Genomic DNA, 57,245 nt, shown 5'->3' on the forward strand with positions numbered 1-57,245 from the left:
CATCCGGCGAGTCGAGGCGGTAACCGTCGTCCGTCAGCATCGCGTGCCAGGCGTTGAGTTCGGGGCGTTGCGCGGTGTCGTTCATGGCCGTGAATCCTGTGGGTGCCTTTTAGTTCTGAGCGCCGCCGCGCCTAGGACGTTCAATCCGCTGCTCGCGGATCGCTGCCCGCTGAAAAAACCAAACTTTTCTGCGGAGCCATGCCTCAACAGTAAGGCGGCGCGATCCGCCGTCTCACCGACTTCGCAGAGGACTGTCATTCATGAGTCACGCATTGCAAGGCAAGAAGATTCTGGTCATCACCTCGAACACCGGCATCGAGCGCGATGAACTGCTCAAACCACTGGAGGCCTTGCGCGCCGAAGGCGCAACCCTGGTCCACGGGTCGATCAAGGGCGGGAGCGTGCAGACCTTTCTCCACGACACCGAGAAAGACCGCACCGTCGAATCCGACACGCGGCTGGAAGGCCTGGACAGCAAGGATTTCGCGGCGCTGGTGATTCCAGGCGGCACGGTGAATGCCGATACCCTGCGCCAGGACCGCGATGCCCGGCGCCTGATCAAGGAATTCGTCGGCGCCAACAAGGTGGTTGCGGCAATCTGCCATGGCCCATGGGCGCTGATCGACGCCGGCGTCGCCCGTGGCAAGACGCTGACGTCCTACCCCAGCGTCAGCATCGACCTGAAGAATGCCGGAGCGGAATGGGTGGATGCCGAGGTGAAACACTGCACGGCCAATGGCTGGACCCTGATTACCTCGCGCAAGCCGGATGACTTGCCGGCGTTCAATCAGGCGATTGTCGAAGCGTTGCGGGCGGGTTGAGGTTTCGGGGCCGCCTGGCGGCCCCGGATACAGCGGCGGGATCAGTGATCCATTTCATCCTTCACGATCTTGCCGGTGTGCGGATCGACCTTGAATTCATATTTCATACCGTCGGCCTTGGTGCCCTCGCCTTCCCAATGGCCATCGTCGGCCTCGATCTTGGTGATCTGCGTGTAGCCGGCGGCCTTGAGGGTCGCGGAGGCCTGTTCCTGGGTGACTTTCCAGTCGGCACCCGGCTGGTCCGCCCAGGCCGGGGCCGCGAGCGCACCCACCAAGGCCAGGCCAGCGAACATCGAGGTGATAGGTTTCATTGCACTTCTCCTTGTTTTGCATGAAAGGTCCTGATTGGGACTGGTCCCCGGCGCCGAGGGTTCAAACGAATTCGCCGCAAGCCGGCTCGCGGCTTACACTGTGCGGCCTGTTTTACTCAGTCATCGCAAGAGATCCCCATGGCCAATCAAGACATCACCTACATCCCCGACCCGGATGCGGACTCCATTTCCTCCGACGTAGCCGGTTTCGGCGGCATTCTGGTGTCCACCCAGATCCCGACCCGCGCCGACGGCAGCCTGGAACTGGGCGACATCACCGCCCAGAGCGAATGCACCCTGCAGGCGCTGAAAGTGGCCCTGGAAAAAGCCGGCAGCGGCATGGACCGCGTGCTGCATCTGACCATCTACCTGACCGACATGGCCGACCGCCCGGCGTTCAACGAGGTCTATCAGCGGTTCTTCAGCAAGCCGTGGCCGGTACGCGCAGCGGTGGGCGTGTCCGAGCTGGCAGTGGAAGGCATGCGGGTGGAAGTCACGGCGATGGCGGCCAAGGGCTGATTGCTCAGGTAAATGGCCTCATCACAGCGATGAGGCCGGACCCGCCAACACGGTTGTCACTGCCCCGCAAAAACCACCGGGCAGCATTCGGGTGCCGGTCAGGCATTTCGCCGCTACAATGCGCGCCTTGACCGTGTTGAAGCCTAGAAAAACATCATGTCCCTGCCCAAACATCACCTGGAATTGCTCAGCCCTGCCCGCGATGTCGCCATCGCCCGCGAGGCCATCCTGCATGGCGCCGATGCCGTGTACATCGGCGGCCCGAGCTTCGGCGCACGGCACAACGCCTGCAACGAGGTCAGCGAAATCGCCGAACTGGTGGAATTCGCCCGGCGCTACCATGCGCGGATCTTCACCACCATCAACACCATCCTTCACGACAACGAGCTGGAACCTGCACGCAAGCTGATCCATCAGCTCTACGATGCCGGTGTCGATGCGCTGATCGTCCAGGACCTCGGCGTGATGGAGCTGGACATTCCGCCCATCGAGCTGCACGCCAGTACCCAGACCGACATCCGCACCCTCGGCCGCGCCAAGTTCCTCGACCAGGCGGGCTTCTCGCAACTGGTGCTGGCCCGCGAGCTGAACCTGCAGGAAATCCGTGCCATCGCCGACGAAACCGACGCGGCGATCGAGTTCTTCATCCACGGCGCGCTGTGCGTGGCCTTCTCCGGCCAGTGCAACATTTCCCACGCCCAGACCGGACGCAGCGCCAACCGCGGCGACTGCTCCCAGGCGTGCCGCCTGCCGTACACCCTCAAGGATGAAAAAGGCGGCGTGATCGCCTACGAAAAACACCTGTTGTCGATGAAAGACAACAACCAGAGCGCCAACCTGCGCGACCTGGTGGACGCTGGCGTGCGCTCGTTCAAGATCGAGGGCCGCTACAAGGACATGGGCTATGTGAAAAACATCACCGCCTGGTACCGCCAGCGCCTGGATGACATCCTCGAAGACCGCCCGGACCTCGCCCGCGCCTCCAGCGGCCGCACCGCGCATTTCTTCGTCCCGGACCCGGACAAGACCTTCCACCGCGGCAGCACCGACTATTTCGTCAGCGAGCGCAAGATCGACATCGGCGCCTTCGACTCGCCGACTTTCACCGGCCTGCTGGTGGGTACGGTGGACAAGGTCGGCAAGCGCGACATGCAGGTCGTCACCCATGACCCGCTGTCCAACGGAGACGGCCTCAATGTCCTGGTCAAGCGTGAAGTGGTGGGTTTCCGCGCCAACATCGCCGAGCTCAAGGGCGAGTTCGAGGAAGACGGCGAGAAGCGCTACCGCTACCGCGTCGAGCCGAATGAAATGCCGGAAGGCCTGTTCAAGCTGCGGCCGAACCACCCGCTGAGTCGCAACCTCGACCACAACTGGCAACAGGCTTTGCAGAAGACCTCGGCCGAGCGCCGTATCGGCCTGTCGTGGGTCGCGCGCCTGCGCGAAGACCGCCTGCAACTGACCGCCATCAGCGAAGAAGGCGTTGCCGCCAGTGCCAACCTGGACGGTCCGTTCGGCGAAGCCAACAAGCCGCAACAGGCACTGGACCAACTGCACGACCTGCTCGGCCAGTTGGGCACCACCCAGTACCACGCCGACTCCATCGAACTGGACGCGCCACAGGCGTTCTTCATCCCCAACTCGCAGCTCAAGGCCCTGCGCCGCGAGGTCATCGAATCGCTGACCACCGCCCGCGTCGCCGCCCATCCACGCGGTGGCCGCAAGGCCGAGACCACGCCGCCGCCGGTGTACCCCGAGGCGCACCTGTCGTTCCTGGCCAACGTCTACAACCAGAAGGCCCGTGATTTCTATCACCGTCATGGGGTCAAGCTGATTGACGCGGCGTACGAGGCGCACGAGGAAACAGGCGAAGTGCCGGTGATGATCACCAAACACTGCCTGCGCTTCTCCTTCAACCTGTGCCCCAAACAGGCCAAAGGCGTGACCGGCGTGCGCACCAAGGTGGCACCGATGCAACTGGTGCATGGCGATGAAGTGCTGACCCTGAAATTCGACTGCAAACCCTGCGAAATGCATGTGGTGGGCAAAATGAAGGGCCATATCCTCGACCTGCCGCAGCCCGGCAGCGCCATCGTCGGCCATATCAGCGCCGAAGACCTGCTCAAGACCATTCCTCGCGCGCCTCACTGAGGCCAGGGCTGGCATCGATGTTGCCTGCCTTGAATAATCCGTGAGCATTTCGGGACTGCGCCGCAGTCCCGAAAATCCCCCGCTTTCTCCTCTCCAGCCGACCACCGGCCGGTAGCGCTTTGCGCAACTTGTAGGAATTATTGATATTATCTGTAAGTCTTTTCGTACGCAGATCAGGGTTCCCCGCAGAAAAATCTGTCAGGCTAACCCTTAATTTCCATTCAACTTTATGGAATGCGGGCCGATGGAGAGATGAAAGGCCGGTCTAGAGCCATCACTGCGAATGCCAAGAATATGGCGCTTATTTTTCTGTCACGCCGACAACCGAAACGGCACGCAGCAAATAAACAAAATATTGACACAATCATTTTGATATCACACCCTTACCCACTTGGAAGATCCGAACCTGCCCTTCTGTAGTCCAGATAGCCGTAGGCTGGAAGTACATATATGAGTCAAGCAGACGATATTGGAAACCTGTTCCACCGCTTTGGGGCAAGTGCTGACAGCTACAAAGAAATCAACACCGAATTCGAATTCCTCGAACCGCTGCCGGTCGCTGTCGTCCCTGCGCCACCACCGACTGCCGCGCCTGCGCCGGCCAAGCCGGTGGCGATGAGCCTGGTCGAAACCAAGCGTCCGCCCGTCCTCGCCGCTCTGCCGGCGCCTGTGCTGACGGCACCCTCGGTAGACAGTAACGAAGACCTCTCGCCTGGCACTTCCCTGCGTGACCGCCTGGCCGTCGTGGCCCGTGATCGCCGCGCCGCCGCCGAGGAAAACAACCGCCGCGCCCTCGATAACGCCCTGCGCGCCCAGCCGCCACAGCGGCCCAAAGCCCATGTCATCGTCGTGATGTCCGCCAAGGGCGGCGTCGGCAAGACCACCACCGCGGCGTCCCTGGGCAAACTGCTCAAGCGCACCACCGGTCGCACCCTGGTGCTCGACCTGGACCCGCAGAATGCCCTGCTCAGCCACTTCAACCTGCCCCGCTCCACGCCCGGTATCAATCAGGCGCGGCTGCAGGACGCCGGCTGGGATGGCATCCGCACCCTGACCGAAAACGGCATCGAATGCCTGCCTTTCGGCCCGAGCAACGCCGCCGATGTGCGCGCCTTCGACGCGCAACTGGCGGCCAATCCCGCGTGGTTGATGCAACACCTGGCCACTCTCGAACTGGGCGCCGACGACCTGCTGGTCATTGACACTGCGACCGGCGCCACGCCGTGGTTGCACCAAGTGCTTGGCGTTGCCAATCAGGTGATTGCCCTGACGCTCGCCGACGCCGCGTCCTATCGGGTGCTGGACAAACTGCAAGCCTGGCTGGCGCCGCTGCGCCCTGGCACCTGCGCCTTCCTCGTCAATCAGGTGGATGCCCAGCGTCCGCTGAGCCTGGACATGGCCGAAGTGCTGCGTCAGCAACTGGGCGACCGCTGGCTGGCCGCCCTGCCGCTGGACCACCAGCTCGACGAGGCCCTGGCCTACGAGTACGACCCCCTGCAACAACCGCTCGACAGTCCTGCCTGCCAGGTGCTGCGCGCGGTTGCCCATGATCTGGCTCAACGAATCGAGCAGTACCGCGAAGAAACCAGCGCCTCATGACCGCCCAACTCACCCCGACGCCGCTCTTGCCGACGTCCAGGAGGGCGCGGGCGATAGCCTGGTTTGCCCGCCTCGAACAGTTGCCGCACAGCCTCAAGCTCGGTCTGAAGATCGGCGCGGCCGTGCTGGGGTTGTTTCTGCTGGTGGCCGTGATCACCGCGCCACTCGACCTCGAACGGCAGTTCGCCTTCGCCGGCCTGTGCCTGGCGCTGCTGCTGATCCTGCGCAAAGTGCCAGGGCGCATGGCCGTGATGGCGATGATCACGCTGTCGCTGATTGCCACGTTGCGTTACGTCTATTGGCGCCTGGCCGACACCCTCGGGTTCGACAACTGGCTGGACATGTTCTTCGGCTACGGCCTGGTGGCCGCCGAGACTTACGCGCTGATCATCCTCGCCTTCGGTTACATGCAGACCGCCTGGCCGCTCAAGCGCAAGCCGATGATCCTCACCACGCCGCCGGAAGAATGGCCGGTGGTGGACGTGTTCGTGCCGACGTACAACGAAGAGCTGAGCATCGTCAAACTCACCGTGCTGGCCGCCCAGGCGATGGACTGGCCGCGGGACAAACTGCGTATCCATGTGCTCGATGACGGCCGCCGCGACGAGTTTCGCGAGTTCTCCCGGCAGATCGGGGTCAACTACATCATTCGTGACAACAACCGTCACGCCAAGGCCGGCAACCTCAACGAGGCGCTGAAAGTCACCGATGGCGAATTCATCGCGATCTTCGACGCTGACCACGTGCCGACCCGCTCCTTCCTGCAAGTGACCATGGGCTGGTTCCTCAAGGACCCGAAGCTGTCGCTGTTGCAAACGCCGCACTTCTTCTTTTCGCCCGACCCGTTCGAGAAGAACCTCGACACCTTCCGCTCGGTGCCCAACGAGGGCGAGCTGTTCTACGGCCTGGTGCAGGACGGCAACGACCTGTGGAACGCCACTTTCTTCTGCGGTTCCTGCGCGGTGATCCGCCGTACCCACCTGCTGGAAGTCGGCGGCGTGGCGGTGGAAACCGTGACCGAGGACGCCCACACCGCCCTCAAGCTCAACCGCAAGGGCTACAACACCGCCTACCTGGCCATTCCCCAGGCCGCGGGGCTGGCCACCGAAAGCCTGTCGCGGCATATCAACCAGCGGATCCGCTGGGCGCGGGGCATGGCGCAGATCTTCCGCACCGATAACCCGTTCTTCGGCAAAGGCCTGAACTTCGGCCAACGGGTCTGCTACGTCAACGCCATGCTGCACTTCTTCTACGGCCTGCCGCGACTGGTGTTCCTCACGGCGCCGCTGGCCTACCTGATCTTCGGCGCACAGATCTTCCACGCCTCGGCCATGATGATCACCGCCTACGTGCTGCCGCATATTTTCCACGCCAGCCTGACCAACTCGCGGATCCAGGGGCGTTTCCGTCACTCGTTCTGGAACGAGGTGTACGAGTCGGTACTGGCCTGGTACATCATGCGCCCGGTGCTGGTCGCGCTGATCAACCCGAAGATCGGTGGCTTCAACGTCACCGACAAGGGCGGGATCATCGAGAAGGACTACTTCGACTGGAAGCTGGCCCGGCCCTACATCGTGCTCCTGGCGCTGAACCTGATCGGTATCGTCTGCGGCATCGTGCAGTTGCTGATCGGCGACCCCAACGCGGCGATCACCATCGTCATCAACCTCGGCTGGACGCTCTACAACGTCATCATGACCAGCGCCGCCGTGGCGGTGGCCAGTGAAAGCCGTCAAGTGCGCACCGAGCCGCGGGTGCATGCCGAGCTGCCGGTGCGCCTGAGCCTGCCGGACGGCCGCGAGATCGACTGCCACACCCTCGACTTCTCGCAGAGCGGCGTGGGCGTGAAGCTGCCGCCGGACGTCAGCCTGAACAAAGACATGGAACTGAACGTCACCCTGCACCGCCAGGGCCAGGCCTGCGTACTGCCGGCCCGGGTGATGTTCGCCCGCGGCAACATGGCCGGCATGCGCTTTCGCGAGCTGACCCTGCGCCAACAGAGCGACATGGTCCGCCTGACGTTCTCCCGCGCCGACACCTGGGCCTCGACCTGGGGCAGCGCCAACGTCGACACCCCGCTGGGCGCCTTGCGCGACGTCAGCAAGGTCGGCCTGCGCGGCATGTCCGACCTGGCCAAGGCCACCCTGGCCGCGCTGCGCCACCGTCGCTACTTCCGCAAGACCGACACCCCGAACATCGAACCTGCACTGGAAACACAATGACTGTCACGGCTCTCACCGGCGAAAAAGTGAATCCGCTGCGCCGTCCGCGCACCCTGCTGGCCTGCGCGCTGCTATTGAGCGGTCTGGGGCAGGCAGCCGTCGCCGAAGACACCGCGCAGGTGCCCGCCAGCCCGGAGGCCACTGCCCTCCCCGCCAGTGACGCGCCAGGCTACCGCCTCAGCTTCAAGGAGCTGGGCAAGGACTACACCATGAGCCTGCGCGGCATCGAGTCGAGCGACACGATCAACTTCGATATGCGCGCGGACGAAGTGGTGACCGGCGCCCAACTGACGCTGCAGTACACCTATTCGCCGGCCCTGCTCAGCGACCTGTCGCAGATCAACATCATGGTCAACGACGAGGTGGCCGCCAGCCTGCCGCTGCCCAAGGAAAACGCCGGCACGGTGCAGAAGCACACCATCGAAATCCCGCCGTACCTGATCACCGAATTCAACCGCCTGAGCGTGCAGTTGATCGGCCACTACACCATGCAGTGCGAAGACCCGCTGCATTCCAGCCTGTGGGCCAAGGTTAGCAGCGACAGCCAGTTGAACATTCAGGTGTCCCAGGTCGAGCTACCCAACGACCTCGCCGGTCTGCCCCTGCCGCTGTTCGACCGCCGTGACCGCCGTGCCCTGGCAATGCCGTTCGTATTTGCGGCGGCGCCGGACACCACCACTCTGGAAGCCGCCGGCGCGGTTTCTTCGTGGCTGGGCGCGCTGGCCAGCTACCGTGGCGCGCGCTTCGCCAGCCAGGTGCAGGGCCTACCGGCCAAGGGCAACGGCATCGTCCTGGTCAACAGCGCCGAGGCCAGTCACCTCGACGGTCTCGACCTGCCAGCCGTGCAGGGCCCGACCCTGTCGCTGGTGAGCAACCCCAACGACCCGTACGGCAAACTGCTGGTGATCGCCGGCCGCGACAGCGACGAAATCAAACGCGCCGCCACCGCGTTGGTGGTGGGCAGCCGCAGCCTGTCCGGGCAGAGCGTGCAGATCGACGCCGTCGACATCCTCGTCCCACGCCAGCCCTACGACGCACCGAACTGGCTGCCCACCGATCGCCCGGTGCGCCTGGGCGAATTGCTCGAACCGCGCCAGCTCAACGTTTCCGGCTATGCCCCGGCGATGATTACCGTGCCGATGCGCCTGCCGCCGGACCTGTTCAACTGGCGTGAAGACGGCGCCCGGCTGAACCTCAAGTACCGCTACACGCCACAGCAGACCTCGACCAACTCGTCTTTGATGGTGGCCTTCAACGACCAGTTCATCCGCTCGATGAACCTGCCGTCGGTCCAGAGCATGGGTGCCGGCGAGAAGCTGCTGGCGGCGCTGAAGACCGACGACAGCCTGGTCCGCGAAGCCAGCATGCTGCTGCCGCTGGACTCGGTGGCGCTGCAATCGCGCCTGCAGTTCCGCTTCATGTACGACTACATCAAGCAGGGCGAATGCAACGACATCATCATCGACAACATGCGTGGCGCGATCGACCCGGAATCCACGGTCGACCTGAGCGGCTATGACCATTTCATGGCGATGCCCAACCTCGGCGTGTTCAAGGACAGTGGCTTCCCCTTCACGCGCCTGGCCGACCTGTCGCAGACCGCGGTGATCCTCCCGGACAACGCCGGCCCCGCCGACTGGGACGCCTACCTGACGGTACTCGGTCGCTTCGGCGATTCCACCGGCTACCCGGCCACCGCCGTCAGCGTGGGCCAGGCCGACGAGGTCGCGCAGTTCGCCGACAAGGACCTGCTGGTGCTGTCGTCCGGCAACAACCAGCCGTTGCTCAAGGAATGGGCCGACTACCTGCCAAGCCGTAGCGAGGATGCCAAGCGCTATGTGGAGTTCTCCGACCTGCCGCTGCGCCTGCGCGAATGGATCAGCCCGGACCCGGTCGCCAACCAGCGCAAGGCCCGCGGTGCGCTGACCTTCAGCGGCGAAAGCGGCAGCTCGTATGTCAGCGGTTTCGAATCGCCACTCCAGCGCGGTCGCAGCGTGGTCCTGCTGTCCAGCCCGCAGACCCAGCGTCTGGCGGAAATCACCGACGCGCTGATCGGCGGTGAACATTACACCCAGTCGCTGCAAGGCAGCCTCGCGGTGATCAAGGGCAAGCACATCCAGTCGCTGGTGGCGGACGAGTCCTACTACGTCGGCCATCTCGGCCCGTTCAAATACGTCCAGTGGGTGTTATCACGGCACGTCTTCATGCTGCTGGGACTGACCGTGCTGGGCGTGGCCCTGGTCAGTTGCGCAGCCTACTTTTCGCTGCGGGCGATCGCCCGACGCCGGCTCAAGGACGAGTAATCCATGAACATTGTCAAATCTGCCAAACGGCGCGCGCCGCTGAAAACCCTGCTGGCCGCTGCCTTGAGCGCCTGGCTGCTACCCGGCGCAAGCCAGGCCGCGAGCCAGTGCGCCGTCTCCGAGTGGCCGCTGTGGCACAGCTTCACCCAGCACTTCATCCAGCCAGACGGCCGGGTGCTGGATGCCAGCACGCCGCAGTTGCACAGCTCTTCGGAGGGCCAGTCCTACGGCATGTTCTTCGCTCTGGTGGCCAACGATCGCGCCGCCTTCGACAAGCTCTGGGCCTGGGCCAAGAACAACCTTGCCGGCAGCGACATCGGCAATAACCTGCCCGGCTGGTGGTGGGGCAAGGATGAAAAGGGCCAGTGGCGCCTGCTGGACACCAACTCGGCCTCCGACGCCGATTTGTGGTTCGCCTACGCCCTGACCGAAGCCGCGCGGCTGTGGCAGGACGACAGCTACAGCAAGGAAGCCGCGCTGCTGCTGAACAACATCAAGACCAAGGAAGTGGCCGACCTGCCAGGCCTCGGCAAGATCATGCTGCCCGGCCCGCAAGGCTTCGCCAAACCCGACCACTTCTGGCACCTCAACCCCAGCTACCTGCCGGTGCCGGTGCTGCGGCGCATGGCCGGGGTCGATCCGCAAGGTCCGTGGAACGACATCGCCCGCAGCACCGCCACGTTGATGAAAGGCGCCGGGCAGCACGGCTTCGTCGCCGACTGGGTTGGCTACCGCGGCACCGGGCCGGGCAACGGCCTGTTCGTCATCGACCCGGTCAAGGGCGAAGTTGGCAGCTACGACGCCATCCGCGTCTACCTGTGGGCGGGCCTGACCCCCAACAGCGACCCCCTGTTCAAACCGATGCTCGACAGCCTCGGCGGCATGGCCCAGACCGTCGCGACCCAAGGCACGCCGCCGGAAAAAGTCCAGGTCAAAAGCAACACCACCAGCGGCGACGGGCCCTTCGGTTTCTCCGCCGCCCTGCTGCCCTACTTCAAGGCCCGCCAGCAACCCTGGCTGGAGCAACAGCAGCGCGCGCGCGTCGATACGCTGCTGGCCAAGAGCTTGACCCCGGAAGCGGTCCAGGCTCGACAACCCCCTTATTACGACGTGGTGCTCAGCCTGTTCGCCCTCGGCTACATGGACCAGCACTACCGCTTCCTCGCCGACGGGAAGCTGCAACCTCTCTGGGAGACTTCATGCGCTCGCGCCGCCAAACCATAGCCGTCGGCCTGCTCGCCGCCCTGATCCACAACAGTGGCCACGCCGAACTCAACGAGAACGGCAAGGCGCTGCTCGAACAGGGTCAGTACTGGCAAGCGCGCAAGGACCGGGCCCGGGCGTCCGAAGCCTGGCGCAAGCTGCTGCTGATCGATCCGCAACAGGCCGATGCCATCTACAACCTCGGCCTGCTGGAACTGGACGGCAATCGCCCGGACGGCGCCAAGCGCTACCTGGAGCAATTGAAAAAAGCCCATCCCGGCGAGCGCCAGGCGCTGCTGCTGGAACAGGAAATCAAGCTGCACGGCGACGACAACGCCGAGCGCCTGAACCAGGCGCGGGTACAGGTCGAGTCCGGTGAAGGCGACAAGGCCGTGGCGGGTTACCGCGAGCTGTTCGACGGCAGTGCTCCGCAGGGCGAACTGGCCCTGGAGTTCTACGGCACCCTCGGTTATACCGCCAACGGCTGGCAAGAAGCGCGTCAGGGTCTGGAACGCCTGCAACGCCAGGACCCCGACAATGGCCGGATCAAGCTGACCCTGGCCAAGCTGTTGCTGAGCAACGAAAGCACACGCGCCGAGGGCATTCGCCGACTGGCGTCGTACCGCAACGACCCGGCCATCGGCAGCCAGGCCGTGGAAGCCTGGCGCCAGGGCCTGTCCTGGCTCGGCGGCGGCAAGGCCGACATCGCGCTGTACGAGGATTACCTGAAGGCCTACCCGGACGACGAGGAAATCCGTGAACAGATGCGCACCGGCCTGCGCCAGGCGCAATCGACCTATCAGCAGAATCCCCATCTGCAGCGCGGTTTCAAGGCGCTGCAGGACGAAGACCTGAACGCTGCCGAGCAGTCTTTCCAGGCGCGCCTGCGTGAAGCCCCGCAAGATGCCGACGCCCTCGGCGGCCTCGGTCTGGTGCGCCAGCGCCAGGGCCGGCTGAACGACGCCGACGCCCTGCTGCGCCAGGCCATCAAGCAAGGCAACGCCAGCCGCTGGCAAAGCGCGCTGGTCGCCAACCGCTACTGGGTCTGGCTGGACGAAGCGGCCGAAGCCCGCGAAGCCGGCAATCCCCAAAAGGCTCGCGAGCTGCTGCAACGGGCCATCGCCGCCAACCCGCGAGAAGTCCAGGGCCACCTCAGCCTGGCCGACCTGCAGGCATCCCAGGGTCAGTTCGACAGCGCCGAAACCACCTATCGCCATGCCTTGAGCCTGGACGCCGCCCAGCCCGACGCGCTCGGCGGCCTGGTCAGCGTGCTGGCGCAGAACGGCAAGCTCAGTGAAGCCCAGCGCCTGATCGACAACCTCAGCGATGCCCAGCGTCAGCGCCTCGGCGACCTGCGCAAGCTGCGGGCGGCCATCGCCGTCGGCCAGGCCAAGGACGCCGAGCGCCACGGTGACCTGGAAGGCGCGCGCAAGTCCCTGGAAGACGCGGTGCGCAACGACCCGCAAAACCCCTGGACCCGCTCCGACCTGGCGAACATCTACCTGAAGACCGACGCGCCGAACAAAGCGCGGCAGATCATGGACGAGCTGGTCCAGGCCAATCCCAACAAACCCGAGGCCCTCTACGCGGGCGCGCTGTTCGCCAGCCGTCAGGAGCAGTGGTCGAAGGCCCGGCAATTGCTCGACCGCATTCCCGTCGGCCAACGCACTGCGCCCATGGCCAGCCTCGCCGAGGAAATCGACCTGCGCCTGCTCGCCAGCCAGGCCCAGTCCCTCGCCAAACAGGGCAAGCGCTCCCAGGCGCTGGGCTTGTTGCAGAGGGCGGAAAGCGGACTTCACGCCAGCCCCGAGCTGTACGCTGCACTGGCCTCGGCCTACATCGATATCGGCTACACCGACCGCGCGGTAAGCCTGCTGCGCAACGCCATCGCCCAAAGCAGCAAGCCGACCCCGGGCCTGCGCATCGCCTACGGCGGCGCCCTGCTCAAGGCCGGCAAGGACGTCGACGTCAGCGACATCCTGCGTGAAGTCCGCGGCGTGCCGCTCAAGCCCGCCGAACAGCGCAGCTACGACGACCTGCTGTTCCAGTACACCGTGCGCCAGGCCGACCTGCTGCGGGAAAAAGGCGACCTGGTCGCCGCCTACGACACCCTCGCCCCGGCCCTGGCTCAGCGCCCGGACGACGCCCAGGCCGTCTCGTCGCTGGCGCGCATGTACCTCGACAACCGCAACCCGCAGAAAGCCGTCGACCTGTATCGGCCACTGCTGGCCGCGCAGCCGGACAACGCCGATGTGCAGATGGGCGCCGCCCTGGCCTTCCAGCAAAACGGCCAGACCGCCCAGGCCGAAAAGGCCATCGAGCGCGGCCTGCAACTGGCCCCGGAAAACCCGCAAGTGCTGAGCACCGCCGCCGCGTGGTATCGCAGCCGCGGCAAGCTGGCCAAGGCCCAGGAGCTGTATGCCCAGGCACTGGCCCTGCAAGGGCCGAAGGATGAGCTGATCGACAACCCGTTCGGCCAGGCCATCGCCGCCAACCCCTTCGTCGGCCAGCCCGGCCAGCGCAAGGCGTCGCGCCTGGAAGACATGGCGTTCAACGAGATTCCCGAGCCGGCGCAGGTCCAGGCCAGGGCGCGCAAGGCCGCAAGTGTCGCCGCCGCGCCAGAGGACCGCGAGCCGTTCGACGAACCCGTGCTGGTCGCCAGCCGCGAGGTCGAACCCGGCCAGCGCCGCCGCGCGCTGCCGGTGGACGAGCCCGAGCGCGCGGTGGTCAACCCCGACCCGCGTGCCGCGATCGAAACCGAACTGGACAGCATCCGCGAGGCGCGCAGCCCGCAGATCAAGCAGGGCTTCACCGTGCGGACCAACAACGGTGAGTCGGGACTGAGCAAGATCACCGATATCGAAAACCCGCTGGAAATCAGTTTCCCGGTGGGTGATGACCGTATGGCCGTGCGCGTGACGCCGGTGTCGTTGAATGCGGGCGGGCTGGACGAGAATGACTCGGGCTACAGCCGCTTCGGCGGGTTCACCGCGGCCCAGGTCGAATCCATCCTCGCGCTGCCAACCCTCGATGACCAACTGACCGCGCTCGACAGCTTTGGCGACAGCGTTGGCTCACAAAAAGACACCGGCGTCGGCCTGGCCGTGGCCTATGAGATGCCGTCGCTGGGGATCAAGACCGATATCGGCACAAGCCCGATGGGCTTCCGGGAAACCAATGTCGTCGGTGGTATCAGCCTGGACCGGGCGTTCACGGAGAACAGCAACTTCCGCTACAACCTCAACCTGTCACGGCGCTCGGTGACCGATAGCCTGGTGTCGTTCGCCGGCGCACGGGACGCGCGTACCGGCGTGGAATGGGGTGGCGTCACCGCCAACGGCCTGCGGGCCCAGGCCAGTTATGACAACCAGCGCTTCGGTGCCTATACCTACACTGGCTGGCACAAGCTGACGGGTAACAACGTCGAGAACAACGAGCGCGTCGAACTGGGCAGCGGCATCTACTGGTACTTGCTCAACAACCAGGACTGGCGACTGACCGGCGGGCTCAGCCTGTCCGGCTCCACCTACGACAACAACCAGAGCTTCTTCACCTACGGCCACGGCGGTTACTTCAGCCCGCAGACCTTCTTCTCCATCGGTCTGCCGGTCAGTTGGGCACAACGCGGGCCGAACTGGAGCTATCAGATCCAGAGTTCGGTCGGCCTGCAGCACATCGAGCAGGAAAGCGCGCCGTACTTCCGTAAAGGTGGCGGCCAGGCCTACCTGGAAGCGGCCGCGGACATCGCCGACGCCCTGGGCACCACGATCAATACCCGCTACGAATCGCAGAACAAGACCGGCATCGGCTACTCGCTGGGCGCCAGCGGCGAATACCGCCTGGGCGACGGGTTCTTCTTCGGCGGCACCTTCGGCGTGGACAACGCCCGCGACTATCGACAATTCACCGGTGGCCTCTACCTGCGCTACCTGTTCGAGGACGGCGGCGGCGCCATGCCGCTGCCCGTCAACCCTTACCGTTCGCCTTATTCGAACTGAGCCAAAAAAGGAGTTAATGAAATGGCTGCTTCTCTTCTCGCTGGTCTGACGATCCTGATGATCGGCGACAGCCACCTGGCAACGCCGGACTATCTGATCAAAAGCCTGCACGACAACCTCGTGCAACAGGGCGCACAAGTGCACTCGCTGGGTGTCTGCGGCTCCAAGGCCGGCGACTGGACCAAAGTCACGCCGGGCGAATGCGGCGGCGCCGAGCGGCGCAACAAAGACAAGGCCGTGGTCCTTGGCAACAAGGCCACTACCCAGCCGATCAGCCAACTGATCGCCGCCGACAAGCCGGACCTGATCGTGGTGGTCATGGGCGACACCATGGCCGACTACACCAAGCCGGCCTTCCCCAAGACCTGGATCTGGCAACAGACCACCAGCCTGACCAAGGAAATCAAGAACGCCGGCACCAAGTGCGTCTGGGTCGGGCCGAACTGGGGCAGCGAAGGCGGCAAGTACGGCAAGACCTACGCCCGCGTCGAACTGACCTCGAAGTTCCTCGCCAGCAACGTCGCCCCGTGCGATTACATCGACTCGCTGAAGTTCTCCAAGCAAGGCCAGTGGGCCACCATCGACGGCCAGCACTTGACCAGCATGGGCTACATCAGCTGGAGCAAGGCCATCACCGACGCACTGCTGGCCAGCCCGGTGGTCAAGGACGTGAAGAAATGAGCCGCCTGACCGCACTGCTCGCCGCCCTGCCGCTGGCCCTCGCGGCCGGCGTCGCCAGCGCCGACGTCGCGCTGTACCCGACCGGGCCGAGCGAAGATTCGGCGTTCCTGCGCTTCGTCAACGTCGCCCCGGGCGTGCTGAAAATGGAAGCCAGCGGCTCCAAGGCCAGCCTCAACCTGGACGACAGCCAGAAAGTCTCGGCCTACCTGCCGGTGCCGGCCAACAAGGCGATCAAGGGCACCCTCAGCAACGGCGCGGTCAGTACCGCGCTGGACCTGCAGGTCGCGCCGGGCGAATTCGCCACGGTGTTCGCCTTCAACGACGGCGGCAAGATCAGCCAGCGCGTGGTGCGCGAGCAACCGGACGACTTCAACGCGTTGAAAGCCTCGCTGGCCTTCATCAGCCTTGACCCCGCGTGCCAGGCCCCCGGCCTGCGCCCGGCCGGTCGCAACGCCGACCTGTTCAAGGACGCCGCCGATGGCAGCGTGCAGCGCCGCTCGATCAACCCGGTGAAGCTGTCGGTGCAACTGGTCTGCGCCAACGCCAGCGTCGGCAATCCACTGGACCTGGGCGAACTGAAAGCCGGCGAGCGCTATAGCGTGATGCTGCTGCCGGGCGCCGAAGGCCCGCGCCTGCTGAACACCACCGACACGTTGTCCAACTGACAGGACGTCCGCTGCGCCATGGTTTTCGCCTCACTTGAGTTCCTCACCCTGTTCCTGCCGCTGTTCATGCTGGTCTATGCGCTCAGCCCGGCGCGCGGGCGCAACCTCGTGCTGCTGCTGGGAAGCTGGTTCTTCTATGGCTGGCTGAGCCCGCTGTTCCTGCTGCTGCATGTGGTGCTGACGGTGATCGCCTGGGCCGGCGGCCTGGCGGTGGACCGAAGCCGCGAGGACTCACTGGGGCGCCTGCGCCTGCTGGCGGCGCTGATCGTGTTCAACACCCTGGTGTTGTGCTGGTACAAGTACGCCAACATCCTCGCCGCGACCTACAACGAGCTGATCACCCACTACGGCGCGCTGCCGATGGAGTGGCAGCGCGTGGCATTGCCGGCGGGGCTGTCGTTCATCGTGCTGCAGGCCATTTCCTATCTGGTCGATGTGCACCGCCACACCGTGCCGGTGGAACGCAGCCTGGTGAACTTCGCCACCTACATCTCGATGTTCGGCCACTCCATCGCGGGCCCGATCATTCGCTATGACTGGGTGCGCCGTGAGCTGAACCAGCGCTACTTCAACTGGCAGAATTTTTCCCTCGGCGCGCGCCGGTTCATGATCGGCATGTGCATGAAAGTGCTGGTGGCCGACACCTTGTCGCCGCTGGTGGACGTGGCCTTCCACCTGGAAAACCCGTCGTTCCTCGATGCCTGGCTGGGCTGCCTGGCCTACTCGCTGCAACTGTTCTTCGACTTCGCCGGCTACAGCGCCATGGCCATCGGCCTGGGCCTGATGCTCGGTTTCCATTTCCCGGAAAACTTCAACCGGCCGTACCTCGCCAGCAGCATCCAGGACTTCTGGCGGCGCTGGCACCTGTCGCTGTCGAGTTGGCTGCGCGACTACCTCTACATCGCCCTCGGCGGTAACCGCTACGGCACCTGGAACACCTACCGCAACCTGTTCCTGACCATGGCCATCGCCGGCCTCTGGCACGGTGGCGATAGCTGGAACTACCTGCTCTGGGGCGCGGCCCACGGCGTGGCGCTGTGCGTCGACCGGGCCTGGAACCGCTCCAGCCTGCCGGCGATCCCGAAAGCGCTGTCGCACACCCTGACCCTGCTGTTCGTCTGTCTGGCCTGGACCCTGTTCCGCGCGCCGGACTTCGACACGGCATTGTCCATGTACGCCGGCCAGTTCGGCCTGCACGCCTTCGCCCTGGGTGAAGCGCTGGCCGCCACGGTGCGCCCGGTGCACGCCCTGGCGGCGGCGCTCGGCGTGTTCTGCGTGGTCGCGCCGCTGTACCAGGCGCGTCTCGAACAACGTTTCGGTCACAGCGCGCTGTACGCGGTGGTGGCTGCCCTCTGGCCCGTGGCCGGTTTCCTGCTGTCGTTCTCGTTGATCGCCAGCCGTGATGCCGTGCCCTTCCTGTACTTCCAGTTCTGATGACGACCAAGACGCCTCCGCCGAGTACGGCACCGACCCCGCCGAGCGAAATCGCCCTGCGCACCAGCCCGCTGGCGGGCGTCACCCTGGCCGCATTTCTCGCCGCCGGCCTGCTGTCCTGTGGCTGGCTGGTGGTCAGCGGCAAGCTCGAACTGCTGCCCGGCAAACCGCTGTCCAACGACGCGGTGCTGGAAGGCGAAATCACCCACCGCATCGCCAAGGAACTGGCCAAGGCACCGCTGCCGGAAAAGGCCGCGCAACTGGAGCGCGGCGGCAGTTGGCTGACGCTCGGCGACACCGGCCCGCGGGTGCGTGAAGGCTGCCCGCAGTGGCTGTTCATCAGCGACGAACTCAAAATCAACCGCCACCGCGATGACAACGCCCGGGCCAAGGCCGAGGCGGTAATCGCCCTGCGTGATCAGTTGAAACAGCGCGGGATCGAATTGCTGGTCAGCGTGGTGCCGGACAAGAGCCGGATCGCCGCCAGCCAGTTGTGCGGCCTGCCGCGACCGGCCAGCCTGGCGCCGCGAATTCGCGACTGGGCCGCCGCGCTGCAAAACGCCGGCGTCGCCGTCCTCGACCTCACCCCTGCCCTGCAACCACTGGGTGCCGAGGCCTTCCTGCGCCTCGACACGCACTGGAGCGAAGCCGGCGCCCGCGCCGCGGCCATCGCGGTCAGCCAGAAAATTGCCGCCATGGGCATCGAAGCGACGCCCAAGCGCACCTTCGCCGTCAGCCCGCAACCGGCCGCGCCGCGCCCCGGCGACCTGGTGCGCCTGGCCGGGCTGGACTGGCTGCCGGCGCACCTGCAGCCGCAGCAAGAACAGGTGGCGGCATCCGCCATCAACGAAGAGACCCCGGACGCCGACAACGCCGGGGACAGCCTCGACGACCTGTTCGGTGACGACAACCTGCCGAACCTGGCACTGATCGGCACCTCGTTCTCGCGCAACTCCAACTTCGCCGGATTCCTGCAGCAGGCGTTGTCGGCGCCGATCGGCAACTTCGCCAAGGACGGGGGTGAGTTTTCGGGTGCGGCCAAAGCGTACTTCGCCAGCCCGGCGTTTGCCCAGACCCCGCCGAAGCTGCTGGTCTGGGAAATACCGGAGCGGGACTTGCAAACGGTACTGGTCGGCGCCCCAAATCTGTAGGAGCGAGCTTGCTCGCGAACAGCGCCGCTACCCCGCACACCCCGCAGCCGGCGCCGGCCCGTCCAGGTACTCGCGCGTCCACTGTGCCAACGGCAACGGCGGTTGCTGCTCGACGATCCTGTGCAGGATCAACTTCAGCGCCTCGGGATTACGGATCGAATCGACCCCCGCCCCCGGCCACGAACCCGGCGTCTGCACCTGCCAGTTGCCTTGCCCGTCACACCCGGCCATGCGGAAGCGGAACGTGTAGTTACCGGGAATCCCCATGCGCAAATCACTGACCACCAGCGCATCGCCGACCACGTCGTAACGCAGCCAGTCCCCCGTGAACCAGCGCAGCCGCTCATGCAACGGCGAATCCTGCAACACCTTCGCCGCATCGAGGTTCAGCGGCTGGCGCTGCCACTCCGGCGGTTCGCTGTCGAACAGCCCGCTCACCCCTTCGTAGTAATGCCCGTCCGGGGTTTTCGCGATGACCCGCCACAGCAGCGTATTGAATGGCATCGGCACCGCGCGCAGTTGCGTGACTTCGATCTGCTGGGCCCGCAAGGCGGAGTGGAAACGTTGTTCGGCGATGTTCTTCGACAGCAGGCCGAAGCCCAGGTAAGCGGTGCTGAACAGCAACAGGCCGGTGAGCACCGCCCTGACACGGCCGGTCATGCCCTTTGCCACGGCGTAGATCACGCCCGCCAGCAATGGCAGGGTGTAGACCGGATCGATGATGAACACCGCGGCCCAGCTTTGCGGCGTCGGCTGGAACGGCCACAACAGTTGCGTGCCGTAGACGGTGAAGGCATCCAGCAACGGGTGGGTGACCAGCACCAGCCAGTACGCGAGAAACACCCGCGGCCCGCTGTAGCCCGCGTCGGGGCGTCGCCTGCGTACCACCAGCATAGTGAGCCAGGTCAGCAACAGCGCCAGCCCGGTGAGCACGAAGAGTGAATGAGAAAAACCGCGATGGAACGTCATCTTCGACACCGGGTCGGCGTAGCGGATGGCCACGTCCAGATCCGGCAGCGTCGCGAGCATCGCGCCATACAGCAGGGAGCGGCGGCCCTGCACCTTGCCGAGCACAGTGCCCTGAAGCGCTGCGCCCAAAACGGCCTGGGTCAATGAGTCCAACGGCGTCCCCTTCCGATTACGAAAGCGTCGATGCTAGCGCAGTGGGCTGCAGGAAAACACCATGCCGTGAACAACCCGCGATGAGGACATCCGACTAATTCATCACCACATGCGGCAAAAACCGGCTCGTATCCTTGGTGATCAAACTGTCGTCCTCACGAATCCCGATTCCCGACGCCACATCCCCGATCACCCACGACCCCAGCAGCGTATAGCTGTCACCAAACCGTGGCAGCGGCGCGAATTCCTGGAGGATGAACGGCGCATCGGTATACGGCCCGTCCTCGGCAACGAACTCACCCTCGCGGGTGCGCAATTCGATATTGGCGCCTTCGCGGGAAAAATACGGCTTGCGCACCCAGCCGGCAGGCACCGGCCGTTGCGGTTCGCGATCAACGAAGGCTGGCAGCAGATTCGGGTGTCCCTCATGGAGCTCCCAGAGCAAGGCGAGGATGCCCTTGTTGCTGATGATGGACTTCCACGCCGGCTCGACGAACTGGGTATCGCAGCCCGGCACCGCCTTGCCGAATGCCTCGTGGAAGATGTGCTCCCAGGCATGCAGCTTGAACAAGCGCTGAATCCACTGGCCGTCGAGGTCGACAAAGCGACCGTCGCGCAGGCCGATGTCCTCGATATCGATATGCCGCGCATCGATGCCGGCATGCGCCGCCATCTTGCGCAGGAAATCAGTGGTGCCGCGGTCTTCCACCGAGCCGGACATCGCCGAGAAGTGAAACGGCCCTTGCGTGGGGAACGCGGAGAACGCCTGCACCAGGTCTTCGGCAATGGTGTTGAACTGCGTCGCCGACGCCGGCAACACACCCGCGGCGATCTGGCTTTCCAGCCAGAGCAACTGCACCGAACCCGCTTCCAGCAGGCTGGTCGGCGTGTCGTAGTTGGCTTCGATGCACTTGGCCGGGCCGCTGCCGTCGTAGCTGAAATCGAAACGGCCGTAAAGGTGCGGATGCCCTTCGCGCCAAGAGTCGCGGACCAGATCGAAGAACGCCGGCGGGATCGCGAGGCGGGTCAGCAGTTCCTCGCTGTGCACCACCCGCTCCACCGCGTCCATGCACAGTTCGTGCACGGCCTTGGTCGGCGCCTCGATGTCGCGGCTGATCTGCGCTTCGCTGAACAGGTAGTAGCCGCGTTCATCCCAGTAGCGTTCGCCGTCGATGGTGTGAAAGTCGAAGCCTTCGGCCTCGACGGTCCGACGCCAGTCCGGGCGCTCTTCGATGCTGATCTTTTTCACCGTCGGGCTCCCTCAACCACCAAAGCTGTAGCCGGACGAGCGTTTGCCGCTCCAGCCGCTGCGGGCCGTGGCCTGCTGGCCGAAACCGCCGCGGGAGATGGTCGAGCCGACGTTGGAGTTGTAGCTGGAAGAACTGGCGGAACGGCTGTTCGAGGTGCCGAGGCTGCGGCCCAGGGTCGAGCCGCTGTAGCCACCGCCAGAACCGTTGTCGTCGCGGCGGGCCTGGGTCGAGCGGCTGAAGGTTTTGCCCTGCTCGATCTGCTTCGACAAGGTCGAGGTCTGATAGGCGCCGCGGCTATCGCGGCTCTGGTAGACCGGCTGCGACTGGTAGCGTGGCGCGCTGCGGTTGCTCATCGCCTGGCCGATCAACATACCGGCCAGCGCACCGGTGGCCGCCGCGGCGACACCGTTGCCGATACCGCTGCCGCCCGACTGCGCGGCCTGTTGCTGGGCCTGCTGTTGCACCTGCTCCATCTGATCCTTGGGCATATCACCGCTCATGGCCAGCTCGAAACCGGCCAGTTGCGGCATGTATTTGCCGTCGGAAGTAGGCTGGCAATAGCCCTCGATGAAGTCGGCATCACAGGCAGCTTGATCGTCGTAGGTCGGCGCGACCTGGCGGTGATCGACCATCGCCTGGATATAGGCGTCGGAGCAGACGTCCGCCGGGAAGCTGGCGTCGACACAGGCCTGGACGTTCTTGAAGTTGCTTTTCAGCGAGTAGGTGACGGTCTGCTCGGGGTCGCTGCAGCCACTGATCGCCAGGGGCAGCGCGCTGGCCAGCAGCAGTTTTGCGGAACTACGGGCTCTCATGGGCTTCTCCTTGGGGTTCAGGCTGCTGGGGTCATGCAGGCCGAGTTGAGGAAGCCGACGCTGATGGCGACGGACGCTGCGTAGATCGCCGCGGCCAGTTCACCACGGGCAATCCGCGCCGCCAGGCCCTTGAGCACCAGGCCGGTGCCGACGAAGGCCAGCAGTTGCACGACCGCAGCGATCAGCACCCAGACCACGAAGTCCACCACGCTGACGCTGTAGGAAATGATATTGCTGGCCGGCAGGGCGAAACCGATCAGCGAGCCACCCAGGGCAATCGCCGCCGCCGGGTTGTTCTCGCGGATCAGCTCGAACTCCTTGTGCGGGGTGATCCGGGTGTAGAGGAACTGGAACAGCGCGAACAGCGCCACGGCGACGACGATATAAAGAACGAATCCGAATACGGCGGTCGCGTTGAGCGACATACGGAGTGCTTCAAGCATGGTGCTTCCTTGTCAGATGACGGTGATATCGGTGAGTTGCAGGGTGACGCCGATGGCGGACGACAGGGCGATGTTGCCCTCCTCGTCTTCCTCGACGGAAAACAGCAGGAATTCGCGGCGGTTGGTCAGTTCGAGGTCACGGGCGTAGAGCATGCAGTGATGACGGACCTGATAGCTGGCCTCGGGGTTGCTGACCCGCTCAAGCATCGGCACCAGCTCGGTCTGGCCGTCTTCCGAGCCCCACTGGCGCTGGTACTCGACGCCGTCCAGTTCGAAGAACGGCAGGCCGACCTTCGAATCCGGGCCGGTCAGGCGCAGCAGTTCGTCACGGCTGGCGATGGTGGTGACCTGGTGATAGCCGAACAGGATGATGTCTTCGATGTCATCGGCGCCATTGCCGCGCATCACCACCTGCAGGAAGTAGTCTTCGTTATCCAGGTAGAAGCGCTCGAGGCGCGTGCCCTGGCCGAGATCGACAGTGCCGGTGGCCCAGACCTTCTCGTCCTCCGGGACAACGACGCTGGAAGCGTCCGCCAGCAACAGCGCGAGTTTCGAATCCAGGCAAAGCATACGCCCGGATGCCAGGCCCAGCGGAGCCTGGGGCCCCATCGCCGGGCGGCCGTCCGCTTTCGCGGGCAGCGGAGCCTGCATCCCCAGCAGGCGTTTTATCCAACTCATTCAATGGTCCTTTATTACGTCAGTTCGTGCCGTGTGCCAGCAGTCTTTTCGAATGCATCAGCCAACTGGCGAAGATGCCGGCGAATGCCCCGGCGAGGTGCGACTCAAGCGACACCCCGCGCGCCGGCAGCAAGCCGAACACCAGCCCGCCATACACCACCAGCACCCCCAGCGCGACCAACACGCTCGCCAGGCTGCGCTGATACCAGGCGCGGGCCAGCAGATAGCTCCACAAACCGAAGATCACCCCGCTGGCGCCGACATGCACGCTGGTACGTCCCAGCGCCCAGACCAGCACGCCACCGATCACGGCGATCAACAACGCCACCCGGATAAAGCGCGACAGCCCTTCGCTCAACACCAGCCAGCTCAGCACCATGAATGGCAGGAGATTGCTCAACAGGTGCGCAAGGGAGCCATGCAGGAACGGCGCAAACGCCACGCCCACCAGTCCGTGCAGGGTTCTCGGAACAATGCCGAACTGCACCAGGGCGTAGCCGCTCAGCCAGTTGAGCACTTGCACAACCACCAGCAACGCGCCCAGGCCGAGCACGACGCGCAGCCGATTACCGAATGCCATGGGTCACCTTAGAATCCAGGCCATGAAAAAAGGGCAGGCGGATCACTCCGCATGCCCTCGCGTGCACTGTCACTCGACGGTGGCGCTACCTTGCTGCCTGGCTTTCAAGCGCGCCAGCACATCACTTGCACCGCCAGTCTTGGCGCCGATGCCGGCGTCCTGGAGACGACGCTCCAGATCATCGCCACTGGACACTTCGGCCAGTTCGCGGGCGGCGTCCAGCTTGGCGTCCTGCTCGTCCTGGCGCTGCTTGATCCGCGCCAGCGAGTTGACCGCGGTTTCCACCTTGCCGTTGGCACCGCCGGTGGCGCTGGCGGTTGCGATACGGGCTTGCTGCACGGTCTCGCGGGCCTTGGCCATTTCGGTTTGCTGGCGGATGCCCTTGAGGCGGCTTTCGGCTTCGATGATCTGCGCTTGCAGCAGGTCGACCTGACGGCCGAACTGGCTGGCCATCTCGCGTTCCTGAACCAGTTGCGCCTCGACTTCGGCGACGCGGCCGGCGCATTCGGTGGCCAGGCCTTCCTGATCCGCGTTCAGCGCGGCAATGGCCTTGCCTTCCCAACTGGCGACATCGCCTTCGAGGCCGGCGATACGTTGCAGAGCCAGCTTGTGCTTGGCCTTGATCTCGATCAGGCCGTTGCGCGCCTTGACCAGCGCCGCGTCGGCGTCGCGCTGTTCCTGTTCGAGGATACGAATGGCGTTGGCGTCGATGATCGCTTCACCAACTTCCGAGGCGCCGCCACGCAGGGCGGTCACCAGTTTTTTCCACATGCTCATGGACGAACCCTTGTACTCAAACGTCAAAATGGTCTTCGAAGGCTTCAACCGCGTGAATCACGTTGTCGGCCAGGGGGGATTTCCTGCTCGACCACCGTCAGCGCAGACGCGGCGCTCAGCGCGCCGAACATGCAGTACACGTCGGTGCCGTCGGCGAGGGTCTCGATATTGATCGACTCTCGAAAGAGCGATGTCGCGCGTGTCAAGGGTGCGGGTTTCCCGCTACCCAAGGCTTCTCTACTGTGATGCGCGCGAATCCTGCCTGCGCAGGTGCGCGACGGTACAGGTGAATTTTTTAACAAGCAATTTCTTTGGGGGTTGGGTGGGGTTAGTGCATGTCGGAAGTTTTCCAGTGCCGGTTAGATCGAGCGCTGATAAAGCTGTCGACTAGCGCCTAGTCGCCCCTCAGTAAAACCCAAAAAAAAGCCCCGCCAATTCCCGGCAGGGCTCAAAAACAACACTCAACAGCAGATCAAATCACCGCCCAATCGCCCGCGCCGCATCAGCGGTGTACATATCCGGGCTGTACTTGCCTTCGTTGAGAATCGGGCCCTTCTTCGCTTCGTTGGTCATCCCGTAGCCGGTGTACTGCCCGGAGTTCAGGTCCATGAAGAACTGCGAGCCGGCCTGCCAGCCGCTCATGTCGGGGTGGTAGTAGTAGTTGATCATGGCGTGCTTCCACAGTTGCCCGCGGGCATCGAAGTTGTCGGCCATCACGGCGTTCCAGGTGTCTTCGTCGATAAACAGCACGCGCTTGCCATAGACGTGACGGAAGCCCTCCTTCAGGTCCGCTTCCACCACCCAGACCCGGCGCAGTTCATAGCGCATGACATCCGGGTTGGGGTGGTTGGGGGTGAGGATGTCGCTGTATTTGTAGCTCGCCGAGTTGGCCTTGAAGGCGTTGGCCGGGCTGTAGATTTCGCGCTTGCCCAACAATTTCCAGGTGTAGCGTTCGGGCGCGCCGTTGAACAGGCGGTCTTCGTCCACGGTCATGGTGCCGTTGGTGCCGATCATCGGCTGGTCGTAGCCGTAGCCGGGCATCTGCCGCACGCGCCGGGTCGACGGGCTGTAAGACCAGGCCTGGCGCGACGAGGTGACGAAGTTGTAGGGCTCGTGGGCGATGCTGATCACGCCGTTGTCGCGGGCCGGTTTGAGGGTGGTGTTGTAGCTCATGGCCTGGACGCCGTCCTCGGTCTTCGGCTCCACGGTCGGCGAGTTGGCCTGCGACAGGTTGCGGGCGTGGGCCCGGCCCCAGCCGATGCTGCCGTTGGGCAGGACCGAGGCGAGGTCGGAGATTTTTTCCTCGGTGTAGGCCCGGGCCGGAAGCTGGTGGTTCCACAGCACTTCCATGCCGTTCTTCGGAATCGGGAACGGCACCTGACCAAGGCCCTCGATGCCCAGGCCGTCGTTCACCAGCTTGGCGTTGAGGGCGTTGGACATGGCGCGCTTGCACACGTAGTCCGGGTAGCGGAAATCGCGGTGGCCGGGGTAGATGTTCATCTTGTAGGTGGTCGGGTATTTCTTCAGCAGCGCCTTCTGCCCCTCGGTCAGGTGCGACTCGTACTGGCTCATGTTGGCCGCGGTGATCACCAGGATCGGCTTTTCATCGGCGTAGGGATCGACCGGCTGGTCGCCGGAGAATTTCACGTGGTTCCAGCCCGGCACTTCGCCCAGGTACTTGCCGGTGTAGGGCGGGATGGTGCCTTCGGCGTTGCCGGCCACTTCGCCGCCAACACAGTTCAGGTCCTTGCCCAGGCGGGCAGCCTCGTCGGGCGATACAGCGGCGCATGCGCCAGCAATAGCCAAGCAGTTGGCAGTGAGAGCGACCGCGAGCATGACACCTGTTCTTGTTGTTTTCATGTATTGCCTCCTTCGCTGATAAGCCTTTCGGATGTGCTTCATTGTTGGTTTTCCGGGGTAGGAAACATCGTCCGGAAAGACTAAGAAATTGCGGTTTATCAACCAGAAATCCGCTGCTTCAACTCCGCCTTGAGCACCTTCCCGGTCGCATTCCTCGGCAGTGCCTCCGTTACCCGGTACACATGCGCTGGCACCTTGTACCCGGCCAGCCGCGCGGCGATGAACAACTGGGCGTCCTGGACCGAAGGCAGGCGCGCGCCCTGGATGACCAGTGCCACCGCCTCCCCCAGCAACGGGTCCGGCACGGCAAACACCGCCGCGTCCTCGACGCCCGGCATCTCGCTGATGCACGCTTCGATTTCCGCCGCCGAGATTTTCTCGCCGCCGCGATTGATCAATTCCTTGACCCGTCCGCTGATGCAGAGAAAGCCTTCGTCGTCGAGGTAGCCAATATCGCCGGTGTTCAGCCAGCCGTCGCAGAGGGTCTCGGCACTGGCCACGGGCTGGTTCCAATAGCCGCTCATCAGGGTCGGCGAGCGCAGCCAGATCAGTCCGGGCTGGCCGTCGGGCACGGGGTGTGCCGGGTGGTCGCCGATGCGCACGTCGACGATCGGCAGCGGCCAGCCGCAACTCGCCGGTTTGTAGAGGAACGGATCGCCGCCGATCGCGGCGCCGATGCCGTTGCTTTCGGTCAGGCCGTAGCCGCTGCCGCCGATGACATCGGGCTTGCGCCGGGCCATGTCGCCGAGCAGCCCGGCGGACGACGCGCCGCCGCCCAGGCCGAGGCCGAACAGGCTGGCGGTGTCGGCACCGCCGAAGCGCGGCGAGGCCAGCAGTTGCTGCATCATCACCGGCGCGCCGTTGAACTGGGTGCAACGCTCGTCACGGATCAGGTCGATGGCCCGCTCGACGTCCCACTTGTACATCAACACCAGGCGCCGGCCGCCGCGCAGCGCCGAGAGAAACTGCGCATGCAGGCCGCTGACATGGAACAGCGGCACCGCCATCAGCGAGGTCGGCGCAAAGCCGCTGTCGATCACCCGGGCGATTCGTTGCGGTGAGCTGAGGGCGCAAAAGGCGCTCTGGAAATCCAGCGCCGCCAGCGCCTGACACACCGCGCGGTGGCTGGACAGCGCGCCTTTGGCCCGGCTGGTGGTGCCGGAGGTGTAGAGGATCATCGCCGGCGCGTGCGGCTCGACCGGCACCGCCGGCACCACCAATGCCTCGGCGGCCAGCAGGTCTTCGTAGCGGAAGCAGTAATCGGGCAGCCCCGCCGCAGATGCCAGGCCGACCACGAGGGTGGTCCGCTGCCGCGCCGTGAGGTCATCGCGCAGCAGCGCCAGGCGTGGCTCGTCGCACAGCAACAAGCCGGCGCCGCTGTCTTCCAGGCCATGCAGCAATTCATCGCGCAGGCCCCAACTGTTGAGCGGCACGCACACCGCGCCGCAACGCTGGATCGCGGCAAAGGCCACCAGCCAGGCCGGCTGGTTGCGCATGGCGATCGCCACGCGCTCGCCGGGTTGCAGGCCGAAGCGGGCAATCAACTGCCCGGCCAGGCGATCGACCTGATCGAAGAAACCGGCGAAGCTCAGGCGCTGGTCTTGCCAGACCAGGAACTCGCGCTCGCCATGCACCCGCCCGGCGTCGATCACCTCCTGCAGGGTCCGCGCCGCGTGACGGAAGTAACGCGGCGCGCCGTCCGCCGGGGTCACCACTTCAAACGGCGCGCCTGCGGCAGTCAACTGCTCCCACGCCGTGCGCCACTGTTCAATGCTCATGTGTCGTTCTCCTGAACGTCAGGCGCGGGCCGGGTCGAGGGCCCAGTAGCGCTCGCAATGGAAATCCCGGTCGCCGAGGCAGGCCTGGGCCACCCGTACCCGCTTGAGGTACAGGCCGACGTCCAGTTCGTCGGTGACGCCGATGCCGCCGTGCATCTGCACCGCCTCGTTGGCGACCTTGAGTGCGGTGTCGCCGGCCTTCCATTTCGCCAGGCTGACCAGGCGACCACGGGCGGCGGCGTCGAGGTTGTCGTCGTCCAGCGCCGAAAGCCCGGCCATCACCGCGCTGCGGGCCAGGGCCAGATCGACATAGAGCCGCGCCGCGCGATGCTGCAGGGCCTGGAACGAACCGATAGGCGCGTCGAACTGCACCCGCGTCTTGAGGTAATCGAGGGTGGTGTGGAACAGGTGCTCGGCGATGCCCAGCAGTTCCGCCGCCAGGCAGGCGCGGCCACGGTCGAGGACCGCGTCGAGCAGTGCCCAGCCCTGCCCCGCTTCGCCGAGCAACGCCGCGCGGCCGACCCGCACTTGCTGCAATTGCAGGCGAGCGCTGTTGCGCGCGTCGATCAGCGGCAAGGCGCTGCAGATCAGCCCCGGGGTGTCGGCCGGCAGCAGGAACAGGCTGATGCCCGCCGCCTGCCCGGCGTTGCCCGAGGTGCGCGCGGCGACGATAAAGGCATCGGCGCCGTTGCCGTCCACCACCCAGTATTTGTCGCCGTCCAGGCAATAGCCGTCGCCTTCGGCCACGGCGCTCAGGCAGGTGTCCAGCGGCTTGTGCCGGGCGCGCTCATCCACCGCCAGCGCCAGACGCAAACCGCCGGCGATCAGCCCCGGCAACCAGCGCTGCTGTTGCTCGGCGTTACCGGCCAGGTGCAGCAGCGAACCGCCGAGGACCACGCTGGACAGCAATGGCGTCGCCGACAAGTTGTGACCGATGGACTCGAACACCGGCCCCAGGCCCATGCAGCCGAATGCCAGGCCGCCGAGGTCTTCGGGGAAGGGAATCGCGCTCCAGCCCAGGTTGACCGCGTCCTGCCACAGTTGCGCATCGAAGCCCTGCCCCGTGCCTTCGTCGCGCATGCGGCGCTGGGCGGCTACCGGGCTGCGCGCGGCGAGGAAGTCGCGGGCGCTGTCAGCGAGCAGGCGCTGTTCTTCGCTGTAACGCAGGTTCATGCCGTCGCTCCTTTTTTCGCGTCAGGCAGGCCAAGCACGCGCTTGGCGATGACATTGAGCTGGATTTCCGAGGCGCCCCCGGAGATGGTCAGGGCGTAGCTGTTGAGCCAGCCGCGGGTCACCGCCAACTGGCGCTCGTCGAAGGCCTCGCTTTGCCAGCCGAGGGCGTGGCCGCCGAGGATGTCGAGCAGCACTTCGAACTTGTCGCGCTCCTGCTCGGTGTGGACCAGCTTCATGATCGCCATCAGGCCGCTGATGTCGTCGCCGCCCCGCGCTTCCTCGGCCATCCGTTGCACGGTCAGGTTGTAGGCCTGTTCGTTCATCGCGCAGGCCACGGCACGCGCCTGCAAGGCCAGTTCACCCTGGTTCTCGGGCTGCGGCAGGTACTCGCGGACCAGCGCCGGCAGGTCGAAATGCGACGGCAGGCTGATCTCGCCGAATTTCGACATGGCCTTGCGTTCGTGCTGCAACAGGTACTTGCCGAGGTTCCAGCCACCGTCCAGCGGGCCGATCAACTGGCTTTTCGGCACCTTGACGCCATCGAAAAACACCTGGCAGAACGCCGATTTGCCGCTGATCAGGTCGATCGGCACGGCGTTCACCCCGGCGCTGCGCATGTCCAGCACGATCAGGCTGATGCCTTCGTGCTTGGGCTTACTGGTGTTGGTACGAACCAGCGCGTACATCCAGTCGGACTTGTCGCCGTAGGACGTCCAGATCTTGCTGCCGTCCACCACGAAATGGTCGCCGGCGTCGCGCGCGGCCATCTTCAGGCCGGCCAGGTCGGAGCCGGCATTCGGCTCGGAGAAGCCCTGGCACCAGCGGGTTTCGCCGCGGGCCATGGGCGGCAGCAGGCTGCGCTTCTGTTCGTCGCTGCCGTAGGCCAGCAGCACCGGGCCGAGCATCCAGATGCCCAGGTTGATCTGCGGCGGCCGGCACTTGAGGCGGCGCATCTCGCTTTCCAGCACCGCCAGTTGCTCCGGGTTCAGCCCGGCGCCGCCGTATTCCTCGGGCCATTCCGGGCAGAACCAGCGCTTGTCGCGCATCCGTTCAAACCACAGTCGCGCGTCTTCGCTGGGAAACTGCGGCTCGCGGGCGCCCCAGACCACGTCGCCTTCGCCCATGGCGGTGCGCATCGACGGCGGACAGTTGGCCTCCAGCCAGGCGCGGGTTTCATGCCTGAATTGCTCAATCGTGCTCATGACTTGACCCTCGCCCCGGGCCTGACCCGGGGCTGGTTATTGTTGTTGTGGTTGACTCAGCGCTGGGTGCGCGGCATGCCCAGGCCGAACTGGGCGATCAGTTCGCGCTGGATTTCATTGGTGCCGCCGCCGAAGGTCAGGGTGACCGAAGCGCGCAGCTCGTATTCCAGCTCGCCGTGCAAGGCCGCGGCAGCCGAGCCGGAACGCAACGAACCATTGGCGCCGATCACCGCGGACAACCGGCGCAGGATCTCGATGGCCGATTCCGAGCCGTAGACCTTGGTGGTCGAGCTCAGCGCCACGTCCATGCGCTCGTGCTCCAGGTTGGCGGCGATCCGCAGGTTGATCAGGCGCATGGCTTCCAGCCGCGCATAACATTCGGCCAGCGAGCTGCGCACCCAGGCCTTGTCCATCGCCCGGCGGCCCTGCTCGTCACGGGCCCTGGCCCACAGGTAAATGCGGCGGAACAGCCCGGCAACCTTGTCCGACCACGACCCCAGGCCCAGCCGTTCATGGTTGAGCTGCGCGGTGATCAGTTTCCAGCCGCCGTTCAGCTCGCCCACCAGCATGTCCTTCGCCACCCGCACGTTGTCGTAGTAGGTGGCCGCCGTGGGGTTGCTGGTGGTCGGGATCACCGTGCTGGAAAAGCCCGGCAGCGTGGTGTCGAGGATCAGGATCGAGACGCCCTTGTGCCGCGCCAGGTTCGGGTCGGTGCGCGCCGCCAGCCAGATGAAATCGGCGGATTCGGCGCCGGAGGTCCACAGCTTGTTGCCGTTGACCACGAAGCTGTCGCCGTCGAGCCGGGCGCTGGTCTTCAGCACCGCCAGGTCGCTGCCGGCATCCGGCTCGGAATAGCCGATGGCGAACATGATTTCACCGGCGGCGATGCCGGGCAGGAAGCGCTCCTTCTGCAGCGCGCTGCCATGTTCCATCAGCGCCGGGCCGACGGTGCTGATGGTCACGAACGGCAATGGCGCGCCGGCGATATTCGCCTCTTCGAAGAAGATCAACTGCTCGGTGGCGGCGTAGCCCTGGCCGCCATGGGCCTTGGGCCAGCCCACCGCCAGCCAGCCGTCGCGGCCCATCTGGCGGATGGTCTGGCGAAACAGCTCGCCGCCCTCCTTGCCGCGCAGTTGCTCACGCAGCTCGGGGGTCATCAGGGCCTGGAAGTAGTCGCGCACCGTGCGGCGCAGGGCGTGTTGTTCGGGGGTGAGGTCGACGAACATGGACTGCTCCTTAGGCCGCGCCGAGAATCAGGCCGCTGGTGGGGACGCCGGTGCCGGCGGTGACCAGCACGTTCTCGACGTCCGCCACCTGGTTCACCGCCGTGCCACGCACCTGGCGCACCGCTTCGGCGACGCCGTTCATGCCGTGGATATAGGCCTCGCCCAGTTGCCCGCCGTGGGTGTTGATCGGCAGCTTGCCGCCACGGGCGTGGTGGCCGGCGCGGATGAATTCCTTGGCTTCGCCACGCGGGGCGAAACCGAATTCTTCCAGTTGCGGCAGCACGAACGGGGTGAAGTGGTCGTAGATCACCGCGGTCTGGATCGCGTCCGGGCCGAGGCCGGACTGGCGATACAGCTCGCGGGCGACCACGCCCATCTCCGGCAGGCCGGTGATGTCGTCGCGGTAGAACGAGGTCATGATTTGCTGGCCGCTGCTGATGCCCTGGGAGCCGGCCTTGATGGTCACCGGTTTCTGCCGCAGGTCACGGGCGCGCTCGGCCGACGTGATGACCAGGGCCACCGCGCCGTCGGACTCCTGGCAGCAGTCCAGCAGGTGCAGCGGCTCGCAGATCCAGCGCGAGGCCTGGTGTTCTTCGAGGGTGATCGGCTTGTTGTAGAAGAACGCGTTGGGGTTGGTCGCGGCGAAATCGCGCACCGCCACCGCGACCCGGCCGAAGTCCTCGGAGGTGGCGCCATAGGTGTGCATGTAGCGCTGGGCGAACATGCCGACCCAGGCTGCCGGGGTGTGGAAGCCGTGGGGCATGTACCAGCCGTAATTGACGTTCTCGAAGATCGGCGTCGAGGCGAAGCCGTAGCTGCCACTGCCGAAGCGGTACCAGGAACGTTCGTTCATTGCCCGGTAAACCACCACCACCTTGGCCACGCCGGTGGCCACGGCCATCGCCGCGTGGAGGATCGGCGCGCAGGCGGCGCCGCCGCCATGGGGCACCTGGGAGAAGAACTTGACGTCCTTGCAGCCCAGCAGCCGGGCGATCTCGTACTCCGGCACCTTGTCCACCGAGTAGGAGCTGAAGCCCTCCACTTCCGATGGATCGATGCCGGCGTCTTGCAGCGCCGCGAGGGTGGCTTCCATGGCCAGGCGCAGTTCGGTGCGCCCGGAATTCTTGGAAAACTCGGTCGCGCCCAGTCCGACAATGGCGGCGCGCCCGGAAATCGACGATTGCGTCATGACAGTGTCTCCGGCTGTCAGGGCAGGACCAGCGCGACCGTGCCGGTCACGTGGTTGCCCATGGAATTCTTGCCGCCAAGGGTCACTTCGACCGTGCGGGTTTCAGGATCGAGGTGGGTCACGCTGCCGCTGAAAGTCATGCAGTCGCCGGGGTAGTTGGGCACCCCGAGCTTGATCTTCAGCGACGCGAAGCGCGCCAGCGGGCCGGCCCAGGCCTCGACGAAGCGCTGCACCAGGCCATTGGTGGTGAGGATGTTCATGAACACGTGGGGCGAGCCCAGTTCACGGGCGGCGTCCAGGTCGTGGTGGCCGGGAAAGTAGTCGCGGGTGGCGATCGCCCCGCCGGCAATCAGCGGCACGGTGATGGGCACCGCCAGCTCCGGCAGCAACTCGCCGGGACGCACGTCTTCAAAGCGCTTGGTGTTCTTCAAGGTCATATTTCCATCCCAGCTTGTCGTTATCGCTCAGCCAGTCGCCGAGACGTTCCAGGCATGCCGCCGATCCGCCGAGGGCAAGGCCCAGGGCGCGGCTCCAGTAGAGAAAACGGTGGATCGGGTAGGTCAGGTCGACACCGATGCCGCCATGCACGTGCTGCGCGACATGGCCGATGCGGTGCCCGGCCTCGCAGGCCAGCCACGCCGTGGCCAGCGCTTCCGACGGCGCCGGCAGCCTGGCGTCAAGGCGGTAACAGAGCTGCCAGAGGCTGCTGCGCAAGGCTTCGAGGGCGATGTGCGCGTCAGCCATGCTCATCTGCACCGCCTGGAAGCTGCCGATGCGCCGTTCGAACTGCTGGCGCTCGCTGACGTACTCGACGGTGCGGCGGATCTGTTCCTGACTGACCCCCAGTTGCAGCGCCGCCTGAGCGGCGATGGCGCGGGATTCCAGCCAGTCCAGGGCGTCCACCGGCAGCAGGTGGCTGACGCTGAGGCCCTCGACCCGCACATCGGCCACCGCCTCGCCGTGGGTCATCACCGCCGGGGTCAGGTGCACGTTGGCTGATTGCAGTTCCAGCAGCATCAGCCGGGGCTGACCATGCAGCAGCACCGGCACCAACGCGGCGCCGGATTGCGCCGCCAGCGGCAAGGCGGCGACGCGGCCATTGACCTGCCAGACGGCGCCGTTGGGCGTGGCCTCCAGCTCGATGCCGCAGGCGGCGTTGATGCCTTCCAGCGACAGGCTCAGCAACGCCTCGCCGCTGGCCGCCCGCTCGATCCAGGCCGGGTAGGCGTCGCTGGCAAAGGTCGCCAGGGTCGCCGCCGCCAATTGATGCCGCCACAGCGGCACCTGGCCCAGGCCACGGCCTTGGGCTTGCAGCACCAGCATCAATTCGGTCATGCCCAGGCCGCTGCCACCCGCGGATTCGGGAATTGCCAAGGCGTGCAGGCCGGTTTCCCGGCACAAGTCCCACAGTGCCGCCATCATCGGTTCGCCGCAGGTGTCCCACTGGCGCATGGCGTCATCGTTGCAGTAATCGACGAACAGGCTGTCGGCCATCTGCTCGATGGCGCGCTGGTCTTCGCTCAATTCGAAATCCATGGGCGCTTACTCCGGCTCGGCCACGGGACGGAACAGCGGCAAGGTCTGCTGTTCGTCGAAGGTCTGGAATTCCACCTGCAGGCGCTGGCCGATCTTCAGTTCGTCGCGCTGCACGCCGGTCAACCCGGCGACCAGGCGCACGCCCTCCTCCAGCTCGATCAGCCCGATGGGGTTGGGGTGATCGAACGGCGGGACTTCCGGGTAGTGCATGACGACGAAGGAATACAGGCTGCCGCGACCGCTGGCCTGCACGGTGTCCCAGTCGAAGCTGTGGCACTGGATGCACACCGGCGCCGGCGGATGGCGCAGGGTCGAACAGGCGGTGCAGCGCTGGATCAGCAGCTTGCCTTCGGCGCAGCCTTCCCAGAAGAACCGGGTGTCGTCGCTCATTCCCGGCAGCGGACGCTTGGGCTTGGCCAGCGCCTCGGCCGGCTTGGCCGCGGGCTGCGGATTGGCCGGGCGGAACTTGAAGACGCGGAACAGCAGCTCGCCCACCGGCTCGTCGCCCTCGGGCTTCTCGACGAAGTGGCTCATCACCAGGGTGACGAAGAAACCGGTGCCCAGGGCGGTGGTCTTCTCGTCGCCCACCGCGTCCAGCCGGGTCGTGTAGTACAGCCGCTCGCCCAGGTGCACCGGGCGCTGGAAGGTCAGTTCCGAGTTCACCGCGACCACCGAGGCGTAGCCGTGTTCCTCGAACAGCTTGAGCACTTCATAGGGGTTTTCGTCGGTGGAGCCCGGCGGATAGTTGTTGGCGTGCAGGCCTTCCATGGTCCACACCTGGAGCATCGCCGGCGGCGCGACGATGCCGTCATGCGGGCCTTGCAGCGCGGCGGCCGGATCGGTGTAAAGCGGGTTCTCCAGGCCCATGATCTCGCACCACTGGCGGATCATCGGCGCGTTGACTTCGTCCCAGGCATACACCCGACCGTATTGGCGCCCCACCAGGGCGCGCACGTTGGACAGCAATTGTGGATCAGCCACAGTCGTCTCCTGCAAAGTGAGGGCGGCCACCGGGTGGCGCCGCCGTGGGGTCGATCAGGTGGGCGTGGCCTGCGCCGCACCGAGGAAAGCCGGTCGCTCGCCGCCGCCGTGCAGCAGCAGGTTGCAACCGCTGGCGTAGCTGGCCAGGGGCGAGGCGATGTACAGGCAGGCGTTGGCGATATCCTCGGCCGCCGCCATGCGTCCGGCGGGAATGCCGGCGCTGACCGCGGCGACGCCGGCCTCACTGCCGTAGTGCAGGTGAGCCTGGTCGGTCAGCACCAGGCCCGGGCTGACGGTGACCACCCGGACCTTGGGCGCCCACTCCACCGCCAGCGAGGTGACCAGGGCCACCACGCCGGCCTTGGCCGCGCCATAGGCGGCGGTGCCCGGCGACGGACGCTGGGCGGCGACGCTGCCGATAAAGACGATGCAGCCACCTGTTTCCTGCGCTTGCATCAGGCGGTTGGCCTGCTGGGCGACGTTGAGCGGCGCGATCAGGTTCAGGCGGATGATGCTTTCGTGAAAACGCGGCGAGGCTGTCGCGGCATCCGCCGCCGGTGCGCCGCCCGCGTTGTTGACCAGCACATCGAGGCGGCCGAAGTCGCGCTGGATGCTGTCGAACAACGCCTGCAACGACTCGCCGTCGCGCACGTCGACGGCGAAAAACACCGCCGTGCGTTCGCCGCTGGCCGGTAGCTGTTCAGGGGCGTTGCGGGCACAGACGATGACCTGCGCACCGGCGTCGAGGAAACCCTGCGCGATACCCGCGCCGATGCCCTTGGTGCCGCCGGTGACCAGTACCACCTTGCCGCTGTAATCAAGACCGCGTTGCTGCCCCATTTCAGGCTCCTTGTTTTGCTGACAAGGCCCACTCTAGGGGCAAAGGCCGGGGCAAACTTCGTCTGAACGGACGATGAATCGACACCCGCGCACGCCCGACACTGCCTGGCAATCCCCCCGGTTTTTCACGCGTGAGAAGGCTTATGTCCGCAACCGATCGTCCCTCCGTACTGCTCGAATTCCCGGCCCCCGGCGTGGCCCTGCTGCGCCTCGACCGACCCCAGGCGAGCAACGCCCTGAGCCTGGAACTGCAGGCATCGCTGTCGCGGCACTTCAGCGAACTGGGGGCCGATCCTGAGGTGCGCTGCATCCTGCTCACCGGCGGCGACAAGGTGTTCGCCGCCGGTGGCGACATCACCAGCATGGCCGGGGTCGGCCCGATCGAGATTCACCAGCGCCATACCGAACGGGTCTGGGCGCCGATCCAGCACTGCCCGAAGCCGGTGATCGCCGCGGTGTGCGGCTATGCCTATGGCGGCGGCTGCGAACTGGCGATGCATGCCGACCTGATCGTCGCCGGGCGCGGGGCGAAATTCTGTCAGCCGGAAATCCGCATCGGCATCATGCCCGGCATCGGCGGCACCCAGCGCCTGGTGCGGGCGGTGGGCAAGGCCAAGGCCATGCGCATGGCCCTGACCGGGCAACCGATCACCGCCGAGGAAGCCTGGGTCGCCGGGCTGGTCAGCGATCTGGTGGAGGACGATCAGGTCCAGGCCCGTGCGCTGGAACTGGCCAACGTCATCGCGGCGATGCCGGCGCTGGCGGCGGAGCAGATCAAGGAGGTGATCCTCGCGGGCATGGATGCGCCGCTGGAGACGGGGCTGGCGCTGGAGAGAAAGGCCAATGCGTTGCTGTTTGCCTCGCAGGACCAGAAGGAAGGGATGGCGGCGTTTATCGAGAAGCGGCCGGCGCGGTTTTTGGGGAGGTGATTGGGGGTTGGCGTGTGCGCTGTGTGCTCGTCGGCAGCGCTTTTGCGTGGTTGAGATCGAGCGCCGCTTGCGCGGCGCATCGCGAGCAAGCTCGCTCCTACGGGGGGGGAGGCGGTGCTCGATTTCAAGGCTCGGAGAAAATGTTGGTTTCACTGCCGACTCCCCAACATTTGGCCATCCGCTGGGACCACCACCTGCCCCAGGTCGATGTGCTTGAACACCGGGCTAGCGCCCAGCCGGGCGTTGAAACGGGTGTTGAAGCTGAACGGGTCTTCGGTCGGTACGCTTAGCGGTTTGCCGTACACCGCTTGCAGCGCGGCGCTGTCGTAGCCGAGCAACTGCAGCAGGGTCGGGAACAGGTTGTAGTGGCTGGAGCGGTTTTTGTTGTCCGCCAGGTGCGCCTGCCAGTCGAGAGTCTTGAGCCCTTCGCCCTGGATCACCAGCAGCGGCACCAACCCCTCCTCCGCCACCGGGTCGCTGTCGCAATGGGTGTTCAGCCCGGGATTGCCGCGCTCGTGCAGGTCCTGGCCATGGTCGGAGGTGTAGATCACCACCGCCTGGCTGAGGTCGGCCTTGGAGAACAGGCGGTTGAAGAATTCGCCGACATTCCACAGCAAGGTGTTGCGGTAGGCGTTGCGGTACAGCACCCAATCCTCTGGCCGCCCGGCGAAGCCGTCGCGCTGGCCGGTGTCGGTGACATCGGTGAACTGCCCGCGGGGCAAGGCCGGGCGGTAGTTCATGAAGGCGTCCGGGTACTTGTCGTGCACCGGAAAGTGCGCGCCCACTTTGTTGACCACGATCAGGTGCGGCGTGCCGTCGGCCAGCAGCTCGGTGAGGGTCGCCGCGACGGCCATGTCGCGCTCCAGCACCGGGGTGTCATCGAACTGGATGAAGCGGTCGATATCGCGTTTTTCCGTGTCGGTCATCAGGTTCTGCAGGTGCCCGCCAGTGCGCTGGGCGTCCACGTACACCGTGGACAACCCGGCCTGGTGGGCGTACTGCCAGATCGACGGCTGGGTCGAGTTGATCCGCAGGTAGTCCGCGCGGGTGCCGCCGTAGCGCAGGGTGACGTTGGTGTCGGCGCTGCAATTGGCGACGGACGCCGCGTAGCCGTAGTTGAAAATGCGCACGCCCGGCTGCGCCTGGGTCAGCGGCGTCTTGACCCCCAGTGGGGTGGTGGTGTCGAGGTAGTTGCCGGCGATGCTCTCGTCGATGATCAGCACGATGTCGCGGGCCAGCGCCGGGCCGCTGCGCGGCAAGCTCACCGGCTCGCGGGCGCCGACATGGTCGTGCAGCGCCTCGTAGGCCATCAGGTTCAGGTAGGCCAGCGGTGTGTACATCACCGGCAGGCCACGGGCGCCTTCGCCGGAACGCACGAAGAGTATGCCGGTGAGCAACAGCAGCCCCAGCACCGGCGCCGTCCACGGCAAGGCCCGCGGCAAGCGCGGTCTGGCGCCGGGGCGCAGGCCGATGCCGAGCAGCAGCAAGAGTCCGCGCAGCAGCGCCTGCATGATCGAGGCGTGGTACTGGGCCACCGCCTCCTGGATAAAGCCACCGGAGTAGACCATCGACAGGAAGGCGCTGTAGGTCAGGTAGCTGTTGGTGATTCGCGTGTAGGCATCGAAGAACACCGCGCTGGCGAAGAACACCAGCGCCAGCCCCCAGCGCAACGCGCCCTGGCGAATATGCGCGGCCGCCAGCAGGGCCAGCGCCAGCAGCACGAACATCCCGCCGTAGAGCACCAGTGCAAGGCCGCCGCCGAGTGCTTGAAAACGCTCGAGGATAGCGGCGTGAAAGCAGGCCAGATAGGCCAGCAACAGCAGGCTCTTGATCGATGCGCGCATGGCAAGGCTCCGTCCGCGAATGGCGAGGTTTCTCGAACGGTAGCCAGCTTGCGATTTTCTTTCCATCTATGGCTTGTCATTTTTATGGCGAGTTTTTGACGCCTGTTTCTACCCCCTCACACTACAGAAATCTGCCCCTTCGACTATCGAACACAATCACAGGAGCCTTCAACCACGCGGCTTTCGACCGTTCATCGCGAAAATCGACAGCCATTGGCCAGCGTCGATTTCGCTAAAGCACGGATTGGAAAAGAGTTGATGGCAAAACGACCTCGCCAACAGGCGCTGTAAGTTAAACGAAACATGCCATTGCTTTGACACTTTTCCGCCAGCCTGCGCTATACCGAAATCACACCGCTGTTTCATCCCCATTACGCCCTGCGAGGCAACCCGGAATGGACGTGAGCGTATTCGGTACAGGTTATGTAGGGCTCGTGCAGGCCGCGGCGCTGGCCGATGTCGGACACCGGGTGCTGTGCGTGGATGTCGATGCGCACAAGATCAGCCAGCTCCGCCAGGGTGTGCCGCCGATCCATGAGCCGGGCCTGTCCGCCATGCTCGAAGACAACATCCGCGACGGTCGCCTGCTGTTCAGCACCCAGTCCAGCGATGCCGTGGCGCATGCCGAACTGGTGTTCATCGCGGTCGGCACACCGCCCGACGAAGACGGCTCCGCCGACCTCTCCCATGTGCTCGGGGTAACCCGGCAGATCGCCGGGCTGATGGAGGCCGATCGCACCCTGATCATCAAGTCCACGGTGCCGGTGGGCACCGCCGACACGGTGGCGCTGCTGGCCCGGGAAGAACTCGACCGGCTCGGCAAACTGACGCTGAAAGTCCGCGTGGTATCCAACCCGGAGTTCCTCAAGGAAGGCAGCGCCCTGGCCGACTGCATGCGCCCCGACCGGATCATCGTCGGCACCTGCGACGCCCAGGCCCAGGACCAGCTCACCGAACTCTACGCGCCCTTCTGCCGCAACCATGAAAAGCTCATGTTCATGGACAACCGCAGCGCCGAGCTGACCAAGTACGCGGCCAACGCCATGCTCGCCACCCGTATCAGTTTCATGAACGAGCTGGCCAACCTCACCGAACGCCTGGGCGCCGACATCGAAGCGGTGCGCAAAGGCATCGGCTCCGACCCGCGCATCGGCTACCACTTCATCTACCCCGGCTGCGGCTTCGGCGGTTCGTGCTTTCCCAAAGACTTGCGCGCCCTGCTGCACACCGCCGAGCACAACGGCATGCCGCTGCGCCTGCTGCAAAGCGTCAGCGAAGTGAACGATGCCCAGCGGCAAATTCTCTTCAGCAAACTCAAGCAGCACTTTCCCGGCAGCCTCAAGGGCAAGTCGGTGGCGCTCTGGGGCCTGGCGTTCAAGCCCAACACCGACGACATGCGCGAAGCGCCGAGCCGCTACCTGATGGAAGCGCTGTGGGCCGAAGGCGCCACCGTGCATGCCTTCGACCCGGAAGCCATGGCCGAATGCCGGCGCCTCTACGGCTACCGCAACGACCTGAAACTCTGCGCCACCCGCGACGACACCCTGGAAGACGCCGACGCCCTGGTGATCTGCACCGAGTGGAAGAACTTTCGCGTGGTGGACTTCACCCTGCTGGCGAAGAAACTGCGCCAGCGCCTGATCGTCGACGGCCGCAACCTGTACAACCCCGACCAAGTGGCGACCTTCGGCCTGGACTACTGCGGCATCGGCCTGCGCCATGTCGATCCGGAAGTGCCCGCGCCATGAAAGTCCTGGTCACCGGCGCGGCCGGTTTCATCGGCGCCCATTGCGTCCTGCGGCTGTTGCGCGACGGCTACCAGGTGCTTGGCCTGGACAACTTCAATGGCTATTACGACCCGACCCTCAAGCATCAACGGGTCGGCTGGGTACGCCAGCAGGCCGGGCACTTTCCGTTGCAGCGCATCGAGCTGGCCGACGCCAGCGCGCTGGACGCGCTGTTCGCCCGCGAGCGCCCCGACGTGGTCCTGCACCTGGCCGCCCAGGCCGGGGTGCGCTACTCGCTGGAGAATCCGCGGGCCTACCTCGACAGCAACCTCAGCGGCTTTCTCAACATTCTCGAAAGCTGCCGCCGCCACCCGGTGCAACACCTGCTGTACGCCTCGTCCAGCTCGGTGTATGGCGCCAACCAGCACACGCCTTATTCGGTACGCGATGCGGTGGACCACCCGCTGTCGCTGTACGCCGCGACCAAGAAAGCCAATGAAGCCATGGCCCACTGCTACAGCCACCTGTACGGCATTCCGGCCACCGGCTTGCGCTTCTTCACCGTCTACGGTCCCTGGGGTCGTCCGGACATGTCGCCGGTGCAGTTCGCCAGCGCCATCGTCGAAGGCCGCCCGCTGCGCCTGTTCAACCATGGCCAACACCAACGTGATTTCACCTACATCGACGACATCGTCGAAAGCCTGGTGCGGCTGATTCCCCTGGCGCCACAGGCCAACCCGGGCTGGGACGCGATGACCCCGGACCCCGCCAGCAGCCACGCGCCCTGGCGCCTGTACAACATCGGCGGGCAACGCCCGGTGGCGCTGCTGGACTACGTCGCGCTGCTGGAAAAACACCTCGGCCGCCGCGCCGCCATCGAGTTGCTGCCGCTGCAGCCCGGCGACGTGCTGGACACCTGCGCCGACGCCAGCGACCTGGCCCACGCCACCGGTTTCACCCCGCTGATTTCCCTCGACGAGGGCCTCGGACGCTTTGCCGCCTGGTTCCTCGATCACCACCTGCCGCTGCACGGGACGCCAGCGCAGATCCACCGGGCGTCGCCCGACGAGCAACGGAGGTCGCTATGACCGGACAACCGAAAAGCGCGCAGATCCAGGCGCTGAGCCAGGACAAACGCATGGACCCCAAACACCGCATGCGCATCGACTCGGCGGTCCACAAACAGGGCCGCGGCTGGTTCACCGGCCGCCTCGGCGGTCGCCCCTGGACGCTGTCGCGGACCAACCGCTGGGTCGCCGCCGGCGGCGCCTCGCTGCTGATCGTGCTGCTGGCGCCGCTGCTGGTGGGCCTGGCCGTGGCCGTCAAGGCGAGTGGCCCGGGGCCGGTGTTCTTCGTGCAGAAGCGCACCGGCTACCGGGGCCGCAATTTCGGCATGTTCAAGTTCCGCACCATGGTCGCCGACGCGGAGGCGCGGAAGGAGTCGCTGCGCCACCTCAACAAGCACGGCGCCCAGTCCATCGACTTCAAGATCGACGATGACCCGCGGGTAACCCCGATCGGCCGCTGGCTACGGCGCAGCAGCCTGGACGAGCTACCCAACCTGTTCAACGTAGTGCTCGGCGACATGCGCCTGGTCGGCCCCCGGCCCACCTCGTTCAACGCCTACCGCTACAAGGACAACCACCTCGCGCGCCTGAGCATCTACCCGGGCATGACCGGCCTCTGGCAGATCTCCGGGCGCAGCGACATCGACTTCGACCAGCGGGTCGAACTGGACCTGAGCTACATCGCCGAACAGAGCCTGAGCCTGGACCTGAAAATCCTGCTCAAGACCCCCTTCAAAGTCTTCAGTGGCCACGGAGCAAGTTGAGATGGACGGTTCTACTTCAAGAAGCATGAGCATCGCTGTTCCCAGCGAAACCAACCTCACCTCCACCGTGCTCGACCCGGCGCAGCGCGTCCTGTTGCTGACCGCCGCCAACAGCGGCAGCGGCACCAGCACCAGCGCGCTGGCGTTCGCCAGCCAACTGGCCCTGATGAGCGGTGGAACGGTGCTGCTGATCGACGGCAGCAACGGCCCCAACACCCTCAGTCAGCAACTGGGCCTGAACAAGCTGCGGGGTTTTCACGACCTGCTGTTCGACGACCAGACACCGCCACTGGCCCAGGACTGCATCGTGCGCCTGTCCGACCAGCGCTTCGACGTGCTGCCCGGCGGCCTGCATGACCGCGGTGGCGAACGCCTCGACCCGGAACTGCTGCGCGCGCTGCTGCACACGCTGGCGGCCGAGTACCGCTTCGTGGTGATCGACGGCGAAGCGGTCTACGCCGGTGCCGACAGCCTGGTGATGGGCCCGCTGGTGGACGGCGTGATCCTGGTGATCAACGCCGACGACACCCGCCGCGAAGTGGCCCAGGCCGCCAGCCAGCGCCTGGTCCAGGCCGGCGCGCGGCTGATCGGCAGCGTCTTCAACCGGCGCCGCTACTACATGCCCAAGTGGCTCTACAACAACCTTTGAGCCGACCGTGCGAGGGAAACACTCATGAAAATGCCCTTGATCGCCCTGTTCGCGCTATTGCCACTGGCGGCCTGCACCACCCAGCAGGACGCCCGGACGATGCCGGTACAGATCCTCACCGCCGCGCCGGCCAACGCCCAGGACACCGAGCTTTCCAGCAAGGAACAGGTCTTGCGTCCGCAGGACGTGCTGGATGTGATCTTCCACATCAGCACCAGCGGCTCCGATGCCTACCGTATCCAGTCCGGTGACACCATCGGCCTGAGCTTCCTCTCCGCCAGCTCGCTCAACGGCAACCAGTTGGTGCTGCCCGACGGGCGCATCGAACTGCCGGCGGCCAACACCTCGGTGAACGTCGCCGGCATGACCCCCGAGCAGGCCCGGGCCGCGATCCAGCAGGCCTACCGCAACAAGAGCCTGTTCCAGCCCAACCGCGACCAGCTCACGGTGCAGGTGCTGAGCCCGCTGACCAACGAGCAGAACCTGAAAAGCGCGCTGAACCACCCGGCCACCGGCATGAGCCGCGAGATCACCGTGGGCAGCGACGGCCACGCCAACTTTCCGGAAGTCGGCTCGGTCGCCCTGCAAGGCATGACCGTGACCCAGTTGGAGACGTACCTGAACAAGCGCTACGCCGACCTGCCGGGGCGCATGAGTGTCGATGTGATGCTCAAGTCCACCGCGGTCAACGAAATCTACGTGCTGGGTGAAGTCGGCCAGCCCGGCGCCTACCCGATCCGTCGCCCGGTCTCGGTGCTCGAAGCCCTGACCCTGGCTCGCGGGCCGAGCATCAAGGCGCGGCTGGACTCGGTGGTGATCATGCGGCGCAACGGCAATCAGGTGCAGGCCATGCCCTACAACGTGGACAAAGCGCTGGACGCCAGCGCCGCGCAGGTCGCCTACCTGCAACCGGACGACATGCTCTACGTGCCCAAGACCAAGCTGGCCAGCGCCGGCGAACTGGCCCGGCAACTGGCTGACGTCGTGCTGTTCCAGGGCGTGGGGTTCAGCTTCGGCTACCGCGTCGACAACAAAGGCAGCGACAACTGACCTCGGGGGTATCGCGTGATGAATCAGCTCATGAATCCCAAAGAGAACTACCTGCACGAATTTTTCCGGATCTTCTACGCCAACCGGCAGTGGGTGAAACGGATCTTCCTCGCCTTCGCGGTGATCGCCCTGCTGCTGCCGCTGATGTTGCGCCAGAGCTACGACATTGGCGCCGAAGTCATCGTGCAATCGAAAAAGCTGTCGCAGAGCGACACCAACACCGCCCTCGCCCAGGAAACCGACAAGTTCATCCCGCCGTCGCTGGCGGACATGGAAACCGAGAGCAATATCCTTCGCTCGCCGACGCTGATTCGCCAGACCATCAGCCAGTTGCGTGAGGAAGGCCGCTATCAGGTCGAGCCCGGCGTGGTGGACAAACTGCTGTTCCATCCGCTGCGCGCCTATGTGCTCGATCCGCTGCGCTCGGCGCTGGGCAACAAGGTCGAATCGGCCCGCGACACCGAGCTGGATGCCCTTACCGAACAGGCCACCAAGAACCTCAAGGTCGAGACCTTGCCCGGCTCCAACGTGATCTCGGTGACCTACAGCTTCGGCGACGCGGCCCAGGGCACGGCGTTCGTCAGCCAGTTGCTGGACAACTACCTGAAAAACCGCCAGGACCTGCAATCCAACGAGCTGCCGCAGTCCTTCTATGAACAGAAGAAACTGCAATACCAGGCCCGCCTCGACGACCTCGAAAGCAAACGCCTCAGCCTGCTGGAAACCGCCGGCTCGTCCGATCCGAAGGAAGAAATCACCTTCCGCCTGAACGCCATCAACACCGAGGAACAGGCGCTCAACCAATACCGTGACCGCCTGCTGCAAAGCCAGCGCTGGCTGGACTACCTGAAGTCGGCGCTGAGCGCCGCCAACAGCGCGAAGATGAACGACTACAGCTTCCCGTTCACCTTCACCACCACCGTCGACAACGTGGCCTTCGAAGACCGCGAGATCAAACAACTGGGCGAGCAAATGACCACCCAGGTGTCGCGCTACGGCAACGACCTGGCGGTGTTCCAGCCCAACAGCGAACCGATGCAGTTGCAGCGCGAGCAAATCTCCCGCAGCCGCCAGCAGTTCCTCAAGGTGGTGGACAACCGCATCCGCGAACGGGAAAAAGACCTGACCGTGGTGCAGGAAGTGATCGCCCAGAAAACCCAGCGTATCGGCGAGTTCAAAGGGCGCATCCACCAGTTGCAGGAGACCATGAGCAAGGCCCGTCAGCTCGACACCGAGATCGACGCCCTGCACAAAGCCTTCTTCACCTACACCCAGCGCTACGAAGAAAGCCGCGGCCAGGGCCAACTGGACAACCTGTCCAACGCGCGGATTCTCAGCGCGCCGTACCAGCCCACCGAAGCAGCCTTCCCGCGGCCGATGCTGATCATCCCGTTCGGCCTGCTCACCGGCCTGCTGCTGGCGATTGCCCTGGTTTATGTCCGCGAGTTCTTCGACCACCGCTTCAAGCATCCAGCGCAAATCGGCCACGAACTGGGCCTGCCCGTGCTGCTGGTGATCAACGACCAGACCCCGGAGCAATCCAACCCGCACAAACAATGGACGCTGCCACGGCTGTGGCACTGGGTGCGCAATTGAACGCCCCGGCCCCGCGCCAGCCGATCATCCACCTGCTCAACAGCGGTGGATTCTACGGCGCCGAGCGCATGCTGCTGGATCATTGCCTGGCCACCCCCGGTCAGCATCGGGTGCTGTTTCTCGATGCACCGCCCGAACTGCTGGCGCGTTTTCGCGCCGCCGGGGTGGACTGTCAGTGCCGCGCGGGGCTGGTGCAACCGCTGCTGTACCTGCGCGAGCAGCACGGCCAGCGGCCACTGCTCAATGCGCACAATTTCAAGGGCCTGCTGCTCGGCTGGCTGGCGGCGTGCCTGTGGCGCCTGCCGCTGGTGGCGACCCAGCACGGCTTTACCCCGCGCAACCTCAAACAGCGTTTCTACACCTGGCTGACCCTGCAACTGTGCCGCACCGCCGTGGTCAGCCAGGTGGTCTGCGTGGCCGAGAGCATCGCGCGCATCCTGCGCCGTGCCGGGGTCGCGACGCAGAAGATCCGGGTGATCCCCAACGGCCTGCCGGAGGCATCCGGCCAGACGCCGCGGGTTGCCCGCGCGGGCGAGTGGCTGGCCGGTTATGTCGGGCGCCTGAGCAGTGAAAAAGGCCCGGACCTGTTTCTCGACACGCTGATTCCGCTGTGCCGGCGCTACCCGCACGTGAACGCGGTGATGCTCGGCGACGGTCCGGAACGTGCCGCCCTGCAAGCCCGCATCAGCGCCGCCGGGCTGCTGGAGCGGATTCGCCTGCCGGGCTTCCAGCACGACATGCGGCCGTGGATGAGCCGCCTTGATGCGCTGGTCATCAGCTCGCGCACCGAGGGCACGCCGATGATCCTGCTGGAAGCCATGCAGGACGGCGTGCCGGTGGTGGCCTTCGGCGTCGGCGGCATTCCCGATGTCATCGAACACGGGCGCAGCGGCCTGCTGGCCGCGCCGCTGGCCGTGGACGAGCTGGCCGCGCAACTGAGCGCCCTGATCGACGACCCGGCCCAGGCCAGTGAACTCACCGCCCAGGCTCGCCACACCCAACGCGAACGCTACCACCTGCCTACCCTGGCGCAACGCTGGGCCCAGGTTTACCTGGGCGCCGCAACGGAGGTCCGCGCATGATCCTGCCCCTTTCGCTGGTCGGCCTGTTCGGCCTGCTGGCCCTGATCCTGCTAGTCAGTCCCTGGCCGTACCTGGCGCCCGGCGCGGTCGCCGCGCTGGGCGGCCTGCTCCTGCTGTACCGGCGTCCGGCCTGGGGCCTGCTGGCGATCATCGCCCTGGTGCCTTTCGAGGGCCTGTTCAAGGACAGCGACTTGTCCGCCGCCAAGCTGATCGGCGCCGGCCTGATCCTGGTGCTGAGCCTGCAACTGGCCAGCGGCCAACTTAAAGGCGAGCGCCTGCGCAGCAACCTCTGGCCGCTGCTGGTCGCCTTCCTCGCCTGTTACGGGTTGAGCTTCTGGGCCAGCGAAAGCCTGCTGATGTCGGCCCAGCACCTGCGCGAACTGTCGATCGGCCTGCTGCTGTTCGTCATGACCCTGCTGATCGGTCGCGAACTGAACCTCGCCTGGCTGGCCCGGCTGGTCTGCCTCAGCGTCGCCGCCACCTGCGTGATGGCGATGTTCTCCAGCAAATACCAGGACCAGGGCCGCGCCTCCGGCCTGCTCGACGACCCCAACGTGTTCGCCCTGCTGATCGCCTTCGCCGTGCCGCTGGCGATCTGGCTGCTGCTCAACAGCCCGAGCCTGCGCCAACGGCTGCTGTGGCTGGCCTGCACCGGCCTGCTGCTGGCCGGCATGACCAAGACCGAATCGCGCTCCGGGCTGGTGGTGCTGCTGATCAGCCTCGGTATCGGCCTCTACCACTACCGGGTGCAACTCACCCGCCTGCGCCCGCGCCACCTCGGCGTGCTGATGCTGGCCCTGGCCCTGCTGCTGCCGGTTGCGGCGGCGGTGATGCCGGCCAGCTACATCGAGCGCATCCAGTCACTGAGCGTGCTCAAGTCCGGGGTCAATGCCCACGAGGACGACTCGCTGGGGCGCCGTGCGTCGTACATCGTGGTCGGCGGCAAGATGATCCGCGAAAACCCGCTGCTCGGTTCCGGCCCCGGCACCTTTCCCCTGCACTACGCCACCACCGGCTACGCCAAGGCGTTTTCCGCCAACCGCAAGGTCACCGACCTCTACCGGCGGGCGCACAACACTTACCTGGAGCTGTTCAGCGAAGTCGGCATTCCCGGCGGCGTGTTGTTTGTCGGCATGATCGCCCTGGCCCTGCGCAACCTGTGGAGCGCCCGCGCCGCCTGGCTGCAACAACATGACGTGGCCCGCGCCGACCTGCTCACCCACCTGTGCATGAGCCTGCTGTCGCTGGGCCTGTTTTTGATGTTCCTCAGCGCGCCGAACCACAAATACCTGTGGATCATGCTGGGGTTGTCCTGGGTCTTGCGCAGCCAGGCCCAAGCCGCTGGCCGGCTGGAGCCGCGGCCATGAACCGGGTCGCCATCGTCATCCCGATGTTCAACGAGGCCCGGCACATCGGCCGGACCCTCGCCGCCGCCCAGCGCGCGGCGAGCGAAGCCGGGATCGACTGCGAGCTGATCGTGGTCGACAACGGCTCCAGCGACGATAGCCCACAGATCGCCCGCGCCCTCGGTGCGCGGGTGCTGAGCCTGCCGGGCCTGAGCATCGGCGCCCTGCGCAACCGTGGCGCGGCCGCCTGCGCGGGGGACTGGCTGGCGTTTCTCGACGCCGATATCGAAGTCCCGGACAACTGGCTCCGGCGCCTGCTCGACGCCCATGCCCAGGGGCTGGGCGATGTCTTCGCGCTGGATTGCGACACCCCGCACCAGGCACCGTGGTTCGCCAGCGCCTGGCAGCGGCGCACGTTGCGCGCCGGTGAGTTGATGCACCGCCAGCAATGGCTGCCCAGCCCCAACCTGCTGATGCCTCGGCACTGGTTCGACACCGTTGGCGGCTTCAACGAAAGCCTGCGCAGCGGCGAGGACAAGGATTTCACCCTGCGCCTGAGCGAGGCCGGCGCACGCCTGCTGGTGCTGCGCGAACCGGTGGTCCTGCATTGGGGTTACGAATGCACCTGGAAAGAATGGCTGGGCAAGGAAATGTGGCGCCAGAGCAGTCACCTGCAATTGCTCCGCAGCAACGGCGCGAGCCTGCGCCTGCTGCGCTTTCCGGCGCTGTCCATGGGCGCCTGGGTGCTTGATGCCATGGCCCTGTCGGCGCTGCTCGACGGTTTCCCGCACCTGACCCTGCTGCTGGTGCTCGCCGCCAGCCTGCCGGCCCTGGCCCTGAGCCTGCGGCAGAGCCTGAAGCACCGCGAGCCGACGCTGATCCTGCAACTCTGGGGGCTGCACTTTATCCGGCTGCACCTGGCCGGCATGGCGTTCGTCCTGAGCCTATTCAACTTCACCGCAAGGAGGCCAGCCCGTGGCTGAGTTCATCTTCTGGCTGTGCCTGCTGTTGCCACTCTATGCCTGGCTCGGCTATCCGCTGCTGTTGAGTCTCGCCGCGCCGTTCTGCGCGCGCCGTGAACCGGGCCCGCACGTGCCGCTGTCGGTCAGCGTGGTGATTGCCGCGCACAACGAACAACGGCATATCGAACAGAAACTGCGCAGCGTGCTGAACCAGGACTACGCGGCCGCGGCCTTGCAGATCGTCCTCGCCAGCGACGGCTCCAACGACCGCACCGTGGCCTGCGCCCGGGCGGTCAGCGACCCACGCATCCAGGTGCTGGACCTGCCGCGCCTGGGCAAGGCCGCGGCGTTGAACCGCGCAGTCAGCCTGTGCCAGGACGAGGTGCTGGTGTTCACCGACGCCGACAACCAGTGGGCCGACGACACCCTGCGCCACTTGCTGCTGCCGCTGGCAACTCCGGGGGTCGGCGGGAGCGCCGGGCAGATGATCATCCCCCGGCCGGGCAAGGGCCTGAGCCTGGGCGACAGCCTCTACCGGCACTTCGAGGCCTGGGTGCGCCGGGTCGAGAACCGCACCGGCTGCATGGTTTCCGCCGACGGCGCCTTGCTCGCCCTTCGGCGGGAGCTGTTCCAGGCGATTCCGCCGCAGGTCAACGACGACTTTTTTATCAGCACCTGCGCCCCGGCGGCGGGCCAGCGACTGGTCTATGTGCCCGAGGCGGTGGTGCTGGATTACGGCGTGGACGAGGCCGGCAAACAGTTTCGCCGGCGCCAGCGGGTCACCGTCGGCGGCCTGCAAAGCCTGGCCGCGCGGCGGTCACTGCTCAACCCGCTGCGCCACGGCCTGTACGCCATCGCCCTGATCAGCCACAAGCTGCTGCGCCGGCTGGCCCCGGTGCTGTTGCTGCCGCTGCTGCTGAGCAACCTCTGGCTGCTGGACGACGGCGCGTTCTACCGCTGGACCTGCAGCATGCAACTGCTCGGCTACGCCGTGGCGCTGGTCGGCCTGCTCGATGCCGGGCACCGCTTGCCGAAACCGTTTCGCCTGGCCGCGTACGTGTTGGTGACGCTGGCCGGCATGAGTGTCGGCCTGTGGCAGTTCCTGCGCGGGCACAGTTATCAGCAATGGAACCCCGACCAGAACCGCTGAGGGATCGACCATGCCGATCAAGACCACCATCAAGCGTGCCAGCGGCTGGATCTACCTGAACTCCCCGGTAGGTCGCCGGCAGTTGCACGGCGCCGGGCTGATCCTGATGCTGCACCGGGTGCTGGCCGATGATCGCGCCGCCGAACTGCCGCACCGCAACGAATTGTGCGTCGGCCCGCTGGCGTTCGAACGGCTGCTGCGCTGGCTGCGCCAGCACTTCGATTGCCTGCCGCTGCTGGACCTGTTGCAAGGCCACGGCGGCAATCGGCCACGGGTGGCCTTGACCTTCGACGACGGCTGGCGCGACAACGCCCTGCACGCCTTTCCGCTGCTGGCGAAATACCAGGTGCCGGCGAGCATCTTTCTTTCCACCGACTACATCGGCAGCCGCCAGCGCTTCTGGTGGGAAAGCCTCGGCGAGACGCTCTGGGGCAGCCACGGCGAAGCGCCGCGGCACCTGCTGATCGAGCAACTGCGGCGGGTCGGCCGGCCACTGCCCGCCGCCTACTTCATGAACGAAGCGCCTCGTGCCCGCAGCCTGGCCCTGGCGCGCTACCTGCAAAGCCTGAAAACCCTGGCGCCGCAGGCCCTGCACCTGCTCACCGACGCTTGCCCGCCGGAATCGCTGCCCCAGGCCCTCGACTGGCAACAGGTGCGGCAACTGGAAGACTCCGGCCTGATCAGCTTCGGCCCCCATGGCGCCAGTCACGCGCTGTTGCCCGGCCTCGACGACCGCCGCCTGGAAGAAGAACTGCTGCGCAGTCACCGCGCCCTGCTCAACGGCTGCCGCAACCCGCTGCCGGTGTACTGCTACCCCAACGGCGACCACGACTTGCGCGTGCGCCAGCGCCTGGCGGCGCACCGTTATCCGTGGGCACTGAGCACCCGCGCCGGGCTGTGCCAGGACAGCGACGATCCGCTGGCCCTGCCGCGCATCGGCGTCAGCCAGCGCAACGCCAGCCGGCCGTCGCTGCTGGCCTGGCGCATCAGCCGTGGAGGTCACTGATGAGCCGTCCCGCCTATGTGCGCCACTTGCTGCTGAGCATGGGCACGCGGCTGGCGATGATCGCCCTGCGCCTGCTGCGTAATGTGCTGCTGGCGCGGCTGCTCGGCCCCAGCGAACGCGGCCTGTTCGCCCTGCTCAGCAGCCTGCCGGACCTGATCGCCGCGGCCACCAGCGGCGGCCTCAACAGCGCCATCGGTTATCAGGCGGCGCAGCAGCGCAACGTCGGCCTGCTGCTGACCCAGGTGCTGGTTTACGGTTGCCTGCTGGCCGCCTTGCTGACCCTGATCTGCCTCGCCGCGCTGCGCGGCTTCGGCATCGAACTGGCCGTCAGCCAGCAACTCGGCCTGCTGGCCTGGCTGCTGTTGCTGGCGGTGCCGCTGAGCGTGCTGAAGAGCGGCCTGCTGACGCTGCACAACGCCACCGGTGGCGTCGGCGCCTTCAACGCCCTGCGCCTGAGCGAATCATTGGCGCCGCTGCTGCTGTTCCTCGTCTTCTATGCGCTGTGGCCTGAAGCGGCGCTGTCGGCGGCGCTGGCCAGTTGGCTGCTGGGGCTGGGCCTGGTGGTGCTGCTGGGGCTGGTCTGGCTGCGGCGCAGTCATCCGTTGCGGCTGTGCTGGGACCGCGCCGGCCAGCGTGAACTGCTCGCCTACAGCGCCAAGAGCCACCCGGACCTGCTGTTCCAGCAGGTGATCCTGCGCTCGGATTATCTGTTTATCAGCGCCCTGCTCGGCAGCGCCGCCCTCGGTCACTACGCCATGGCCAGCGCCGCCGCCGAACTGCTGCTGATCGTCCCGGAAGCGGTGACCACGCCGCTGATGAAGCGCCTGCTGCAACAGGACGCCGGCATCGACAAACTGACCCCGCTGGCCCTGCGCCTGACTGCCACGGTGATGCTCGGCGCCTGCCTGAGCATGGCGCTGGTGGGCGAATGGCTGATCGTCACCCTGTTCGGCGCCGAGTACCAACCGGCCTACCCGGCGCTGCTCGGCTTGCTGCCGGGGCTTTTCGGCCTGTGCTACGCGAGCATCCTGCGCCTCGACCTGCTGGGCAAGAACCGCCCCGGCAGCGTGTCGCTGATGATGGGCGCCGGGGCCGCGCTGAACCTGCTGCTCAACGTACTGCTGATCCCGCGCTGGGGCATCGTCGGCGCGGCGATGGCGTCGTCCATCGCCTACCTCGCCGTGACCCTGGCGATGCTGGTGCTGTATTGCCGGCTCAGCGGCGTGGCCTGTTGGCGCACGCTGTTTATCCTGCCCGGCGACCTGCTGCCGCTGTGGCGCATGTTGCCCGGTCGGGTGGCCGGATGAACGCCGTGCGCCTGCTTATCGGCCTGATGCTGTTCAGCGGCGCGGCCGGCGCTGCCGAACTGCGCTGGCCGGATATCCGCGACGGCAGCCTGTACCTGACCCCGGCCCGCGCCGATCAGTTGCGCCTCGACTGGGTCGGCGCCTGGCAGGCCGATGCCAATCCTGAGCAGGTGTTTCTTCTCGACGGCCAGGGCCGCCTGACCGCGCGCCGCGATATTGCCGCCACCGAGGCCCGCGGTGAGCAGCAATGGCCGTTGGCGGTCGGCCACGGCAGCTATCGGCTGGAGATTCCCGGCTACAGTTTCCGCCGCTACCGGCCCGCGTTCAGCGACAGCACCCGCGCCCAGTTCGCCCCGGCGCGGGTGCATGTGAGCCTGCAAGTGGAGGCCGGGACGCAGTTGTACTTCCGCGTGGCCGCCGGCGAGCAGGCGATTCTCGCCGGCAAGTACCACGGCGGCGTCAGCGGCTTGCGCGCCGTGCGCCTGGACGACGACCAGGCGCTGAGCCTGAACCTGGTGGCGCAACCGGCCTACTGGCAATACGAAGAAGTCACCCTGCCGGTCAGCCCGAAACCGCAAATCTGGCGCCTGGAACTGCAAGGCCGCGGCAAGGCGGCGTTCTGGCTGGACGGCACGGCCAACCTGTTCGCCGGCCGCGTCGCCGACCTTGGCCCGCTCGATGAACAACCCGGCACGGTGAACCTGCGCCTTGGCCAGCAGCGCCTGGGCCCGACGGCAAAACTCGGGCTGAACCTGCCCTACCTGCTGCCGCCCGAAGCCAGCCACCCGATACTCGATGCCCTGAGACCACGGGCGGCGGGTTTCTACAGTTTCGTCGACGTGCTGGCCCGGCAGCCGGACTACGAGACCGCCTTCCGCCGCCTGTACCGCGAGCGCTTCGCCATTCAGGACGACATCACCCTGCTGGCCGCCACCGGCCGCCGCGCCGACCTGAGCGACGACGCCACCAGCCGCCAGGGCCTGCAAGCCTGGCTGGCGGCCAGTGTCGCGCTGGGTGGCGCGGGCCGGCACTACCTGGCGTTTGCCGACGAGCCGAACCTGAATTACTCCCGCTTCGAGGATTTCCGCGCGTTCTTCCAGCAACGCCTGCAACAGGTCGAAGACTACGCCGGCGCCCGCGAAGCCGGGGTGCGCATCGCCATGCCGGCCAGCTCGCGGCTGGTCAACGGCGCGTTGGCCGAGCACAGCGCCGAGCGTCGCGGGCTGGATTGGGCGCGGCGTCTGCTGGAGGAATTCGGCCCGCGTATCGATGCGCTGGCCTGGCACGAATGGATGGTCCGCGACCTGCTGGCGACCCGCGTCTACCGCGACAACGTGCGCCAGGCCGCCGCGCTGGTGGGCCTCGATGAGCGTGGCCGGCCGCGCAAGGCGCTGCTGCTGGACCAGACCAACCTGTCGCCCGGTTCGACCCTGAGCCTCTACGAGCAAAACGGCCATTACGCCGCGCTGTGGTGGGCCTCGGTGGCGATCAACGCCAGCGCCGACGGCCTGCTGGACATGCTCAACTGGTTTCAGGCCGCCGACGAACCCGAGTACCCCAAGGGCATGCTGCAAGTGCTCGACCCGCAGCGTTTCGTGCTCAAGCCGGTCGGCCTGGCCCAGCAGTTCATCCAGCAGCACTGGCTGGACGAGGTGCTGCGCCTGGACAACGACGCCTTCGAGGTCGATGCCCTGGCCATGGCCCGCGGCCCCGCCCGCAGCGTGCTCGGCGTGAACAAGGGCGAGCGCACCCAGCGGGTGCGTTTCGCCACCGCTGCCGCGCGCTGCCCGGCCAATCCACTGTTGACCCTTTTCGGGCCCGATCACCAGCCACGCAAGGCCAATCTGGTCTGTCGCGATGGCCGGCTCGGGTTCGATCTGCCAGGACAAACACTGTTTGCCCTGAGCTGGAGCGCGTCGTGATCCGCGCGCGCTGATCCACCCGCCTTGCCCGCCCCTGGAGGCAATCATGCGTGTACTGAACCAGCTTCAAACGCACCTCAGGCACAAAGGACTGCGCTCGACCCTGAAAACCGCCTTGCACCGCTATATGTTCTACCACTGGGAACTGCTCTGGATGGAGCGCGACCTGGTCAGCCCGGTGCCGCCCCACAACCTCAAGCCCAGCAGCCCGACCCAGGCCGAAAAGATCACCCTGCAAAATATCCATGCCTTCGCGCGCTACTTCGGCGACCGCCTGGAAACCATGCGCGAGCTGCTCGCCGAAGGTCATACCGGGATCGTCCATCGCGACCCCGAAGGTCATGTGGTGGCCTTCATCTGGGGGTGCCCGCGGGACTACCACGACCACCACTACTACGGCTGCTGGTTCCCGGTGAACGCCGGTGAGTTCTTCGAGTTCGGCGGTGAACTGACCCGCGCCTACTGGGGCACCACACTGTCGGTGGACCTGCAACTGAACCTGTGGAAAGCCATGCTCAAACAGGGCTGCGACAAGGTCGTGGACGTTTGCGAAAGCCACAATATCCCGGCGCTGAAGCTGCACCTGCGCATGGGCTACGCCGAGCAGGGCCGGGTCACCCACGTCTATTGCCTGTTCGGGCGCTGGAAGTTCTTTCGCCAGAGCCGCTACGCGGGTTCGCGCCTGGCCGCGTTGCGCAAGCCGCCGGCAGTGGCGCCGTCCGTAGGGGTGGCCTGAGATGGGCCTGCGCCTGCGCTGGCTCGACTCGCTGGACGCGCCCGCCTTCCCGGCGCAGGCCTACGAACACCTGCGCCAGCGCCTGCCGCAGGCCACGCCATTCAACAGCCTCGGCTGGTTGCGGGCGGCCGCGGCGGCGCTGGAGCCGGGGCACACCTTGCAGGTGCTGCTCGGCTTCGACCGCGACCACCTGTGCCTGTGCCTGCCGCTGGTGCGCATGCCCTGGCGGGTCGGTCCGCTGACGTTCAGCGTGGTGCGCCACCTGGGCTATCCGCTGAGCGACCGCATCGGCCTGCTTATCGACCTGCCCGAGCGCGACGCGCCCCAGGTGCTGCGCGAGATCCGCCGGCACCTGCCCCACGCCCTGCTGCAACTGAGCGAAGTCACCCAGGGCGAACCCTGGTTGTTGCACTGGGGCTGGCGCAGTTCGACCCATGAACGGCGCCGCTCCTGCTCGGTGCCGGTGCACCAGCTCAGCGCCGCCGACCGCCAGGAAGTCAGCGGCGATCCGCGCTACAAGCTGCGCCGCGCGCGCAAGCGGATCGCCGCCTGTGGCGCGCAGGTCCGGCGGGTAGTGCTGGATGCAGACAATGCGGGCGACTGGCTCGGCCGCATCGCCGCCGTGGAAGACGCCAGTTGGAAAGGCGACGACGGCGTCGGCATCTTCAGCACCCCAGCCTCCCGCGCCTGGATGACCCAGGCCCTCACCGCCCTGGCCGGCGAAGGTCGCCTGCGCCTGGTGGTGCTGGAGCTGGACGGCCAGTGCATCAGCTACCGCCTCGGCCTGCTGGAACAGGGCCGGCTGTACGACTACAACCTGGCCTTTCTGCCGCACTACGCGGAACTGGGCAGCGGCCGGGTGTTGTTGCAGGCGTGGATCGACTGGGGCCTGGACGACGGCTGGCAGTGGATCGACGCCTCGCGGGTCAGCCTGGAAAACTCCAGCCACCAACTGCACGAACGCATGAGCGGCCAGGTCGAGCACCTGCGCCACAGTTTCTATAGCTGGCGCGTGTCGGGCATCGGCCTGGGCCTGGCGCTGCGCCTGTGGCGCCACTGCCGGCCGTGGCTACGCTCAAGCAAAACGAGCCCGCCGCCGCAAAAACACCCCAGCGAACACCTGCCATCCCCACGCCGTCCCGCTACAGGAGCTACGGAATGTCCTTCCAGGTCATAGTCAACGCCGATGATTTCGGCCTCAGCGAACACGTCAATGCGGTGATTTTGCGGGCCTTCAATGCCGGGCTGATCAGCTCGGCGACGGCCATGGCCAACATGCCGGCGTTTCGCGGCGCCTGTGCACTGGCCCGGCTGCCGGCGCTGCGCGGGCACATCGGCCTGCATTTCAATCTCAGCCATGGCCGACCGCTGAGTGACGCCATCCGTGAGCAGCCACTGTTCTGCAACGCCGCCGGCGAGTTCGCTTTCAGGCTGTCGCGCAACAGCCTCTGGCTCGGGCGCCGCGCCCGGCAGGCGGTGGAACAGGAACTGCTCGCGCAATGGCAGCACTGCCTGAACCTGGGCCTGCTGCCCAGCCACCTGGATTCGCACCAGCACGTCCACAACATCTGGCCGATCGGCGAGATCGTCGCCCGCTTCGCCGCCC

General features: G+C 65.9%; 49 protein-coding genes and 1 pseudogene (2 of these 50 running past the window's edge). 29 read left to right on the forward strand and 21 right to left on the reverse strand.

Annotated features, from left to right (window positions below):
• Nucleotides 1–85, reverse strand: partial view of a hypothetical protein gene (locus CKW37_RS00475; protein ID WP_095153470.1) — the 5' portion only. The gene continues 158 nt to the left of window position 1, outside the view; 85 of the gene's 243 nt are visible here — the first part of the coding sequence; the start codon lies at nt 83–85; its stop codon lies beyond the left edge, outside the window.
• A gap of 175 nt (nt 86–260) precedes the next feature.
• On the opposite strand from CKW37_RS00475, the gene CKW37_RS00480 reads away from it, so the two are divergent.
• Entirely contained in the window at nt 261–821 is a 561-nt protein-coding gene (locus tag CKW37_RS00480; RefSeq protein ID WP_095153471.1) for a type 1 glutamine amidotransferase domain-containing protein, read from the forward strand.
• Between the two features lie 41 nt (nt 822–862).
• Here CKW37_RS00480 and CKW37_RS00485 read toward each other — a convergent pair whose 3' ends face one another.
• Complete coding sequence (locus CKW37_RS00485; protein ID WP_095153472.1) at nt 863–1,132, reverse strand: PepSY domain-containing protein; 270 nt, start codon at nt 1,130–1,132, stop codon at nt 863–865.
• Between the two features lie 138 nt (nt 1,133–1,270).
• On the opposite strand from CKW37_RS00485, the gene CKW37_RS00490 reads away from it, so the two are divergent.
• The 11 genes from CKW37_RS00490 to CKW37_RS00540 all read left to right on the forward strand — a co-directional run bounded on the left by CKW37_RS00490 (nt 1,271) and on the right by CKW37_RS00540 (nt 19,055).
• Nucleotides 1,271–1,651 (forward strand): RidA family protein, encoded by a 381-nt coding sequence (locus tag CKW37_RS00490; protein WP_095153473.1) that lies wholly within the window; start codon nt 1,271–1,273, stop codon nt 1,649–1,651.
• 156 nt (nt 1,652–1,807) lie between these two features.
• Nucleotides 1,808–3,799, forward strand: a complete 1,992-nt coding sequence (locus CKW37_RS00495) for a U32 family peptidase (protein ID WP_095153474.1) — start codon at nt 1,808–1,810, stop codon at nt 3,797–3,799.
• A 450-nt stretch (nt 3,800–4,249) separates the two neighbouring features.
• Entirely contained in the window at nt 4,250–5,398 is a 1,149-nt protein-coding gene (bcsQ, locus tag CKW37_RS00500; protein WP_095153475.1) for a cellulose biosynthesis protein BcsQ, read from the forward strand.
• A complete protein-coding gene (gene bcsA, locus CKW37_RS00505; protein WP_095153476.1) occupies nt 5,395–7,620 on the forward strand; it encodes a UDP-forming cellulose synthase catalytic subunit in 2,226 nt (741 codons plus the stop codon). Before bcsQ ends, bcsA begins: the two co-directional genes overlap by 4 nt.
• Complete coding sequence (bcsB, locus tag CKW37_RS00510; RefSeq protein ID WP_095153477.1) at nt 7,617–9,923, forward strand: cellulose biosynthesis cyclic di-GMP-binding regulatory protein BcsB; 2,307 nt, start codon at nt 7,617–7,619, stop codon at nt 9,921–9,923. Before bcsA ends, bcsB begins: the two co-directional genes overlap by 4 nt.
• Before the next feature lie 3 nt (nt 9,924–9,926).
• A complete protein-coding gene (gene bcsZ, locus CKW37_RS00515) occupies nt 9,927–11,147 on the forward strand; it encodes a cellulose synthase complex periplasmic endoglucanase BcsZ (protein ID WP_095153478.1) in 1,221 nt (406 codons plus the stop codon).
• Nucleotides 11,123–15,124, forward strand: coding sequence for a cellulose biosynthesis protein BcsC (locus tag CKW37_RS00520; RefSeq protein WP_095153479.1), 4,002 nt, complete (start codon nt 11,123–11,125; stop codon nt 15,122–15,124). Before bcsZ ends, CKW37_RS00520 begins: the two co-directional genes overlap by 25 nt.
• 21 nt (nt 15,125–15,145) lie before the next feature.
• Nucleotides 15,146–15,805 carry an SGNH/GDSL hydrolase family protein gene (locus CKW37_RS00525; RefSeq protein WP_095153480.1) on the forward strand — a complete coding sequence of 220 codons (660 nt, stop codon included), beginning with the start codon at nt 15,146–15,148 and terminating at the stop codon, nt 15,803–15,805.
• Entirely contained in the window at nt 15,802–16,470 is a 669-nt protein-coding gene (locus tag CKW37_RS00530; RefSeq protein ID WP_095153481.1) for an alginate O-acetyltransferase AlgF, read from the forward strand. The genes CKW37_RS00525 and CKW37_RS00530 overlap by 4 nt, the downstream gene beginning before the upstream one ends.
• Nucleotides 16,471–16,488: 18 nt before the next feature.
• Nucleotides 16,489–17,904 carry an MBOAT family protein gene (locus CKW37_RS00535; protein ID WP_095153482.1) on the forward strand — a complete coding sequence of 472 codons (1,416 nt, stop codon included), beginning with the start codon at nt 16,489–16,491 and terminating at the stop codon, nt 17,902–17,904.
• Nucleotides 17,904–19,055: a cell division protein FtsQ gene (locus CKW37_RS00540; RefSeq protein ID WP_095153483.1), complete on the forward strand. Its 1,152-nt coding sequence runs from the start codon at nt 17,904–17,906 to the stop codon at nt 19,053–19,055. The genes CKW37_RS00535 and CKW37_RS00540 overlap by 1 nt, the downstream gene beginning before the upstream one ends.
• Before the next feature lie 27 nt (nt 19,056–19,082).
• On the opposite strand, the gene CKW37_RS00545 is transcribed toward CKW37_RS00540, so the two are convergent.
• From CKW37_RS00545 to CKW37_RS00630, 18 genes and pseudogenes are all read right to left on the reverse strand, one after another.
• Entirely contained in the window at nt 19,083–20,177 is a 1,095-nt protein-coding gene (locus tag CKW37_RS00545) for a metal-dependent hydrolase (RefSeq protein ID WP_095153484.1), read from the reverse strand.
• 94 nt (nt 20,178–20,271) lie between these two features.
• The gene (locus CKW37_RS00550; protein ID WP_095153485.1) at nt 20,272–21,426 is read right to left on the reverse strand and encodes a glutathionylspermidine synthase family protein; all 1,155 of its coding nucleotides are present in this window, start codon (nt 21,424–21,426) and stop codon (nt 20,272–20,274) included.
• Nucleotides 21,427–21,438: 12 nt separating this feature from the next.
• The gene (locus CKW37_RS00555; RefSeq protein ID WP_095153486.1) at nt 21,439–22,239 is read right to left on the reverse strand and encodes a DUF1190 domain-containing protein; all 801 of its coding nucleotides are present in this window, start codon (nt 22,237–22,239) and stop codon (nt 21,439–21,441) included.
• A 17-nt stretch (nt 22,240–22,256) separates the two neighbouring features.
• Nucleotides 22,257–22,682 carry a DUF350 domain-containing protein gene (locus CKW37_RS00560; RefSeq protein ID WP_095153487.1) on the reverse strand — a complete coding sequence of 142 codons (426 nt, stop codon included), beginning with the start codon at nt 22,680–22,682 and terminating at the stop codon, nt 22,257–22,259.
• 12 nt (nt 22,683–22,694) lie between these two features.
• Complete coding sequence (locus tag CKW37_RS00565) at nt 22,695–23,360, reverse strand: DUF2491 family protein (RefSeq protein ID WP_095153488.1); 666 nt, start codon at nt 23,358–23,360, stop codon at nt 22,695–22,697.
• A 19-nt stretch (nt 23,361–23,379) separates the two neighbouring features.
• Entirely contained in the window at nt 23,380–23,940 is a 561-nt protein-coding gene (locus tag CKW37_RS00570; protein ID WP_095153489.1) for a rhomboid family intramembrane serine protease, read from the reverse strand.
• A gap of 69 nt (nt 23,941–24,009) precedes the next feature.
• Entirely contained in the window at nt 24,010–24,717 is a 708-nt protein-coding gene (locus CKW37_RS00575) for a PspA/IM30 family protein (protein WP_095153490.1), read from the reverse strand.
• A 16-nt stretch (nt 24,718–24,733) separates the two neighbouring features.
• Nucleotides 24,734–24,917 (reverse strand): annotated as a pseudogene (locus CKW37_RS00580) (DUF2170 family protein); the annotation flags it as partial.
• A gap of 277 nt (nt 24,918–25,194) precedes the next feature.
• Nucleotides 25,195–26,577 carry a DUF1329 domain-containing protein gene (locus tag CKW37_RS00585; RefSeq protein WP_177454384.1) on the reverse strand — a complete coding sequence of 461 codons (1,383 nt, stop codon included), beginning with the start codon at nt 26,575–26,577 and terminating at the stop codon, nt 25,195–25,197.
• A gap of 98 nt (nt 26,578–26,675) precedes the next feature.
• The gene (locus tag CKW37_RS00590; RefSeq protein ID WP_095153492.1) at nt 26,676–28,355 is read right to left on the reverse strand and encodes a class I adenylate-forming enzyme family protein; all 1,680 of its coding nucleotides are present in this window, start codon (nt 28,353–28,355) and stop codon (nt 26,676–26,678) included.
• Nucleotides 28,356–28,373: 18 nt separating this feature from the next.
• Nucleotides 28,374–29,528, reverse strand: a complete 1,155-nt coding sequence (locus CKW37_RS00595; RefSeq protein WP_095153493.1) for an acyl-CoA dehydrogenase family protein — start codon at nt 29,526–29,528, stop codon at nt 28,374–28,376.
• Nucleotides 29,525–30,730: an acyl-CoA dehydrogenase family protein gene (locus CKW37_RS00600; protein WP_095153494.1), complete on the reverse strand. Its 1,206-nt coding sequence runs from the start codon at nt 30,728–30,730 to the stop codon at nt 29,525–29,527. Before CKW37_RS00600 ends, CKW37_RS00595 begins: the two co-directional genes overlap by 4 nt.
• Nucleotides 30,731–30,786: 56 nt before the next feature.
• On the reverse strand, nt 30,787–31,956 hold the full coding sequence (locus tag CKW37_RS00605) for an acyl-CoA dehydrogenase family protein (RefSeq protein WP_095153495.1): 1,170 nt from the start codon (nt 31,954–31,956) through the stop codon (nt 30,787–30,789).
• A 10-nt stretch (nt 31,957–31,966) separates the two neighbouring features.
• Entirely contained in the window at nt 31,967–33,145 is a 1,179-nt protein-coding gene (locus CKW37_RS00610) for a lipid-transfer protein (RefSeq protein WP_095153496.1), read from the reverse strand.
• Nucleotides 33,146–33,162: 17 nt separating this feature from the next.
• Nucleotides 33,163–33,582, reverse strand: a complete 420-nt coding sequence (locus CKW37_RS00615; RefSeq protein WP_095153497.1) for a MaoC family dehydratase — start codon at nt 33,580–33,582, stop codon at nt 33,163–33,165.
• On the reverse strand, nt 33,554–34,681 hold the full coding sequence (locus tag CKW37_RS00620) for an acyl-CoA dehydrogenase family protein (RefSeq protein WP_095153498.1): 1,128 nt from the start codon (nt 34,679–34,681) through the stop codon (nt 33,554–33,556). The genes CKW37_RS00615 and CKW37_RS00620 overlap by 29 nt, the downstream gene beginning before the upstream one ends.
• Nucleotides 34,682–34,687: 6 nt before the next feature.
• Nucleotides 34,688–35,662 (reverse strand): bifunctional MaoC family dehydratase N-terminal/OB-fold nucleic acid binding domain-containing protein, encoded by a 975-nt coding sequence (locus CKW37_RS00625; RefSeq protein WP_095153499.1) that lies wholly within the window; start codon nt 35,660–35,662, stop codon nt 34,688–34,690.
• Between the two features lie 54 nt (nt 35,663–35,716).
• Nucleotides 35,717–36,502, reverse strand: a complete 786-nt coding sequence (locus tag CKW37_RS00630; protein ID WP_095153500.1) for an SDR family oxidoreductase — start codon at nt 36,500–36,502, stop codon at nt 35,717–35,719.
• A gap of 143 nt (nt 36,503–36,645) precedes the next feature.
• Here CKW37_RS00630 and CKW37_RS00635 point away from each other — a divergent pair, with 143 nt between their 5' ends.
• A complete protein-coding gene (locus CKW37_RS00635; RefSeq protein ID WP_095153501.1) occupies nt 36,646–37,431 on the forward strand; it encodes an enoyl-CoA hydratase in 786 nt (261 codons plus the stop codon).
• 149 nt (nt 37,432–37,580) lie between these two features.
• Here the strand turns inward: CKW37_RS00635 and CKW37_RS00640 are convergent, their stop codons facing one another.
• Nucleotides 37,581–39,275 carry a sulfatase-like hydrolase/transferase gene (locus CKW37_RS00640; RefSeq protein WP_095153502.1) on the reverse strand — a complete coding sequence of 565 codons (1,695 nt, stop codon included), beginning with the start codon at nt 39,273–39,275 and terminating at the stop codon, nt 37,581–37,583.
• 395 nt (nt 39,276–39,670) lie between these two features.
• Here CKW37_RS00640 and CKW37_RS00645 point away from each other — a divergent pair, with 395 nt between their 5' ends.
• The 16 genes in view from CKW37_RS00645 to CKW37_RS00720 are tightly spaced (at most 46 nt apart) and all read left to right on the forward strand, a layout consistent with a single transcriptional unit that may run on beyond the window.
• Complete coding sequence (locus CKW37_RS00645; RefSeq protein WP_095153503.1) at nt 39,671–41,023, forward strand: UDP-glucose/GDP-mannose dehydrogenase family protein; 1,353 nt, start codon at nt 39,671–39,673, stop codon at nt 41,021–41,023.
• On the forward strand, nt 41,020–42,090 hold the full coding sequence (locus CKW37_RS00650) for an NAD-dependent epimerase (RefSeq protein ID WP_095153504.1): 1,071 nt from the start codon (nt 41,020–41,022) through the stop codon (nt 42,088–42,090). Before CKW37_RS00645 ends, CKW37_RS00650 begins: the two co-directional genes overlap by 4 nt.
• Nucleotides 42,087–42,833 (forward strand): sugar transferase, encoded by a 747-nt coding sequence (locus CKW37_RS00655; RefSeq protein WP_095153505.1) that lies wholly within the window; start codon nt 42,087–42,089, stop codon nt 42,831–42,833. Before CKW37_RS00650 ends, CKW37_RS00655 begins: the two co-directional genes overlap by 4 nt.
• A gap of 1 nt (nt 42,834) precedes the next feature.
• Nucleotides 42,835–43,482 (forward strand): CpsD/CapB family tyrosine-protein kinase, encoded by a 648-nt coding sequence (locus tag CKW37_RS00660; RefSeq protein ID WP_095153506.1) that lies wholly within the window; start codon nt 42,835–42,837, stop codon nt 43,480–43,482.
• Nucleotides 43,483–43,512: 30 nt separating this feature from the next.
• Entirely contained in the window at nt 43,513–44,532 is a 1,020-nt protein-coding gene (locus CKW37_RS00665) for a polysaccharide biosynthesis/export family protein (RefSeq protein WP_371864257.1), read from the forward strand.
• Nucleotides 44,533–44,562: 30 nt separating this feature from the next.
• The gene (locus tag CKW37_RS00670; protein ID WP_095153508.1) at nt 44,563–46,128 is read left to right on the forward strand and encodes a lipopolysaccharide biosynthesis protein; all 1,566 of its coding nucleotides are present in this window, start codon (nt 44,563–44,565) and stop codon (nt 46,126–46,128) included.
• Nucleotides 46,089–47,210 carry a glycosyltransferase family 4 protein gene (locus CKW37_RS00675; protein WP_095153509.1) on the forward strand — a complete coding sequence of 374 codons (1,122 nt, stop codon included), beginning with the start codon at nt 46,089–46,091 and terminating at the stop codon, nt 47,208–47,210. The genes CKW37_RS00670 and CKW37_RS00675 overlap by 40 nt, the downstream gene beginning before the upstream one ends.
• Nucleotides 47,207–48,577 (forward strand): O-antigen ligase, encoded by a 1,371-nt coding sequence (locus tag CKW37_RS00680; protein WP_095153510.1) that lies wholly within the window; start codon nt 47,207–47,209, stop codon nt 48,575–48,577. Before CKW37_RS00675 ends, CKW37_RS00680 begins: the two co-directional genes overlap by 4 nt.
• Nucleotides 48,574–49,539: a glycosyltransferase family 2 protein gene (locus tag CKW37_RS00685; RefSeq protein WP_095153511.1), complete on the forward strand. Its 966-nt coding sequence runs from the start codon at nt 48,574–48,576 to the stop codon at nt 49,537–49,539. Before CKW37_RS00680 ends, CKW37_RS00685 begins: the two co-directional genes overlap by 4 nt.
• On the forward strand, nt 49,532–50,668 hold the full coding sequence (locus tag CKW37_RS00690) for a glycosyltransferase (RefSeq protein WP_095153512.1): 1,137 nt from the start codon (nt 49,532–49,534) through the stop codon (nt 50,666–50,668). Before CKW37_RS00685 ends, CKW37_RS00690 begins: the two co-directional genes overlap by 8 nt.
• A gap of 10 nt (nt 50,669–50,678) precedes the next feature.
• Nucleotides 50,679–51,674, forward strand: a complete 996-nt coding sequence (locus CKW37_RS00695; RefSeq protein WP_095153513.1) for a polysaccharide deacetylase family protein — start codon at nt 50,679–50,681, stop codon at nt 51,672–51,674.
• Nucleotides 51,674–52,981, forward strand: a complete 1,308-nt coding sequence (locus tag CKW37_RS00700; RefSeq protein WP_095153514.1) for a lipopolysaccharide biosynthesis protein — start codon at nt 51,674–51,676, stop codon at nt 52,979–52,981. The genes CKW37_RS00695 and CKW37_RS00700 overlap by 1 nt, the downstream gene beginning before the upstream one ends.
• On the forward strand, nt 52,978–54,903 hold the full coding sequence (locus tag CKW37_RS00705) for a hypothetical protein (RefSeq protein WP_095153515.1): 1,926 nt from the start codon (nt 52,978–52,980) through the stop codon (nt 54,901–54,903). The genes CKW37_RS00700 and CKW37_RS00705 overlap by 4 nt, the downstream gene beginning before the upstream one ends.
• Nucleotides 54,904–54,949: 46 nt before the next feature.
• Nucleotides 54,950–55,639: an N-acetyltransferase gene (locus tag CKW37_RS00710; RefSeq protein ID WP_095153516.1), complete on the forward strand. Its 690-nt coding sequence runs from the start codon at nt 54,950–54,952 to the stop codon at nt 55,637–55,639.
• Between the two features lies 1 nt (nt 55,640).
• The gene (locus CKW37_RS00715; RefSeq protein ID WP_143501849.1) at nt 55,641–56,816 is read left to right on the forward strand and encodes a GNAT family N-acetyltransferase; all 1,176 of its coding nucleotides are present in this window, start codon (nt 55,641–55,643) and stop codon (nt 56,814–56,816) included.
• Nucleotides 56,798–57,245 carry the 5' portion of a carbohydrate deacetylase gene (locus CKW37_RS00720; protein WP_095153830.1) on the forward strand. The gene runs 320 nt beyond the window's last position, so only the first 448 of its 768 coding nucleotides appear in the window; the start codon lies at nt 56,798–56,800; its stop codon lies off the right edge, out of view. Before CKW37_RS00715 ends, CKW37_RS00720 begins: the two co-directional genes overlap by 19 nt.

The sequence above is a fragment of the Pseudomonas sp. Irchel 3E13 genome (assembly GCF_900187455.1).
GTDB lineage: Bacteria > Pseudomonadota > Gammaproteobacteria > Pseudomonadales > Pseudomonadaceae > Aquipseudomonas.

Coding starts and splice junctions, on each gene's coding strand:
- CKW37_RS00480 (WP_095153471.1), top strand. CDS start 261: ATGAGTCACGCATTGCAAGGCAAGAAGATTCTGGTCATCACCTCGAAC.
- CKW37_RS00485 (WP_095153472.1), bottom strand. CDS start 1,132: ATGAAACCTATCACCTCGATGTTCGCTGGCCTGGCCTTGGTGGGTGCG.
- CKW37_RS00490 (WP_095153473.1), top strand. CDS start 1,271: ATGGCCAATCAAGACATCACCTACATCCCCGACCCGGATGCGGACTCC.
- CKW37_RS00495 (WP_095153474.1), top strand. CDS start 1,808: ATGTCCCTGCCCAAACATCACCTGGAATTGCTCAGCCCTGCCCGCGAT.
- bcsQ (WP_095153475.1), top strand. CDS start 4,250: ATGAGTCAAGCAGACGATATTGGAAACCTGTTCCACCGCTTTGGGGCA.
- bcsA (WP_095153476.1), top strand. CDS start 5,395: ATGACCGCCCAACTCACCCCGACGCCGCTCTTGCCGACGTCCAGGAGG.
- bcsB (WP_095153477.1), top strand. CDS start 7,617: ATGACTGTCACGGCTCTCACCGGCGAAAAAGTGAATCCGCTGCGCCGT.
- bcsZ (WP_095153478.1), top strand. CDS start 9,927: ATGAACATTGTCAAATCTGCCAAACGGCGCGCGCCGCTGAAAACCCTG.
- CKW37_RS00520 (WP_095153479.1), top strand. CDS start 11,123: ATGCGCTCGCGCCGCCAAACCATAGCCGTCGGCCTGCTCGCCGCCCTG.
- CKW37_RS00525 (WP_095153480.1), top strand. CDS start 15,146: ATGGCTGCTTCTCTTCTCGCTGGTCTGACGATCCTGATGATCGGCGAC.
- CKW37_RS00530 (WP_095153481.1), top strand. CDS start 15,802: ATGAGCCGCCTGACCGCACTGCTCGCCGCCCTGCCGCTGGCCCTCGCG.
- CKW37_RS00535 (WP_095153482.1), top strand. CDS start 16,489: ATGGTTTTCGCCTCACTTGAGTTCCTCACCCTGTTCCTGCCGCTGTTC.
- CKW37_RS00540 (WP_095153483.1), top strand. CDS start 17,904: ATGACGACCAAGACGCCTCCGCCGAGTACGGCACCGACCCCGCCGAGC.
- CKW37_RS00555 (WP_095153486.1), bottom strand. CDS start 22,239: ATGAGAGCCCGTAGTTCCGCAAAACTGCTGCTGGCCAGCGCGCTGCCC.
- CKW37_RS00560 (WP_095153487.1), bottom strand. CDS start 22,682: ATGCTTGAAGCACTCCGTATGTCGCTCAACGCGACCGCCGTATTCGGA.
- CKW37_RS00565 (WP_095153488.1), bottom strand. CDS start 23,360: ATGAGTTGGATAAAACGCCTGCTGGGGATGCAGGCTCCGCTGCCCGCG.
- CKW37_RS00570 (WP_095153489.1), bottom strand. CDS start 23,940: ATGGCATTCGGTAATCGGCTGCGCGTCGTGCTCGGCCTGGGCGCGTTG.
- CKW37_RS00575 (WP_095153490.1), bottom strand. CDS start 24,717: ATGAGCATGTGGAAAAAACTGGTGACCGCCCTGCGTGGCGGCGCCTCG.
- CKW37_RS00585 (WP_177454384.1), bottom strand. CDS start 26,577: ATGAAAACAACAAGAACAGGTGTCATGCTCGCGGTCGCTCTCACTGCC.
- CKW37_RS00590 (WP_095153492.1), bottom strand. CDS start 28,355: ATGAGCATTGAACAGTGGCGCACGGCGTGGGAGCAGTTGACTGCCGCA.
- CKW37_RS00595 (WP_095153493.1), bottom strand. CDS start 29,528: ATGAACCTGCGTTACAGCGAAGAACAGCGCCTGCTCGCTGACAGCGCC.
- CKW37_RS00600 (WP_095153494.1), bottom strand. CDS start 30,730: ATGAGCACGATTGAGCAATTCAGGCATGAAACCCGCGCCTGGCTGGAG.
- CKW37_RS00605 (WP_095153495.1), bottom strand. CDS start 31,956: ATGTTCGTCGACCTCACCCCCGAACAACACGCCCTGCGCCGCACGGTG.
- CKW37_RS00610 (WP_095153496.1), bottom strand. CDS start 33,145: ATGACGCAATCGTCGATTTCCGGGCGCGCCGCCATTGTCGGACTGGGC.
- CKW37_RS00615 (WP_095153497.1), bottom strand. CDS start 33,582: ATGACCTTGAAGAACACCAAGCGCTTTGAAGACGTGCGTCCCGGCGAG.
- CKW37_RS00620 (WP_095153498.1), bottom strand. CDS start 34,681: ATGGATTTCGAATTGAGCGAAGACCAGCGCGCCATCGAGCAGATGGCC.
- CKW37_RS00630 (WP_095153500.1), bottom strand. CDS start 36,502: ATGGGGCAGCAACGCGGTCTTGATTACAGCGGCAAGGTGGTACTGGTC.
- CKW37_RS00635 (WP_095153501.1), top strand. CDS start 36,646: ATGTCCGCAACCGATCGTCCCTCCGTACTGCTCGAATTCCCGGCCCCC.
- CKW37_RS00640 (WP_095153502.1), bottom strand. CDS start 39,275: ATGCGCGCATCGATCAAGAGCCTGCTGTTGCTGGCCTATCTGGCCTGC.
- CKW37_RS00645 (WP_095153503.1), top strand. CDS start 39,671: ATGGACGTGAGCGTATTCGGTACAGGTTATGTAGGGCTCGTGCAGGCC.
- CKW37_RS00650 (WP_095153504.1), top strand. CDS start 41,020: ATGAAAGTCCTGGTCACCGGCGCGGCCGGTTTCATCGGCGCCCATTGC.
- CKW37_RS00655 (WP_095153505.1), top strand. CDS start 42,087: ATGACCGGACAACCGAAAAGCGCGCAGATCCAGGCGCTGAGCCAGGAC.
- CKW37_RS00660 (WP_095153506.1), top strand. CDS start 42,835: ATGGACGGTTCTACTTCAAGAAGCATGAGCATCGCTGTTCCCAGCGAA.
- CKW37_RS00665 (WP_371864257.1), top strand. CDS start 43,513: ATGCCCTTGATCGCCCTGTTCGCGCTATTGCCACTGGCGGCCTGCACC.
- CKW37_RS00670 (WP_095153508.1), top strand. CDS start 44,563: ATGAATCCCAAAGAGAACTACCTGCACGAATTTTTCCGGATCTTCTAC.
- CKW37_RS00675 (WP_095153509.1), top strand. CDS start 46,089: ATGGACGCTGCCACGGCTGTGGCACTGGGTGCGCAATTGAACGCCCCG.
- CKW37_RS00680 (WP_095153510.1), top strand. CDS start 47,207: ATGATCCTGCCCCTTTCGCTGGTCGGCCTGTTCGGCCTGCTGGCCCTG.
- CKW37_RS00685 (WP_095153511.1), top strand. CDS start 48,574: ATGAACCGGGTCGCCATCGTCATCCCGATGTTCAACGAGGCCCGGCAC.
- CKW37_RS00695 (WP_095153513.1), top strand. CDS start 50,679: ATGCCGATCAAGACCACCATCAAGCGTGCCAGCGGCTGGATCTACCTG.
- CKW37_RS00700 (WP_095153514.1), top strand. CDS start 51,674: ATGAGCCGTCCCGCCTATGTGCGCCACTTGCTGCTGAGCATGGGCACG.
- CKW37_RS00705 (WP_095153515.1), top strand. CDS start 52,978: ATGAACGCCGTGCGCCTGCTTATCGGCCTGATGCTGTTCAGCGGCGCG.
- CKW37_RS00710 (WP_095153516.1), top strand. CDS start 54,950: ATGCGTGTACTGAACCAGCTTCAAACGCACCTCAGGCACAAAGGACTG.
- CKW37_RS00715 (WP_143501849.1), top strand. CDS start 55,641: ATGGGCCTGCGCCTGCGCTGGCTCGACTCGCTGGACGCGCCCGCCTTC.